The 57,388-nt window shown below is 70.9% G+C and carries 50 protein-coding genes and 2 tRNA genes (2 of these 52 only partly in view); 11 read left to right on the top strand and 41 right to left on the bottom strand.

From position 1 onward, the window contains the following. Window positions 1-794, bottom strand: partial view of a glucarate dehydratase family protein gene (locus ACWD5D_RS04060; RefSeq protein ID WP_451371207.1) — the 5' portion only. 496 nt of this gene lie to the left of the window's left edge; the window shows 794 of its 1,290 coding nt (coding positions 1-794); it begins with the start codon at window positions 792-794; the stop codon falls past the left edge of the window. 310 nt (window positions 795-1,104) lie between these two features. Between ACWD5D_RS04060 and ACWD5D_RS04055 the strand changes: the two genes are divergently transcribed. Beyond that, the gene (locus ACWD5D_RS04055; RefSeq protein ID WP_451371206.1) at window positions 1,105-2,337 is read left to right on the top strand and encodes an MFS transporter; all 1,233 of its coding nucleotides are present in this window, start codon (window positions 1,105-1,107) and stop codon (window positions 2,335-2,337) included. On the opposite strand, the gene ACWD5D_RS04050 is transcribed toward ACWD5D_RS04055, so the two are convergent. The 10 genes from ACWD5D_RS04050 to hrcA all read right to left on the bottom strand — a co-directional run bounded on the left by ACWD5D_RS04050 (window position 2,301) and on the right by hrcA (window position 13,350). Continuing rightward, window positions 2,301-3,293 (bottom strand): adenosine deaminase, encoded by a 993-nt coding sequence (locus tag ACWD5D_RS04050; RefSeq protein WP_451371205.1) that lies wholly within the window; start codon window positions 3,291-3,293, stop codon window positions 2,301-2,303. The genes ACWD5D_RS04055 and ACWD5D_RS04050 overlap by 37 nt on opposite strands. Window positions 3,294-3,337: 44 nt before the next feature. Further along, window positions 3,338-4,243: a ribonuclease Z gene (locus tag ACWD5D_RS04045; protein WP_451371204.1), complete on the bottom strand. Its 906-nt coding sequence runs from the start codon at window positions 4,241-4,243 to the stop codon at window positions 3,338-3,340. Between the two features lie 6 nt (window positions 4,244-4,249). After that, on the bottom strand, window positions 4,250-4,603 hold the full coding sequence (locus tag ACWD5D_RS04040) for a histidine triad nucleotide-binding protein (RefSeq protein WP_451371573.1): 354 nt from the start codon (window positions 4,601-4,603) through the stop codon (window positions 4,250-4,252). A gap of 159 nt (window positions 4,604-4,762) precedes the next feature. Continuing rightward, window positions 4,763-7,924, bottom strand: a complete 3,162-nt coding sequence (locus ACWD5D_RS04035) for a S41 family peptidase (protein WP_451371203.1) — start codon at window positions 7,922-7,924, stop codon at window positions 4,763-4,765. A gap of 118 nt (window positions 7,925-8,042) precedes the next feature. After that, window positions 8,043-8,558 carry a hypothetical protein gene (locus ACWD5D_RS04030; protein ID WP_451371202.1) on the bottom strand — a complete coding sequence of 172 codons (516 nt, stop codon included), beginning with the start codon at window positions 8,556-8,558 and terminating at the stop codon, window positions 8,043-8,045. 196 nt (window positions 8,559-8,754) lie between these two features. Then, window positions 8,755-9,147: a VOC family protein gene (locus ACWD5D_RS04025; RefSeq protein WP_451371201.1), complete on the bottom strand. Its 393-nt coding sequence runs from the start codon at window positions 9,145-9,147 to the stop codon at window positions 8,755-8,757. Between the two features lie 16 nt (window positions 9,148-9,163). Beyond that, window positions 9,164-9,913, bottom strand: coding sequence for a 16S rRNA (uracil(1498)-N(3))-methyltransferase (locus ACWD5D_RS04020; RefSeq protein WP_451371200.1), 750 nt, complete (start codon window positions 9,911-9,913; stop codon window positions 9,164-9,166). Continuing rightward, a complete protein-coding gene (locus ACWD5D_RS04015; RefSeq protein ID WP_451371199.1) occupies window positions 9,910-10,998 on the bottom strand; it encodes a nitronate monooxygenase in 1,089 nt (362 codons plus the stop codon). Before ACWD5D_RS04015 ends, ACWD5D_RS04020 begins: the two co-directional genes overlap by 4 nt. A 198-nt stretch (window positions 10,999-11,196) precedes the next feature. Then, a complete protein-coding gene (gene dnaJ, locus ACWD5D_RS04010; protein ID WP_451371198.1) occupies window positions 11,197-12,333 on the bottom strand; it encodes a molecular chaperone DnaJ in 1,137 nt (378 codons plus the stop codon). Beyond that, window positions 12,334-13,350 carry a heat-inducible transcriptional repressor HrcA gene (gene hrcA, locus ACWD5D_RS04005; RefSeq protein WP_451371197.1) on the bottom strand — a complete coding sequence of 339 codons (1,017 nt, stop codon included), beginning with the start codon at window positions 13,348-13,350 and terminating at the stop codon, window positions 12,334-12,336. A gap of 162 nt (window positions 13,351-13,512) precedes the next feature. Between hrcA and ACWD5D_RS04000 the strand changes: the two genes are divergently transcribed. Further along, window positions 13,513-14,235, top strand: a complete 723-nt coding sequence (locus tag ACWD5D_RS04000; RefSeq protein ID WP_451371196.1) for an MBL fold metallo-hydrolase — start codon at window positions 13,513-13,515, stop codon at window positions 14,233-14,235. A gap of 34 nt (window positions 14,236-14,269) precedes the next feature. Then, the gene (locus tag ACWD5D_RS03995) at window positions 14,270-15,139 is read left to right on the top strand and encodes a DUF3097 domain-containing protein (protein ID WP_451371195.1); all 870 of its coding nucleotides are present in this window, start codon (window positions 14,270-14,272) and stop codon (window positions 15,137-15,139) included. On the opposite strand, the gene ACWD5D_RS03990 is transcribed toward ACWD5D_RS03995, so the two are convergent. The 5 genes from ACWD5D_RS03990 to lepA all read right to left on the bottom strand — a co-directional run bounded on the left by ACWD5D_RS03990 (window position 15,117) and on the right by lepA (window position 23,222). Continuing rightward, window positions 15,117-15,707: a Uma2 family endonuclease gene (locus ACWD5D_RS03990; protein WP_451371194.1), complete on the bottom strand. Its 591-nt coding sequence runs from the start codon at window positions 15,705-15,707 to the stop codon at window positions 15,117-15,119. The two genes, ACWD5D_RS03995 and ACWD5D_RS03990, sit on opposite strands and share 23 nt — an antisense overlap. 104 nt (window positions 15,708-15,811) lie before the next feature. Then, a complete protein-coding gene (gene hemW / locus ACWD5D_RS03985) occupies window positions 15,812-17,044 on the bottom strand; it encodes a radical SAM family heme chaperone HemW (protein WP_451371193.1) in 1,233 nt (410 codons plus the stop codon). Between the two features lie 95 nt (window positions 17,045-17,139). Continuing rightward, the gene (locus ACWD5D_RS03980) at window positions 17,140-18,969 is read right to left on the bottom strand and encodes a SpoIIE family protein phosphatase (protein WP_451371572.1); all 1,830 of its coding nucleotides are present in this window, start codon (window positions 18,967-18,969) and stop codon (window positions 17,140-17,142) included. A 251-nt stretch (window positions 18,970-19,220) separates the two neighbouring features. Continuing rightward, on the bottom strand, window positions 19,221-21,095 hold the full coding sequence (locus tag ACWD5D_RS03975; RefSeq protein WP_451371192.1) for an AMP-dependent synthetase/ligase: 1,875 nt from the start codon (window positions 21,093-21,095) through the stop codon (window positions 19,221-19,223). A 252-nt stretch (window positions 21,096-21,347) separates the two neighbouring features. Then, entirely contained in the window at window positions 21,348-23,222 is a 1,875-nt protein-coding gene (gene lepA / locus ACWD5D_RS03970; RefSeq protein WP_451371191.1) for a translation elongation factor 4, read from the bottom strand. A 226-nt stretch (window positions 23,223-23,448) separates the two neighbouring features. Here lepA and rpsT point away from each other — a divergent pair, with 226 nt between their 5' ends. Further along, window positions 23,449-23,715, top strand: coding sequence for a 30S ribosomal protein S20 (rpsT, locus tag ACWD5D_RS03965; protein ID WP_451371190.1), 267 nt, complete (start codon window positions 23,449-23,451; stop codon window positions 23,713-23,715). A gap of 491 nt (window positions 23,716-24,206) precedes the next feature. Here the strand turns inward: rpsT and holA are convergent, their stop codons facing one another. The 8 genes from holA to leuS form a co-directional block, all read right to left on the bottom strand. Further along, on the bottom strand, window positions 24,207-25,196 hold the full coding sequence (holA, locus tag ACWD5D_RS03960; RefSeq protein WP_451371189.1) for a DNA polymerase III subunit delta: 990 nt from the start codon (window positions 25,194-25,196) through the stop codon (window positions 24,207-24,209). Between the two features lie 264 nt (window positions 25,197-25,460). Continuing rightward, window positions 25,461-25,706 carry a hypothetical protein gene (locus ACWD5D_RS03955; protein ID WP_451371188.1) on the bottom strand — a complete coding sequence of 82 codons (246 nt, stop codon included), beginning with the start codon at window positions 25,704-25,706 and terminating at the stop codon, window positions 25,461-25,463. A gap of 41 nt (window positions 25,707-25,747) precedes the next feature. Further along, window positions 25,748-26,629, bottom strand: coding sequence for a YceI family protein (locus ACWD5D_RS03950; protein WP_451371187.1), 882 nt, complete (start codon window positions 26,627-26,629; stop codon window positions 25,748-25,750). A gap of 250 nt (window positions 26,630-26,879) precedes the next feature. Beyond that, window positions 26,880-29,516 (bottom strand): ComEC/Rec2 family competence protein, encoded by a 2,637-nt coding sequence (locus ACWD5D_RS03945; RefSeq protein WP_451371571.1) that lies wholly within the window; start codon window positions 29,514-29,516, stop codon window positions 26,880-26,882. A gap of 176 nt (window positions 29,517-29,692) precedes the next feature. Next, entirely contained in the window at window positions 29,693-30,535 is an 843-nt protein-coding gene (locus ACWD5D_RS03940) for a helix-hairpin-helix domain-containing protein (protein ID WP_451371570.1), read from the bottom strand. Between the two features lie 505 nt (window positions 30,536-31,040). Next, window positions 31,041-31,886, bottom strand: a complete 846-nt coding sequence (locus tag ACWD5D_RS03935) for a DegV family protein (protein ID WP_451371186.1) — start codon at window positions 31,884-31,886, stop codon at window positions 31,041-31,043. Window positions 31,887-31,958: 72 nt separating this feature from the next. Further along, the gene (locus ACWD5D_RS03930) at window positions 31,959-32,699 is read right to left on the bottom strand and encodes a hypothetical protein (RefSeq protein ID WP_451371185.1); all 741 of its coding nucleotides are present in this window, start codon (window positions 32,697-32,699) and stop codon (window positions 31,959-31,961) included. 140 nt (window positions 32,700-32,839) lie between these two features. Next, window positions 32,840-35,713, bottom strand: coding sequence for a leucine--tRNA ligase (gene leuS / locus ACWD5D_RS03925; protein ID WP_451371184.1), 2,874 nt, complete (start codon window positions 35,711-35,713; stop codon window positions 32,840-32,842). A 402-nt stretch (window positions 35,714-36,115) separates the two neighbouring features. Here leuS and ACWD5D_RS03920 point away from each other — a divergent pair, with 402 nt between their 5' ends. Continuing rightward, window positions 36,116-37,408: a cytochrome b/b6 domain-containing protein gene (locus tag ACWD5D_RS03920; protein ID WP_451371183.1), complete on the top strand. Its 1,293-nt coding sequence runs from the start codon at window positions 36,116-36,118 to the stop codon at window positions 37,406-37,408. Further along, window positions 37,405-39,015 (top strand): NADH-ubiquinone oxidoreductase-F iron-sulfur binding region domain-containing protein, encoded by a 1,611-nt coding sequence (locus ACWD5D_RS03915; protein ID WP_451371182.1) that lies wholly within the window; start codon window positions 37,405-37,407, stop codon window positions 39,013-39,015. Before ACWD5D_RS03920 ends, ACWD5D_RS03915 begins: the two co-directional genes overlap by 4 nt. Before the next feature lie 116 nt (window positions 39,016-39,131). On the opposite strand, the gene ACWD5D_RS03910 is transcribed toward ACWD5D_RS03915, so the two are convergent. Continuing rightward, window positions 39,132-39,204, bottom strand: a tRNA-Ala gene (locus tag ACWD5D_RS03910). Between the two features lie 115 nt (window positions 39,205-39,319). Here ACWD5D_RS03910 and ACWD5D_RS03905 point away from each other — a divergent pair. Further along, window positions 39,320-40,552: a glycosyltransferase 87 family protein gene (locus ACWD5D_RS03905; protein WP_451371181.1), complete on the top strand. Its 1,233-nt coding sequence runs from the start codon at window positions 39,320-39,322 to the stop codon at window positions 40,550-40,552. On the opposite strand, the gene ACWD5D_RS03900 is transcribed toward ACWD5D_RS03905, so the two are convergent. The 10 genes from ACWD5D_RS03900 to ACWD5D_RS03855 form a co-directional block, all read right to left on the bottom strand. Beyond that, a complete protein-coding gene (locus ACWD5D_RS03900) occupies window positions 40,521-40,754 on the bottom strand; it encodes a hypothetical protein (RefSeq protein ID WP_006136074.1) in 234 nt (77 codons plus the stop codon). The two genes, ACWD5D_RS03905 and ACWD5D_RS03900, sit on opposite strands and share 32 nt — an antisense overlap. 3 nt (window positions 40,755-40,757) lie before the next feature. Continuing rightward, window positions 40,758-40,931, bottom strand: coding sequence for a hypothetical protein (locus tag ACWD5D_RS03895; RefSeq protein WP_451371180.1), 174 nt, complete (start codon window positions 40,929-40,931; stop codon window positions 40,758-40,760). A 69-nt stretch (window positions 40,932-41,000) separates the two neighbouring features. Beyond that, window positions 41,001-41,558, bottom strand: a complete 558-nt coding sequence (locus tag ACWD5D_RS03890; protein ID WP_451371179.1) for an MFS transporter — start codon at window positions 41,556-41,558, stop codon at window positions 41,001-41,003. Between the two features lie 74 nt (window positions 41,559-41,632). Then, window positions 41,633-41,705: transfer RNA gene (locus tag ACWD5D_RS03885), tRNA-Ala, on the bottom strand. A 108-nt stretch (window positions 41,706-41,813) separates the two neighbouring features. Continuing rightward, a complete protein-coding gene (locus tag ACWD5D_RS03880; RefSeq protein ID WP_451371178.1) occupies window positions 41,814-42,482 on the bottom strand; it encodes a histidine phosphatase family protein in 669 nt (222 codons plus the stop codon). Beyond that, window positions 42,482-42,925, bottom strand: coding sequence for a ribosome silencing factor (gene rsfS, locus ACWD5D_RS03875; RefSeq protein WP_451371177.1), 444 nt, complete (start codon window positions 42,923-42,925; stop codon window positions 42,482-42,484). Before rsfS ends, ACWD5D_RS03880 begins: the two co-directional genes overlap by 1 nt. A gap of 206 nt (window positions 42,926-43,131) precedes the next feature. Further along, complete coding sequence (locus ACWD5D_RS03870; protein ID WP_451371176.1) at window positions 43,132-44,835, bottom strand: LytR C-terminal domain-containing protein; 1,704 nt, start codon at window positions 44,833-44,835, stop codon at window positions 43,132-43,134. A gap of 16 nt (window positions 44,836-44,851) precedes the next feature. Next, window positions 44,852-45,580 carry a nicotinate-nucleotide adenylyltransferase gene (nadD, locus tag ACWD5D_RS03865; protein WP_451371175.1) on the bottom strand — a complete coding sequence of 243 codons (729 nt, stop codon included), beginning with the start codon at window positions 45,578-45,580 and terminating at the stop codon, window positions 44,852-44,854. Between the two features lie 56 nt (window positions 45,581-45,636). Beyond that, window positions 45,637-45,801 carry a hypothetical protein gene (locus ACWD5D_RS03860; RefSeq protein WP_451371174.1) on the bottom strand — a complete coding sequence of 55 codons (165 nt, stop codon included), beginning with the start codon at window positions 45,799-45,801 and terminating at the stop codon, window positions 45,637-45,639. A 166-nt stretch (window positions 45,802-45,967) separates the two neighbouring features. Continuing rightward, window positions 45,968-46,132: a hypothetical protein gene (locus tag ACWD5D_RS03855; RefSeq protein ID WP_451371173.1), complete on the bottom strand. Its 165-nt coding sequence runs from the start codon at window positions 46,130-46,132 to the stop codon at window positions 45,968-45,970. A 109-nt stretch (window positions 46,133-46,241) separates the two neighbouring features. On the opposite strand from ACWD5D_RS03855, the gene ACWD5D_RS03850 reads away from it, so the two are divergent. Beyond that, on the top strand, window positions 46,242-47,336 hold the full coding sequence (locus ACWD5D_RS03850; RefSeq protein WP_451371172.1) for a M48 family metallopeptidase: 1,095 nt from the start codon (window positions 46,242-46,244) through the stop codon (window positions 47,334-47,336). 62 nt (window positions 47,337-47,398) lie between these two features. On the opposite strand, the gene ACWD5D_RS03845 is transcribed toward ACWD5D_RS03850, so the two are convergent. From ACWD5D_RS03845 to proB, 5 genes are all read right to left on the bottom strand, one after another. Then, the gene (locus tag ACWD5D_RS03845; protein WP_451371171.1) at window positions 47,399-48,469 is read right to left on the bottom strand and encodes an SCO2583 family membrane protein; all 1,071 of its coding nucleotides are present in this window, start codon (window positions 48,467-48,469) and stop codon (window positions 47,399-47,401) included. 88 nt (window positions 48,470-48,557) lie between these two features. Next, window positions 48,558-49,130 carry an SCO2584 family spore wall biosynthesis protein gene (locus ACWD5D_RS03840; protein WP_451371170.1) on the bottom strand — a complete coding sequence of 191 codons (573 nt, stop codon included), beginning with the start codon at window positions 49,128-49,130 and terminating at the stop codon, window positions 48,558-48,560. A gap of 117 nt (window positions 49,131-49,247) precedes the next feature. Then, entirely contained in the window at window positions 49,248-50,534 is a 1,287-nt protein-coding gene (locus ACWD5D_RS03835) for a glutamate-5-semialdehyde dehydrogenase (RefSeq protein WP_451371169.1), read from the bottom strand. A 106-nt stretch (window positions 50,535-50,640) separates the two neighbouring features. Further along, entirely contained in the window at window positions 50,641-51,066 is a 426-nt protein-coding gene (locus ACWD5D_RS03830) for a hypothetical protein (protein WP_451371168.1), read from the bottom strand. A gap of 227 nt (window positions 51,067-51,293) precedes the next feature. Further along, complete coding sequence (gene proB / locus ACWD5D_RS03825; protein WP_451371569.1) at window positions 51,294-52,400, bottom strand: glutamate 5-kinase; 1,107 nt, start codon at window positions 52,398-52,400, stop codon at window positions 51,294-51,296. A 903-nt stretch (window positions 52,401-53,303) separates the two neighbouring features. On the opposite strand from proB, the gene ACWD5D_RS03820 reads away from it, so the two are divergent. From ACWD5D_RS03820 to ACWD5D_RS03810, 3 genes are read left to right on the top strand one after another with little or no spacing between them, the layout of a single operon-like run. Beyond that, the gene (locus ACWD5D_RS03820) at window positions 53,304-54,896 is read left to right on the top strand and encodes a CDP-glycerol glycerophosphotransferase family protein (RefSeq protein WP_451371167.1); all 1,593 of its coding nucleotides are present in this window, start codon (window positions 53,304-53,306) and stop codon (window positions 54,894-54,896) included. Between the two features lie 3 nt (window positions 54,897-54,899). Then, window positions 54,900-55,616: an IspD/TarI family cytidylyltransferase gene (locus tag ACWD5D_RS03815; protein ID WP_451371166.1), complete on the top strand. Its 717-nt coding sequence runs from the start codon at window positions 54,900-54,902 to the stop codon at window positions 55,614-55,616. Window positions 55,617-55,621: 5 nt separating this feature from the next. Further along, window positions 55,622-56,686: an NAD-dependent epimerase/dehydratase family protein gene (locus ACWD5D_RS03810; RefSeq protein ID WP_451371165.1), complete on the top strand. Its 1,065-nt coding sequence runs from the start codon at window positions 55,622-55,624 to the stop codon at window positions 56,684-56,686. A gap of 150 nt (window positions 56,687-56,836) precedes the next feature. On the opposite strand, the gene ACWD5D_RS03805 is transcribed toward ACWD5D_RS03810, so the two are convergent. Continuing rightward, window positions 56,837-57,388: the 3' portion of an acyltransferase gene (locus tag ACWD5D_RS03805; protein ID WP_451371164.1), read on the bottom strand. It continues 267 nt past the right edge of the window; only the last 552 of its 819 coding nucleotides appear in the window; the start codon falls outside the window, past its right edge — the gene reads right to left on this strand; it ends in the stop codon at window positions 56,837-56,839.

Below are 57,388 nucleotides of genomic sequence, written 5' to 3'. Positions count from 1 at the left end.
GCGGACACCTCGGCCATGGCCGGCGTACCGAGCGTCGGGTCCTCCAGGTACTCGAGGACGTCCCCGAGTTCCTTCGCCACCTTCAGCGAGGTCTCCACCGACCAGGCGCCGTTGGGGTCGAGGCGCAGCGGGTGTCCGGGGAAGGCCTCGGCGAGGGCGCGTACGGCGGCGATCTCCTCGTCCGGCGGGAAGACCCCGCCCTTGAGCTTGAAGGAGGTGAACCCGTACCGCTCGGTGAACAGGCGCGCCTGGGCGACGATTCCGGCCGGGTCGAGGGCCGCGCCCCACGTGTCGGGCTCGTGGGGGACGCCCTCGGGGTGGGTGCCCCACTTGTAGAAGAGGTAGGCGCTGTACTCGACCGAGTCCCGCAGCCTGCCGCCGAGCAGCGCGTGCACGGGCAGCCCGAGCGCCCTGCCCTGGGCGTCCAGGCAGGCGACCTCGAAGGCGGACAGCACGGACAGCCGCAGCTTGTCGGCGCTCTGGACGCCCCGCAGGCCGCCCGCATCGACGGCGCCTCGGACCCGGCTCTCGTCCACGGCGAGATCGAGGGCGAACAGCTCGTTCACATCCATGACCGAGCGCCCGGTGAGGTGCTCGGCGAGGGGGCGGGCCAGCTCCAGGTACTTGGTGTCGCCGTAGGTCTCGCCGAGCCCGGTGACGCCGTCGGCCGTCACCACCTCCACGATCAGGCGGGGGGTGTACGACTGGTGCACGCCCTGTGTGTTGAGCAGCGGCGGGTCGGCGACCAGGATCGGCGTCAGGCGCACCTCGGCGATGGTCAGGTCACGAGTCACGGGAAGGCTCCTACCCACCTAGCTGTCTATGTATGAGAACCGAGGCTAGAAACACGAACGACGGGCCGTCAATGGCCCCATGGCCACCCTGAGGCCGGGGCACGCACGAAACCGCGCACCGGGACCGATGAGGCGCTCTTCTACCCGTGATCATCGACCACAAACGCAACAGTGACTCAGATCACTCCTCGCGAACTTCTTGCACGCACCACCGGCTTGATACAACGTGGGAGCGCGATCCCGTCCGTCGACGGCCGTCGCCCCCACCCCCCTTTCCGCGCCGCTCCTTTCGCCTGCCCTGGGAACGCCCGTGTCCGCCCCCCGCTCCATGCCCTGGCCCCTCGTCGCCCTTTTCACCGCCGGGTATCTGGCCCCGTATCTGCTGCCGACCACGGTCGGCCGACTCGATACCGGGCTTCCACTCTCCGCCACCCAGGCCGGGGCCGTCGGCAGTGCGCTGCTGCTGAGTTCGGCCGCGGCGGGCTTCCTGCTGGCCGCCCGGGTCGAGCGGATCGGAGCCCGCTCCCTCGCCCGTCTGGGCCTCGCGCTCGCGTTCCTCGGCTACGGCGGCGCGGCGCTCACCGACGCCGTCCCGGCCGTCGTCGTGGGCGCGGTCGTGGGCGGGTTCGGGTCGGGTACGGTCACGGCGGTCGCGGCGACGGGTATCGCCGGCCGGCCCGACCCGCACCGGGTCACCGCGACCGGCCTGCTCGGCGTCTCCGCCCTGGCGGGCGCCCTCTACCTGACGATCCCCCATCTCGGCCCGGGGCACGGCCAGCCGCTCGCCGCGATCGCGCTGACGGCCCTCGCCGTCTGGCCGCTCACCGGCCGGCTGCCCGCACCCGCCGCCGCCTTCGCCCGCGCGGCCGGCGTCGAGCGCGGCCCGCTCCCGCACCTGCGCTCCGGACTGCTGCTGGCCGCCGTCATGCCGTTCTGGTCCCTGGCGCAGAACTCCCTGTGGGGCGTCAGCGGCCGCATCGGTCTCGGCCAGGCGCATCTCACCGAGGTCACCGTCGGCGCCGTGTTCGCGATCGCCCTCGGCGCGGGCCTGCTCGGCGTCGTGGGCGCGGGCGCGGTCGGGCCGCGCCTCGGTCATGTGGTGCCGATCGGCGGCGGTACGGCACTGATCGCCGGCTGCATCGTGGTCAGCGCGTCGGCGACGGACCTGCCGTCCTTCGCCGGCGGCGAGATCGCCTGGAACCTGCTCTACCCGATCGTGCTGTCGTACGTCATCGGCCTGGCCGCCTCCCTGGACCCGCGCGGCCGTTGGGCGGTGTTCGTCGGCTCGGCGTCCTCACTGGGCACGGCGGCGGGCCCGCTGGCCGGAAGCCTGCTGTCCGCCCGGGCCGGCTTCCCGGTCATGGGCGAGGTCCTGGCCGTCGGGCTGCTGCTGGTGGCGGTGCCGCTGACGGCGGTGGCGGTGCGGTCGGGCAGGCGGCCCCTGCCGGTCGTGGAACTCCCGCTGGAGACGCCCGCCGTGTCCGTCCAGGACGCCTACGACACCGCCTACGCGAACTCGTACGCCTCCACCTCGGCGAGGTAGCGGGCCCGCCGCTCCTCGTCGTCCTCCAGGAAGGCGGCGAGGAAGGAGTTGCGGGCCAGCCCGCGCATCTGCTCCTTGGCCAGCCCGAGTGCGTCGCGGACGGCGTGGTAGTTGTCGGCGACGTAGCCGCCGAAGTAGGCCGGGTCGTCGGAGTTGACCGTGCACAGCAGGCCGGCGTCGAGCATCGCGGGCAGCGGATGTTCGGCGAGGACGTCCACCGCCCGCAGCCGGACGTTGGACAGCGGGCACAGGGTCAGCGGGACGCGGTCCCGGACCAGCCGCTCGACCAGGGCCGGGTCCTCCATGCAGCGCAGGCCGTGGTCGACACGCTCGACGCCGAGCACGTCCAGGGCCTCGGTGATGTACTCCGGCGGCCCCTCCTCACCGGCGTGCGCCACCCGGCGCAGGCCGAGCGCGGCGGCCGCCTCGTACACCTCACGGAACTTCACCGGCGGATGTCCGACCTCGGCCGAGTCGAGGCCGATGCCGGTGATCCGGTCCAGGTACGGCTTGGCCGCCTCCAGGGTGTCCATCGCCGACTCGGCGGACTCGTCGCGCAGGAAGCACATGATGAGCCGGGTGGAGACGCCGTGGTTCTCCTCGCTGTGGCCGAGCGCCCGCCACAGCCCTTCCACGACCGTGCCCATGCCCACGCCCCGGGCGAGGTGGGCCTGCGGGTCGAAGAAGATCTCCGCGTGCCGCACGCCCTGCGCCGCCGCGCGGGCGAGGTAGGCGTTGGCGAGATCCTCGAAGTCCTGCTCGGTGCGCAGGACGGCCATCAGCTCGTAGTACAGGTTCAGGAAGGACTGCAGGTCCTCGAACTGGTACGCCTTGCGCAACTCGTCGGTGTCGGCGTACGGCAGCTCGACCCCGTTGCGGGCGGCCAGCGCGAAGGCCAGCTCGGGTTCCAGGGTGCCTTCGACGTGGAGGTGCAGTTCTGCTTTCGGGAGGGGCATCAAAGCATCGTACGACCCCGCCACCTGCGCTTTCGCTTGCGACTTCACCTGCGTTTGGGCAGGGGCACCCGCTGTAGGTCGTGGGCCACGGTCAGATCTCCCCCGAACCCGGCCGCCCGCGCCTGCCGCTCGAACTCCTCCGGGTCCGAGTAGCGCTGGCTGAAGTGGGTGAGGACGAGGTGCCGTACCCCCGCGTCCCGGGCGACGGCGGCGGCCTGCCCGGCGGTCAGATGTCCGTGGTCGACGGCGAGCTCGACGTCCTCGTCGAGGAACGTGGACTCGATGACCAGCATGTCGCAGCCCTCGGCGAGCGCGTGCACGCCCTCGCACAGCCGGGTGTCCATGACGAACGCGAACCGCTGTCCGCGCCGCACCTCGCTGACCTCGTCCAGCGTGACGCCCCCGAGGGCGCCCTCCCGCTGGATCCGGCCGACGTCCGGCCCCTTGATGCCGTGCGCGGCGAGCCGGTCGGGCAGCATGCGGCGGCCGTCGGGCTCGGTCAGCCGGTAGCCGTAGGACTCCACGGGGTGGGACAGCTTGCGGGCCTCGATCGTGTACGACGAGGTCACCGCGAGGGGGCCGTCCGCGTCGACCGGCGCCTCGGTGAGGTGGACCGTCTCCCGGTAGGCGGTGGCGTACCGCAGCCGGTCGAAGAAGCGCTGCCCGGAGCGCGGATAGTGCGCGGTGATCTCGTGCGGGACCTGGTCGAGGTTGATGCGCTGGATGACTCCGGCGAGGCCGAGGGAGTGGTCGCCGTGGAAGTGCGTGACGCAGATCCGGTTGAGGTCGTGGGCGGCGACCCCGGCGCGCAGCATCTGCCGCTGGGTTCCCTCGCCGGGGTCGAACAGGATGCCCTCGCCGTCCCAGCGCAGCAGATAGCCGTTGTGGTTGCGGTGCCGGGTCGGGACCTGGCTGGCGGTACCGAGGACCACCAATTCACGGACGGACACGGCGACTTATCCGGGGGGCCATTCCATGCCACGGCCGCCGAGGACGTGCGCGTGGGCGTGCCAGACGGTCTGGCCGGCGCCGCTGCCGGTGTTGAAGACGATGCGGTAGCTGTCGAGCTTCTCGCCTTCGGCGACGTGGCCGGCCTCACGCAGGACGTCCGCCGTGATCCCCGGCTCGGCCGCGGCGAGGGACGCGGCGTTCGCGTAGTGCACCTTGGGGATCACCAGGACGTGCGTGGGTGCCTGGGGATTTATGTCGCGGAAGGCGACGGTGGTCTCCGATTCTCGGACGATCGTCGCCGGGATGTGGCCCGCGACGATTTTGCAGAACAAGCAGTCGTCCTGCGGCTCCCCTGCCATTGCGCTGCGCTCGCTTTCGCCGGTGATCAGTACGGGGGGCATGGTAGTCGGTTGGGTGCGGGTCGCACGTGGCTGGGCGCTCCCCCAGTTCTCGGCTTCGCTCGAACCGGGGGGACCTCCATCGCGGCAAAGCCGCGTATCTCCACGGCCCCGCGCCCCTCAGGTCGGCAAGCCTGGCGGTGTTTGCGCCGGCTGCTCCTCCAGTGCTTCGAGTGCCAGCCTTATCGCCTCGTCCAGTTGGGGATCCTTGCCCGCCGCCCAGTCCTGGGGGCGCTGCGGGACCTCCACGTCGGGGTCGACGCCGTGGTTCTCCACGCCCCAGCCGTAACCCTCCATCCAGAAGGCGTACTTGGGCTGGGTGATCTGCGTGCCGTCGACCAGGCGGTAGCGGCTGTCGATGCCGATGACGCCGCCCCAGGTGCGGGTACCGACGACGGGGCCGATGCCGAGGGCGCGGATCGCGGCGTTGACGATGTCGCCGTCGGAGCCGGAGAACTCGTTGGCGACGGCGACCACGGGGCCGCGCGGTGCGTCCCTCGGGTAGCTCTCGGGCTGCATGCCGCGGGGCAGGTCCCAGCCGACGATCCGGCGGCCGAGCTTCTCCACGACGAGCTGGGAGGTGTGTCCGCCGCGGTTCTCGCGCACGTCGACGACGAGGCCCTCGCGGGCCACCTCGACGCGCAGGTCGCGGTGGATCTGGGCCCAGCCGGGCGCCTGCATGTCGGGCACGTGGAGGTAGCCGAGGCGGCCGCCGGAGCGCTCGTGCACGTAGGCGCGGCGGTCGGCGACCCAGGCGTGGTAGCGCAGGGGTTCCTCGTCCGCGAGCGGGACGACGACCGCGTGCCGGGGCTCGCCCCCGCCGGCGGGCGAGACGGTCAGCTCGACGACCGTTCCCGCCGTGCCGGTCAGCAGCGGGCCGGGGCCGGTCACCGGGTCGACCAGGTGACCCCCGACCGCGATGATCGCGTCCCCGGGTCGCACGGCGACGCCGGGCGCGGCGAGCGGGGAGCGGGCTTCGGGGTCGGAGGTCTCCGCCGGGAGGATCCGGTCGACGCGCCAACTGCCGTCCTTGTGACGGGAGATGTCGGCACCGAGCAGGCCCTGCCGGGCGCCGTCGCCGAAGCCGCCGCGCGGGGTGACGTAGGCGTGCGAGGTGCCGAGTTCGCCGTGCACCTCCCACAGCAGGTCCACCAGGTCGTCGTGGGTGGCGAGGCGGGCGAGGAGGGGACGGTAGCGGTCGAGGACGCCGTCCCAGTCGACGCCGCCCATGTCGGGCCGCCAGAAGTTGTCCCGCATGAGGCGGCCCGTCTCCTCGTACATCTGCCGCCACTCGGCGACCGGGTCGACGCTCTGCCGGATCCGGCCGAGGTCGACGGTGATGTTCGCGTCGCTGTCCTCGTCGTCGGGGGCGCGCCGGTCGGCGGGTACGACCTTGAGCCGGCCGTCGGTCCACAGCAGCACCCGCTTGCCGTCGCTGCTGACCTCGAAGTGGTCGGCGTCGGCGGCGAGATGCTCCAGGCGCTGCTGGGCGAGGTCGTAGCGCTCCAGCTCGGTCTTCGGGTCGGGGGCGTCGGGCGTGGCGCGGGAGGCACCGAGGACGCCGCGCACCGGGTGGCGCAGCCACAGCACGCCGTCCTTGGCGGCCCGCAGGTTCGAGTAGCGGGCGGCCTCGACCGGCAAGGGCACGATGCGGTCGGCGAGGCCGTCGAGGTCGATCCGGGTGGCCGGGGTGCCCTCGCTGTCGGGGGTCTCGTCCTTGTCCGGGGTGCCGAAGGGCCGGCCGTGCCGCTGCGGTCCGAACGGGGACGCAGTGGTCGCGGCGAGGGTGATCAGGTGGGGGCGGACGCCCTCCACGAAGGCCAGGTCGAAGACGTGCTCGTCGTAGACCGGGTCGAAGGAGCGGCTGGAGAGGAAGGCGAGGTGCTTGCCGTCCTGGGTGAAGGCGGGCGCGTAGTCCTGGAAGCGCAGCGGGGTCGCCTCGGTGACCGACAGATCGGTGATCTGCGCGATGCGCAGCTGGGACAGCGGGCGGGGGCCGGGGTGGGACCAGGCGAGCCAGCCGGAGTCCGGCGAGAAGGCGAGGCCGCTGACGTCGCCGTGCTCGCTGCGGTCCACCTCGCGGACCTCGCCGGTCTCGCGCTCGACCAGCAGCAGCCGGCCGTCGTGCGAGGCGACGGCGGCCCTGCTGCCGTCGGGGGCCATGGCGAGCGCCAGCACGCGGCCGAGGTGTCCGGCGGCGAGCCGGCGCGGGACGGCGCCCGGGGTGAGACCGGTGGCGGGGGCGAACTCCAGGGCGTCCTCGCCCTCGGCGTCGGTCACCCACACCACCCACTCCTCGCCCTCGGCGCGGAAGGTGCGCGGCAGCCGGGCCCGTACGCCGGGCTGGGCGGCGAGTGCGCGGGCCGGTCCCGAGCGGTGGGTGACCCAGTGGACGGCGCCGCGCACGGCGACCGCGCTGCCGCGCGCGGTGTGGTCGGGGGAGGCGGAGCCGAACCAGCGGGAGGCGGTGACCGGGAAGGGCTGGAGGTCGACGCGCGGGCCGCCGAGCCGGACGTCCAGCGGGCGCGGCTCGGCGCCGTCGAGGTCGTCCAGGATCCACAGCCGGCCCGCGCTGGAGTAGACGACGCGGTGGCCGTCGGTGGCGGCGTGCCGGGCGTAGAAGCCCTCCAGAGGGGTGTGCCGCCGCAGGTCGGAGCCGTCGGCGAGGGAGGAGTACAGGGCTCCGGTGCCCTCATGGTCGGACAGGAACGCGATCCGGTCCCCCACCCACCCGGGGTACTCGATGTTGCCGTCGAGTTCCTCGTGCAGCCGGACGAACTCCCCGGCACCTTCTTCGCCTTCGGCGGCACGGTCGATCCACAGCTTGCCCGCCGTGCCGCCCCGGTAGCGCTTCCACCAGGCGGCCTCGCGGCCCATCGGGGCGGACAGCAGCACGGTGCGCGGGCCGTGGGCGAGGCCGCCGACCGGCCCGTACGGCAGGGTGGTGGCCGGTCCGCCGTCCAGCGGGACGGCACGTGCCCAGGTGCGGCGCAGGCTCGGCTGGCCCTGGGTGCTGAGCGCGAGGACCTCGCCGTCCGGGGTCCAGCCGCGCACCTGGGTCTTCCAACTCCCCCAGTACGTCAGCCGCTTGGCCGGTCCGCCGACGACCGGGGCGATGTGTGCCTCGGGGGCGCCGTCGCGGGTGGAGGTCCAGGCGACGGTGGTGCCGTCGGGCGAGATGCGGGGGTGGTTCACCGGCACGTCGTCGGCGCTGACCCGCCAGGCCCGCCCGCCGTCCAGCGGCGCCAGCCACACGTCGTCCTCGGCGACGAAGGTCACCAAGTCCCCGTGGAGATGGGGGAATCGGAGATACGAGGAACTTTCCGTGGTCTTTGTGGAAGGGCCCTGAGTCACGCCGTCACCTTACGCGGCACCCGCTGCTCCCGGCCCTGGTTTCCGATCACTTGCCCTCGACGGGCCAGCAGGTCGGGTCGCCCTTGCACCACAGGGTCCGGGTGACGGTGACCGTCACGGTCGGCTCGGGCTGCCCGGGGGGCCGGACGGTCGCCGGCGGGGTGAACACCGGTGCGGGGGTGGCGCTGCAGTCGCCGAGCCCGTCGACGTGGAACACCCGCCGGCCGGCGACCGTGGCGGTCAGGCTGCCGCGCACGCAGGCTCCGTCGACGGACTTGGTCACCTTCCCGGTGACGGTGATCTTTTGCCGGTCCCCGGTCTGCCCCTGGCAGTCGACGGAGACGACGGTGCTCTCCGTCGGCGAGGGCGAACGGCCGGGGGTGAAGCCGTGGTTGCCGTAGTCGGCGGTGCAGCTGAGCCAGTTGACGTCCACGTGCCGCCGTTTCAGCTCGTCGGTCGCGGTCTTGTCGGTGGTGTACGCCACCGCCGCCGCACCGAGGCCTCCCGGCTCACAGCCGGCCAACGCGCCCGCGCCCACGATCGCGAGCCCCGCCACGGCCATCGCCCTCGCGGGTCGCGGCCGATACCAAATCCGCCTCAATACCCCCATGAACGGCAGAGTGCCACCGACACGCGCGGGGCGGAAGGCCGCTTACGGCCACTCACTCGTTCGAGTGCTCCGGCACCGGGGTGTCGCGGCCCGGCCCGTTGGGCGGGAGGAGCGGCCCGGCGGCGGGCGCCGACGCCCGCCGCCGCGGTCAGCCGCGCAGCAGCAGCCACTCCTGGAGCTCCACCAGGTTGCCCTCCGGGTCCTTGAGGTGGGCCACGCGCAGGCGCTCGGCCATCGGGACCGGGCCGTGCAGCACGGTCGCGCCCCGGGCGGTGATCTCGGCGCAGTAGGCGTCGAGGCCGTCGACGCGGAGCACGACCAGGGAGCGATGGCCGGTGGCGGTCTCGCCCAGTTCGCTGAGCACCTCGGCCATCGCCGAGCGGTCCTGCAGCGCTATCCCGGCGGAGCCGGCGTGCGGGCTGAACTTCTCGTACGGACCCCCGGTCGCCCCCGACTGCGGCTTGAGGCCGAGGACGTCGGCGTAGAAGCGGTAGCAGGCGGGGAAGTCGGAGACGAGAAGACGTATCTGGGCGAGTTCCATCGGGTGCCCCCGTGTGTCAGGACCAGCGACCGGTGCGACCCAGCAGGAGAGCCGCGGCGGCGGTGCCGGCGGTGGACGTGCGCAACACAGTAGGACCGAGTACGTACGACCGCGCCCCCGCCTCCGCGAAAAGCGCCAACTCCTCGGGGGAGACGCCCCCTTCGGGGCCGACGACCAGCACGATCTCGCCGTCCGCGGGGAGTTCGGCGTCGGCGAGCGGTGCGCTGCCGTGCTCGAAGTCGGAGTGGAGGACGGCGGCGAAGTCGGCCTTGGCCAGAAGTACGCCGACCTGCTTGGTCGTTGCCGCGTCCGCGACCTCGGGGAAGCGGACCCGGCGGGACTGCTTGCCGGCCTCGCGGGCGGTGGAGCGCCACTTGCCGAGGGCCTTGAGCCCGCGGTCGCCCTTCCACTGGGTGATGCAGCGAGACGCCTGCCAGGGCACGATCGCGTCGACGCCGACCTCGGTCATCGTCTCCACGGCGACTTCACCCCGGTCACCCTTGGGGAGGGCCTGGACGACGGTGATGCGGGGCGCGGGGAGCGGCTCCTCGTGCACGGACACCAGGTCCATGACCACCAGGCGGTCCTTGCCCTCGGCGGCCTTGACGACACCCTCGGCCCAGCGGCCCCGCCCGTCGGTGAGGACGACGTCCTCCCCCGCCCGCAGCCGCTTCACGGAGACGGCGTGCCGCCCCTCGGGGCCGTCGAGCACGAACTCCGGTCCGATGCCGTCGAGTCGGTCCACGACGAAAACGGGCGCGGTCATCGCGCGTCACCTCCGCGCCGTGCCAGGTCGGACAACGCCGCCCTGGCCGCGGCGAGTTCGACCATCAGCACCTGTACCAGTTCCCCGGCGGGCAGTTCGCGGGCCATCCGATGTCCCTGCCCGGCGAACATCGCCATGCCCTGCGCGTCACCGGCCTCGGCGGCGGCCTTGCGCAGCGGGGCGGTCAGATGGCCGATCTCGGGGTAGGCGGCGGGGGCGTAGGGGCCGTGTTCGCGCAGGAAGCGGTTGACCAGGGCGCGGGCCGGGCGTCCGGTGAAGGCGCGGGTCAACTCGGTGCGCGCGAACAGGGGGTTGGTCAGTGCCTGCTTGTGCACGGGGTTGGCGCCGGACTCGGGGGTGGGAACGAAGGCCGTGCCCAGCTGGGCGGCACAGGCACCGGCGGCGAGGACCGCCGCGATCTGGCCGCCCCGCATGATGCCGCCCGCGGCGACGACGGGGAGGGACACCGTCTCCCTGATCTGGGCGATCAGCGACAGCAGTCCGACAGCGGCGCCGTCGTTCTCCGGGGTGTCCCGGTGGGTGCCCTGGTGGCCGCCGGCCTCCACGCCCTGGGCGATCACCGCGTCCGCACCGGCCCGCTCGACCGCGAGGGCCTCCTCGGCGGTGGTGGCCGTGACCAGGGTGAGGGTGCCGGCCCGGCGCAGCGCGTCCAGCACGTCCCGGCTCGGCACACCGAAGTGGAAGGAGACCACCGGTACCGGGTTGTCCAGCAGCACCGCGAGCTTGGCGTCGTACCCGTCGTCCCGGCCGCTGTCCGGGTCGCCCAGCTCCGTCTCGTACCAGGTGGCCTCGCCGGCCAGCTGCTGGGCGTACAGCTCGACCGCGCCCGATTCGGCGTGGTCCGTCTGCGGCACGAACACGTTCACGCCGAAGGGGTGGCCGGTGAGCCCTCGCAGCTGCTTGATCTCCTGGTACATGCCGTCGGCCGTCTTGTACCCGGCGGCGAGAAACCCCAGCCCACCGGCCTCGGCCACGGCGGCGGCGAGCTGCGGCACGGAGACGCCGCCCGCCATGGGGGCCTGCACGATCGGAAGGGGGAAGAGATCGGTCAGTGCGGAGGACATGAACACATCGTGTCACGTCATGTGTACAAGTCCGAATCCGGGCTTCCTCATGACCGTTTGCACCTGGGCCGATGACACCGGGAGAGCCGCAAGGCCCGCGAAGGCCGGCACGGGGGGCCGGGACGCCAGGGGGCGAAGCCCCCTGGCGGAGGTGAAGGGGCGGCGCCCCTTCACCTCACCTCGGCGTCCGGTTGAACGTCAGCGTCCGTTGAACGCGTCCTTCAGCCGCGAGAACAGCCCCTGCTGCCCCGGCTGGAACTGGCCCTGCGGCCGCTCCTCGCCCCGCAGCTTGGACAGCTCGCGCAGCAGCCGCTCCTGCTCGGGGTCCAGCTTGGTCGGCGTCGTGACCTCGACGTGCACGATCAGGTCGCCGCGACCGCCGCCGCGCAGGTGCGTGACACCACGGCTGTGCAGCGGGATCGACTGGCCGGACTGCGTGCCGGGCCGGATGTCGACCTCCTCCATGCCGTCCAGCGTCTCCAGCGGCACCTTCGTGCCGAGGGCCGCCGCCGTCATCGGGATCGTGACCGTGCAGTGCAGGTCGTCGCCGCGCCGCTGGAAGGTCTGGTGGGGCAGCTCGTGGATCTCGACGTACAGGTCACCGGCGGGACCGCCGCCGGGCCCGACCTCGCCCTCGCCGGCGAGCTGGATCCGGGTGCCGTTGTCGACACCGGCCGGGATCTTGACGGTCAGCGTGCGACGGGAGCGCACGCGCCCGTCACCGGCGCACTCCGGGCACGGTGTCGGGACGACCGTGCCGAAGCCCTGGCACTGGGGGCAGGGACGGGAGGTCATGACCTGGCCCAGGAAGGACCGGGTCACCTGGGAGACCTCACCGCGGCCGCGGCACATGTCACATGTCTGGGCGGACGTGCCCGGAGCCGCGCCTTCACCGTTGCAGGTGTTGCAGACCACCGCGGTGTCGACCTGGATGTCCTTGGTCGTCCCGAAGGCCGCCTCGTCCAGCTCGACCTCGAGCCGGATCATCGCGTCCTGGCCGCGCCGGGTGCGCGAGCGCGGTCCGCGCTGCGACGCCGTGCCGAAGAACGCGTCCATGATGTCGGAGAAGTTGCCGAAGCCACCGGCCCCGAAGCCGCCCGCGCCGGCGCCGCCGGCCTGTGAGAGCGGATCGCCGCCGAGGTCGTAGACCTGCTTCTTCTGCGGGTCCGACAGCACCTCGTAAGCGGCGTTGATCTCCTTGAACCGCTCCTGGGTCTTCGGATCCGGGTTGACGTCCGGGTGCAGCTCGCGCGCGAGCCGACGGAACGCCTTCTTGATCTCATCCTGCGACGCGTCGCGGCGCACGCCGAGAACGGCGTAGTAGTCCGTGGCCACTTACGACTCCGCCAGGATCTGTCCGACGTACCGTGCCACTGCGCGTACCGCTCCCATCGTTCCCGGATAGTCCATGCGGGTCGGTCCGACCACGCCGAGCTTGGCAACCGCCTCGCCGCCCGAACCGTAGCCGACCGACACGACGGAGGTTGAGTTGAGTCCCTCGTGGGCGTTCTCGTGCCCGATACGCACGGTCATGCCCGGATCCTTCGCCTCGCCAAGGAGTTTGAGGAGCACGACCTGCTCCTCCAGCGCCTCCAGGACGGGCCGGATCGTGAGAGGGAAGTCATGTCCGAAGCGGGTGAGATTGGCGGTACCGCCGATCATCAGCCGCTCCTCGTTCTCCTCGACCAGTGTCTCCAGCAGTGTGGAGAGCACCGTGGAGACCGTACCGCGATCCTCGACCTCGAAGGCGTCGGTCAGGTCCTCGACCAGGTGCGGCACGTCAGTGAACCGGCGCCCCGCGACCCTGCTGTTCAGCCGGGCCCGCAGATCCGCCAGCGAGGCCTCCCCGAAGGGCGCCGGGCAGTCGATCATCCGCTGTTCGACCCGGCCGGTGTCCGTGATCAGCACGAGCATCACGCGCGCGGGGGCGAGCGCGAGCAGCTCCACGTGCCGCACGGTCGAGCGGGTCAGGGACGGGTACTGCACGACGGCGACCTGCCGGGTGAGCTGCGCGAGCAGCCGTACCGTGCGCGCCACGACGTCGTCGAGGTCGACGGCGCCGTCCAGGAAGCTCTGGATGGCACGCCGCTCGGGGGCCGTCATCGGCTTGACCCCGGCGAGCTTGTCGACGAACAGCCGGTAGCCCTTGTCGGTGGGGATGCGCCCGGCGCTGGTGTGCGGCTGGGCGATGAACCCCTCGTCCTCCAGGACGGCCATGTCGTTGCGCACGGTCGCCGGGGAGACGCCGAGGTTGTGCCGCTCGGTGAGCGCCTTCGACCCCACCGGCTCCTCGGTGCCCACATAGTCCTGGACGATGGCGCGCAGAACCTGCAGCCTGCGTTCACTCAGCATCCGCGCGCACCTCCATCACGTCGTCCCCTCGGCTCCTCGGGCCCTGGCCTGGCACTCAACGCGTGCGAGTGCCAGACTTCCCCGGCCAAGTGTACGGCCGTGGGGTACTGACTGGGCAAGGTCGGTACCGCGGTGACGGCCTGTGACAGCTAGCGTCTCGGTATGACGGTGACTTGGGAAGAGCTGGGGTGGGAGCGGCTGGCGGAAGGGGTCGGCCGGTGCCGGCTGCCCGGCTGGGACTGCACTGTGGGGCTGGTCGTCGGCGCGGGCACCGCGCTCTTGGTGGACGCGGGGTCGAGCCTCGCGGAGGGCGCGCGGCTGCGCGATTCGGCGCAGCGGCTGGCCGGCCGGCGTGTGACCCATCTCGCGCTGACCCATCCCCACTTCGACCATGTCTTCGGCGCGGCAGCGTTCGCCGGTGCGCAGGTGTACGCGGCGGTGGGCCTGGAGACGGTGTTCGCGCACGAGCGCGAGGACCTGCGGCTGGACGCGATCAGGAACGGCCTGCCGGCGGCGGACGCCGAGGAGGCGGTGGACGCGCTGACCGCGCCGCGCCATCTGGTCTGCGGCGAGTGGACCCTCGACCTCGGCGAGGGCCGCCAGGCTCTGCTGGCCAACGTCGGCCCCGGCCACACCGCCCACGATCTCGCGGTCCTCGTCCCCGGCAGCCCGGAGATCGTCTTCTGCGGCGACCTGGTCGAGGAGTCCGGCGAACCCCAGGCGGGCCCGGACGCCGTACCCTCACGCTGGCCGGACGCCCTGGACCGGCTGCTGGCGCTCGGCGGCGAGGACGCGCTGTACGTGCCCGGTCACGGAGCGGTGGTGGACGCGGCGTTCGTACGACGCCAACGCGACGAGCTGGCAGCACGTTTCGGCGTGTCGTAGGCGCGGCCCCGGGGCTTCTCCTATCGTCATCCGAATGCGCCCACCCGTCTCCCGCCACCGCCCTTCCGACGAGGGCCCTTCGGGCCCGCGCCTTCGTACGTACTCCCCCGACCTGACACCTCCGTGGAAGAAGCCCCGGCCCGTGCCGGAGGTCCCGGCGGACCCCGGCCTGGTGGTGGAGGAGCCCGGGACCGGGTTCTGCGGCGCGGTGATCCGCTGCGAGGCGGGCACGGTGACCCTGGAGGACCGCTTCGGCAAGCACCGGGTGTTCCCGCTGGAGCCGCGCGGCTTCCTGCTGGAGGGCAAGGTGGTGACGCTCGTACGGCCGTCCTCGGGTCCGGTCCGGCCCGCCCGTACGGCGTCCGGATCGGTGGCCGTCCCCGGCGCACGCGCGCGCGTGGCACGCGCCGGCCGCATCTACGTCGAGGGCCGCCACGACGCCGAGCTGGTCGAGAAGGTGTGGGGCGACGACCTGCGCGTCGAGGGCGTGGTCGTGGAGTACCTGGAGGGCGTGGACGATCTGCCGGCGATCGTGGAGTCCTTCGCGCCGGGTCCGGACGCCCGCCTGGGCGTCCTCGTGGACCACCTGGTCCCGGGCACGAAGGAGTGGCGTATCGCGGAGTCGGTGACGAGCGAGCACGCGCTGGTGGTGGGCCACCCGTACATCGACATCTGGGAGGCGGTGAAGCCGTCGTCACTGGGCATCGACGGCTGGCCCCGGGTGCCGCACGGCCAGGACTGGAAGACGGGCGTGTGCCGGGCGCTGGGCTGGCCGCCGGAGAACACCGGGGCGGTGTGGCAGGCGATCCTCAAGCGGGTCGGGTCCTACAAGGACCTGGAGCCGGAGCTGCTGGGGCGGGTGGAGGAGCTGATCGACTTCGTCACGGGTAGCGGTGGGGCCTGACTTTCTCGTACGTGGCGAATTCGCTGGTGTCCAGTTCGATACCCAGTGGCTCCAACGGCGTGAGGTCGCCGAACTTGGTGATCCGCTGACACCGGTAGTCCGCGTCCTCTCCATGGCCCGTCGGCTCAGTGAGCAGCACACACTGGCCCATCACGGGGTCGATGATGAAGTAAGCGGGAATCTTCGCCGCTGCGTAGATCGACCGCTTGACCCCGTAGTCTCGGTCCACGCTTGTCTTGGAGACGACCTCCACGAGCAAGGTGATGACCTCGGACGGCATCAGCCTTCCCTGACCAGGTCCGGCACCACGCTCAATGACCACAAGGTCAGGCTGCGGCTCGCTGGTCTCTTCGAGGATGGCGATGTCCTGGGTCTGGAGTCGCCGCCAGTGCCGCCGGGGAATCTGGTCCTGAACCGCCTCAACGATGTCGTTGTGGGCCACGTCCGGCCCCGCCATCATCACAATTACCCCCCGGAGGAGCTCGACCTTGAACCCATCGGGAACCTCAAGGTTCTCGAAGATCTTCACGATGCCGGTGGTCATCGGTCGGTCGTCCACAGCGGTCATCTCCGCAGTCCTCCGGTTTCCGCCACCGTGCAATTACGGCGGCAGCTTACGAACCAGGTTAGGGACCGAACCTGTGCTCCGCACTGATTCACTCGCCTGAGTGATCAATCCACCAGGTCCCGCACCACCGCGTCCGCCAGCAACCGACCTCGCAGGGTCAACACGGCCCGCCCCTCGTCGTACGGGCCCGACTCCAGCAGCCCCTCCCCCAGCGCCCTCCGCGACGCCGCCAGCCCCTCCTCCTTGAGCAGCGACAGCGGCACCCCCTCGCGCAGCCGCAGCTCCAGCAGGATCCTCTCCACCCGCCGGTCCTCGTCGGACAGCAGCTCGCGCCCCGCACCCGGCGAGCGGCCGGAGGCGAGGGCGGCCGCGTACGCCCCCGGATGCTTGACGTTCCACCACCGCACCCCGCCGACGTGCGAGTGAGCCCCGGGTCCGGCTCCCCACCAGTCGGCACCCCGCCAGTACAGCGCGTTGTGCAGACAGCGGGCCGACTCCGAGGTGGCCCAGTTGGAGACCTCGTACCAGTCGAAGCCGGCCGCGGACAGCATCTCCTCGGCGATCAGGTACCGGTCGGCGTGGACGTCGTCGTCCGTCATCGGAACCTCGCCCCGGCGGATGCGACGGGCGAGCTGGGTGCCCTCCTCGACGATCAGGGCGTACGCCGAGACGTGGTCGGGGCCCGCGCCGAGCGCCGCCTCCAGGGAAGCCCTCCAGTCGTCGTCCGACTCGCCGGGGGTGCCGTAGATCAGGTCGAGGTTGACGTGCTCGAAGCCCGCCGCCCTCGCCTCCGCGACGCACGCCTCGGGGCGGCCGGGAGTGTGCGTCCGGTCCAGGATCTTCAGCACGTGCTGCTTCGCGCTCTGCATGCCGAAGGAGATCCGGTTGAAGCCGCCCTCCCGGAGCGTGGCCAGGTACGCCGGGTCGACGGACTCCGGGTTCGCCTCTGTCGTCACCTCCGCGTCCGTCGCGAGGCCGAACTCGTCGCGGATCGCGGCCAGCATCCGTACGAGGTCGTCGGCGGCCAGCAGCGTCGGTGTGCCTCCGCCCACGAAGACCGTGCGGACCTCGCGCGGGTCGTCGCCGAGCACCTTCCGGGCGAGACGGATCTCGTCGGTCAGGGTCTCCGCGTAGTTGTCCCGGGAGGCGAGCACGCCGCCGGTGCCGCGCAGCTCGGTCGCGGTGTAGGTGTTGAAGTCGCAGTAGCCGCAGCGGGTCGCGCAGTACGGGACGTGCAGGTAGAACCCGAGGGGGCGGTCGGCGGACCCGGCGAGCGCGGAGACGGGCAGCGCACCGTCGTCGGGGACGGGCTCGCCGTCGGGGAGTGCGGAAGGCATGTACTCCATTGTCCCGTACGGCGCTGGTTACTCGCGTCCCGCGCGACGCCGGTCACTCACGGCACACGGGTCACCCGCGTCCCCCGCGACGCCGGTCACTCGGCCTGGAGCACCAGCAGGGCCAGGTCGTCGTCGGGCAGGCCGCCGCCGAAGTCGTGCACGAGGCGGCGGATCCGCTCCGCGATCAGCTCGGCGCTCAGGCCCGCGCAGCCGGACAGGGCCCGGGCGAGCCCGTCGCCGTCGTCGAACTGGCAAGAGCCCGAGCGGCGCTCGGTCACCCCGTCCGTGACGCACAGCAGGCTGTCGCCGGGCCGCAGTTCGATGGTCTCGCTGGTGTAGGTCTCGTCCTCGACGACCCCGAGCAGGGTCTGCGGGCGGGCGGCGGTGGCCACCTCGCCGTCGGGGCGCAGCAGCAGCGGCAGCGGGTGCCCGGCGGAGGCGAGGGTGCAGCGGACCCCGCCGTCGAACGGGGTCAGCTCGCCGTACAGCAGGGAGAGGAAACGCGTCTGCGGGCCCTCCGCGTGGGCCATCGGCCCGCCGCCGGCGGCGACCAGCGCGCGGGCGGCGGCGTCGGCGGCCTCGGTGGCGTCGTCCAGCAGGAGCTGGTTGAGGCGGTCGAGGACGTCGGCGACCCGGTAGCCCTCGCGGGCCAGCAGCCTGAGCCACGGCCGGGCGAGCCCGATCACGACCGCGGCCTCGGGGCCCTTGCCCTGGACGTCGCCGATGGCGAAGCACCAGCGGCCGTCGCCCGCCGGGAACAGGTCGTAGAAGTCGCCGCTGGGTCCGCCCTTGTCGCAGGGCTCGTACACGAGCGCGCTGCTCACCCCGGGGATCTCGGCGACCGCGCCGGGCAGCAGCCCGCGCTGCAGGACGGCGCTGATGGTGGCCTGGCGGGCGTACTGACGGGCAGCGCCGATGGCCAGCGCCACCCGGCGGCTGAGGTCCTCGACGAGACCGGTGACCTCGTCGGGGAATCCATCCGAACCGCACCGCCCGATCACCAGCGTGCCCAGCGGGCGGCCGCCCGCGATCAGCCGGTAGGCGAGCGCGGTGCCCTCGGCGCCTTCCGGGCCGAGCGCGTCGCCCGGCCACACGTACGGCTCCGGGCCGGACCGCAGGCCGTCGAGCGCGCGGGGCGGGTCCTTCTCCAGGGTGCGGTGCAGTTCCTCGATGCGGTGCTCGCACGCGTGCCACACCCGGGCGGGCCCGCCGCCGTCGCCGCCGCGTACGGACGCCTCGTCCTCCAGCCACACCGCGCACCAGTCGGCGAGCCGGGGCACGATCAGCTGGCCGGTGAGAGCGGCGACCAGGTTCTCGTCGAGCTGTCCGGCGAGCAGGTCGGAGGCCTCGGCGAGGAAGGACAGCGCGCCCCGGCCGAACCAGTCCGGGTCACCGCCGCGCCGCGGCTGCGGGGCGAGGGCCTCGGCGGCGTCCAGCCCGCACGCCGGCGCGGGGCCGTCCGGCTCCGGCCGGCCGCCGGCGGGCAGCCGGGCCCACACCGTCTTGGCGCCGGTGCGATAGGTGACGCCCCAGGACTCGGCGAGGGACGCGACCAGGCGCAGTCCGCGCCCGTATTCGAGTGAGTCGTGCGCCGCCTCGCCGCCGACGGGGTCGCGGGGCGCGCGGAACGGATGACGGTCACTGACCTCGACCACGAACGCGCCGCACTCCTCCAGCCGCCAGTCGACCTCCACGTCCGTACCGGCATGCACGACAGCATTGGTGACGAGCTCACTGACCACGGCCATGGCGTCGTCGGCCAGCCGCCCGTCGAAGCCGGCCGGCCCCCGCCCTCCCCACTCCGTGAGAGCGGCCCGCACCAGGGCACGCGCCGACGCCGGCGCGAGGGGGCTCCCGGGCAGCGTCGCGTGCCCCTGCCCCCCACGGCCGCCGGTCTCCTCCCGCTGCGTCGGTATGGCCGCCATGTTCATGCGGCCAGAGTGACAGAGCGGGGGCAGTCATAAGCGTTGAGTTACGGAAGCGGGCAGCAACGACGACGTCGAGGGCAAAGCGTGCTACCAGAACATCAAAAGACGACCACGACCGAACAGTGTCGAGCGAAGACGCCCAAAGGGGCGCGGGCCCGTACTCGATCTGCGGCTCCACCGGGCGGGCGCGACCGGCCACGGCCGACCCGCGGCCGCCACCGGTCCCCCGCCACCCCTGCGAGACGGCGCTACGCCTCCCGCGCCCCCGCGTACATCTCGTCGATGAGGTGCTTGTACTCCCGCTCCACCACAGGCCGCTTCAGCTTGAGGCTCGGCGTGATCTCCCCGTGCTCCACGTCGAGATCCCGCGGCAGCAGCCGGAACTTCTTGATGGTCTGCCAGCGCTGCAGACCCTCGTTGAGCTGCTTGACGTACCCGTCGACCATCTCGACCGTCCGCGGCGCGGCCACCACCTCGGCGTACGACTTGCCCTCCAGGCCGTTCTCCTTGGCCCACTGGAGGATGGAGATCTCGTCCAGGGCGATGAGAGCGGTGCAGTAGTTCCGGTCGGCGCCGTGCACCAGGATGTTGGAGACGTACGGGCACACCGCCTTGAACTGGCCCTCGACCTCGGCCGGCGCCACGTACTTGCCGCCGGAGGTCTTGATGAGGTCCTTCTTGCGGTCGGTGATGCGCAGGTAGCCGTCGGGGGACAGCTCGCCGATGTCGCCGGTGTGGAACCAGCCGTCGGGCTCCAGCACCTCGGCGGTCTTCTCGGGCTGCTGGTGGTAGCCCTGCATGATGCCGGGGCCGCGCAGCAGGATCTCGCCGTCCTCGGCGATGCGAACCTCGGTGCCGGGCAGCGGCTTGCCGACCGTGCCCGTGCGGTAGGCCTCGCCGGGATTGACGAAGGAGGCCGCGGAGGACTCGGTGAGGCCGTAGCCCTCCAGGATGTGGATGCCGGCGCCCGCGAAGAAGTAGCCGATCTCGGGGGCGAGCGCGGAGGCGCCGGAGACACAGGCACGCAGCCGGCCGCCGAAGGCCTCGCGGAGCTTGGCGTAGACGAGGGTGTCGGCGACCTTGTGCTTGGCGGCCAGGCCGAAGGGCACGGCGGCGGTGCCGGTGCGCCGGAAGTTGTCCTGGCTGACCTTGGCGTACTCGCGGGCGACCTCGGCGGCCCACTGGAAGATCTTGTACTTGGCCGCGCCGCCCTCGCGGGCCTTGGCCGCGACGCCGTTGTAGACCTTCTCGAAGATGCGCGGCACGGCCGCCATGTACGTCGGCTGCACCACCGGAAGGTTCTCGATGATCTTGTCGACGCGGCCGTCGACAGCGGTCACGTGCCCGACCTCGATCTGGCCGGAGGTGAGGACCTTGCCGAAGACATGGGCGAGCGGCAGCCAGAGGTACTGCACGTCCTCACCGCTGACCAGGCCGGTCGCGGCGATGGCCTTCGCCATGTACGCCCAGTTGTCGTGCGGCAGGCGCACGCCCTTGGGGCGGCCGGTGGTGCCGGAGGTGTAGATGAGGGTGGCGAGCTGCTCACTGGTGAGCGCGGCGACCCGCTCCTTGATCAGCCCGGGGTGCTTCTCCAGGTAGGCGGCGCCGCGCTCCTCCACCTCGGCGAGGGTGGTGACCCAGTCGTCGGTCTCGACGCCGGCCGGGTCGATGGCGACGACCTTGGTCAGCGCGGGCAGCTCGGCGCGCTTCGCCACGGCCTTGGCGACCTGGGCGGCGTCCTCGGCGATCAGCACCCGACTCTCCGAGTCGGAGAGGATGAACGCCGACTCGTCCTCGTTGGTCTGCGGGTAGATCGTCGTGGTGGCGCCGCCCGCGCACATGATGCCGAGGTCGGCGAGGATCCACTCGACCCGGGTGGAGGAGGCGAGCGCCACCCGCTGCTCGGGCTCGATGCCCAGCTCGATGAGGCCGGCCGCGATCGCGTACACCCGCCGCGCCGCCTCGGCCCAGCTCAGCGACTTCCACTCGTCGGGGCCCTGACCGGAGGACGGCGCCACCGGGTACCGGTAGGCCTCGGCGTCCGGTGTGGCCGCCACGCGCTCCAGGAAGAGCGCCGCTACGGACGGCGGACGGTTCTCGATCAGGGTCTGTGTGTCGCTCACGACATCCTCCGGGACCCGCAACAGTGCGGCTGACGGTGCGGCTGGGTTAACTCACGGTGAGGTTCGGTCTTGTTTAACTCGCGAGTAACTATCGAGCAGGGATCAGAGTAAGGCGCGACCGGCCGCCGCGTAAGAGGCCTCGGCCTGTCACTTTCCGCCGAGAGCGACACTACGCACACGGGGGCCCGCCACACTTTCGTACGACGAGCCCCCGTGTGCCCGGTTTACGGCGTAAGCCGAAGTTACCTGTGGTTACTTCTTGCCCTTGCCCGACCCCGCGCTGTCATCACTGGAGAGGACGGCGATGAAGGCTTCCTGCGGAACCTCCACGGAACCCACCATCTTCATCCGCTTCTTGCCCTCCTTCTGCTTCTCCAGCAGCTTCCGCTTACGGGAGATGTCACCGCCGTAGCACTTGGCGAGGACGTCCTTGCGGATGGCGCGGATGGTCTCGCGGGCGATGACCCGGGAGCCGATGGCGGCCTGGATGGGCACCTCGAAGGCCTGCCGCGGGATGAGTTCGCGCAACTTGGCGACGAGCCGCACCCCGTACGCGTAGGCCGCGTCCTTGTGGGTGATCGCAGAGAACGCGTCCACCTTGTCGCCGTGCAGCAGGATGTCGACCTTGACCAGGCTCGACGTCTGCTCGCCGGTGGGTTCGTAGTCGAGGGAGGCGTAGCCGCGGGTCTTGGACTTCAGCTGGTCGAAGAAGTCGAAGACGATCTCGGCGAGCGGGAGGGTGTAGCGGATCTCGACCCGGTCCTCGGAGAGGTAGTCCATGCCGAGCAGGGTGCCGCGCCGGGTCTGGCACAACTCCATGATCGAACCGATGAACTCGGTCGGCGCCAGGATGGTGGCGCGCACGACCGGCTCGTACACCTCGTTGATCTTGCCCTCGGGGAACTCGCTCGGGTTGGTGACGGTGTGCTCGCTGCCGTCCTCCATCACCACCCGGTAGACCACGTTCGGCGCGGTGGCGATCAGGTCGAGGCCGAACTCGCGCTCCAGCCGCTCCCGGATCACGTCCAGGTGCAGCAGGCCGAGGAAGCCCACGCGGAAGCCGAAGCCGAGAGCGGCGGAGGTCTCCGGCTCGTAGACCAGCGCGGCGTCGTTGAGCTGCAGCTTGTCGAGGGCCTCGCGCAGCTCGGGGTAGTCCGAGCCGTCGAGCGGATACAGACCCGAGAAGACCATCGGCTTCGGGTCCTTGTATCCGCCGAGCGCCTCCGTGGCGCCCTTGTTCTGGCTGGTGACGGTGTCACCGACCTTGGACTGGCGGACGTCCTTCACACCGGTGATGAGGTAACCCACCTCGCCGACACCGAGGCCGTCGGCCGGCAGCATCTCGGGCGAGCTGACGCCGATCTCCAGCAGCTCGTGGGTCGCGCCGGTCGACATCATCCTGATGCGCTCGCGCTTGTTGAGCTGGCCGTCGATGACACGGACGTACGTCACGACACCGCGGTAGGAGTCGTAGACCGAGTCGAAGATCATCGCGCGGGCGGGCGCGTCGGCGACACCGACCGGCGCCGGGATCTCCTTGACGACCTTGTTCAGCAGCGCGTCGACACCGAGGCCGGTCTTGGCGGAGACCTTGAGCACGTCGGTGGGGTCGCAGCCGACGAGGTTCGCCAGCTCCTCGGCGAACTTCTCGGGCTGGGCCGCGGGAAGGTCGATCTTGTTCAGCACCGGAATGATCGTGAGGTCGTTCTCCATCGCCAGGTACAGGTTGGCGAGGGTCTGCGCCTCGATGCCCTGGGCGGCGTCGACGAGGAGGACGGTCCCCTCACAGGCGGCCAGCGACCGCGAGACCTCGTAGGTGAAGTCGACGTGCCCCGGGGTGTCGATCATGTTGAGGATGTGCGTCGTTCCCTCGTCGGGGCCCTCCGTCGGGGCCCAGGGCAGACGCACCGCCTGGGATTTGATCGTGATGCCGCGCTCGCGCTCGATGTCCATCCGGTCGAGGTACTGAGCACGCATCTGCCGCTGCTCGACCACGCCGGTCAGCTGGAGCATCCGGTCGGCGAGCGTGGACTTGCCGTGGTCGATGTGCGCGATGATGCAGAAATTGCGGATCAGAGCCGGGGCGGTACGGCTCGGCTCGGGCACATTGTTAGGGGTCGCGGGCACGCAGGGTCCTGTCTCTTGAGGCGCCTTATGCCTCGGGTCGGATCGTTACGTAGTCTCCATGGTCCCACGCGGCGGGACCGGCGACCGTTTTGGGCCGCTCGCTGGGCCGCTGGTACTGTGGATGGCTGTGCCTCATGCCCTCTCAGCGCGAGGCACGTCCGAGAAATTTTGGATCACCGGTACGGGACCCGAGCGGCCCCGCACCAGAACCTGAAAAGGCTCCTTCGTGGCGAACATCAAGTCCCAGATCAAGCGGATCAAGACCAACGAGAAGGCTCGGCTGCGCAACAAGGCCGTCAAGTCCTCCCTGAAGACCGCGATCCGCAAGGCCCGTGAGGCCGCTGCCGCGGGTGACATCGAGAAGGCCACCGAGTACCAGCGCGCTGCCGCGCGTCAGCTCGACAAGGCCGTCTCGAAGGGCGTCATCCACAAGAACCAGGCCGCCAACAAGAAGTCGGCGCTTGCTTCCAAGGTCTCGTCCCTCAAGGGCTGAAACTCCCTTCTGATCTGACCGCCGGAAGGACCCAGAGCGGGCCCTCTCTCATCCGCTCCCGTCCGGCACCCCGAGCCTGTACGCGGCCTGCGTTCGCCACGCGGGTACGGGCTCAGCAGCTTGAACCGAAGGCCTCGGCGCTCCCCCTTCCCCAGGGCGGGCACCGGGGCCTTCGTCATGCGTTGGGTCAGGCGATGCGTCATGCGATGCGTCATGCGATGCGTCATGCGATGGGAGGGGGCGGGGCTCCAGGGGCGACGACCGAGGCCTCTGGTGCGGAGGTGTTGCGGAGGCGGGGAGAGGCAGGGAGGAGCAGGGAAGGGCAAGGAAGTCTCCGGTGAACCCTGTGAGGGGGCAGAACCGGAGAGCCCCGGGCCGAGCCCCGAGCCGGTCGTGGGGCTGCTGTCGTGGGGCTGCTGTCGTGGGGCTGCTGTTGAGTGGTTGCGGGGCGGAGGCCCCGCGTGGGGTCCGGGGCCGAAGCCCCGGCGCGCCTACCCGCGTCCGCGGGACCGAGCGGCGCGAGCGATCACCACGACAGCCTTCTCCAAGGCGTACTCGGGATCATCACCCCCGCCCTTCACCCCCGCGTCGGCCTCGGCGACAGCCCTGAGTGCCACGGCCACCCCGTCCGGCGTCCACCCCCGCATCTGCTGCCGCACCCGATCGATCTTCCACGGCGGCATCCCCAGCTCCCGCGCCAGATCGGCCGGCCGCCCGCCCCGGGCGGATGACAGCTTCCCGATGGCCCGCACGCCCTGGGCCAGCGCGCTGGTGATCATCACCGGCGCCACGCCTGTCGACAGCGACCACCGGAGCGCCTCCAGCGCCTCCGCCGTGCGCCCCTCCACGGCCCGGTCGGCGACCGTGAAGCTGGAGGCCTCGGCACGGCCGGTGTAGTACCGCCCGACGACCGCCTCGTCGATCGTCCCCTCCACGTCGGCGACCAGCTGCGAGACCGCCGAGGCCAGCTCTCGCAGGTCGCTGCCGATCGCGTCGCAGAGCGCCTGGCACGCCTCGGGCGTGGCCGACCGCCCGAACCCCCGGAACTCCCCTCTCACGAACGCCAGCCGGTCCGCCGGCTTGGTCATCTTCGGACAGGCCACCTCCCGCGCGCCCGCCTTGCGCGCGGCGTCGAGCAGCCCTTTGCCCTTCGCACCGCCCGCGTGCAGCAGTACGAGCGTGATCTCCTCCGCGGGCGACCCGAGGTACGCCTTGACGTCCTTGATCGTGTCGGCCGACAGGTCCTGCGCGTTGCGTACGACCACGACCTTGCGCTCGGCGAAGAGCGACGGACTGGTCAGCTCGGCGAGCGTGCCGGGCTGCAACTGGTCCGGGGTGAGGTCTCGTACGTCCGTGTCGGCGTCGGCGGCCCTGGCGGCGGCCACCACCTCCTGCACGGCACGGTCGAGCAGGAGGTCCTCCTGGCCCACGGCAAGAGTCACCGGGGCGAGAGGGTCGTCATTCGCAGTCTTCCTGGCCATCACTGAAAGCATCCCACGCGGCACCGACAACGAAGCGGCCGCGCACCCTGACCGGCCCCCGACCGGCCCCCGACTCCGTCTCAGGGGCGCTCGGCTCCGCGCGCCCGGGGCCCGAGGTCCTTGGGGTACAGGGTCCTGGTGTCCGAAGTCCTTGGGTTTGAGGTCCCGGGGCACAGGGTCCTGGTGTCCGAGGTCCCGAGGTACGAAATCCTGGGTCAGGAGCCCCGGATCAGGAGCCTCGGGTCAGGCGTTGGGCTCCCGCGGTCACGGCTCCTCGCGCCAGCCGTCCCACTCACCCGCGAAGGCGTCCAGCTCGGCCGGGTCGAGCCGCCGGGCCTCGTCGTGCAGGACGATCAGCCACTGGGCGTCCTCCGCGTCGTCCTCGCCGGCGAGGGCGTCCCGGACCAGCTGAGGTTCCTCGTCGATGCCGAACCGCTCCCCGAGCGCCTGGGCCGCCTCCTCGGCGGCGTCGCGGTCGGGCAGCACCAGCACGTGTCTCACTTCGCTCACCGGGCCATTCTGCGGCACCCAGCCGGAGCCGAAACGCCAGGTCAGCCCTTGGGAACGATCTGTACGTCGAGATCGACGCGGATGCTCGGTCCGACCACCGCGATGCCCCGCGCCAGCATGGTCTGCCAGCTGACCGTGTAGTCGTCTCGGTGGAGTTCGGTGGTGGCCCGGCAGGCCGCCCGGACCTCGCCCTCCATACCGTTGCCGAGCCCGAGGTACTCGGTGTCGAGCGTGACCGTGCGGGTCACGCCGTGCAGCGACAGCGCGCCGGTGACCGCCCATCGGGTGCCGCCCTTGTGCACGAACCGCTCGCTGTAGAACTCCAGCGTCGGATAGTTCTGCACGTCCAGGAAGTCCGCCGAGCGCAGGTGGTCGTCGCGCATCCGGACGCCCGTGTCGATGGTCGACGCGTCGATCACCACATGCATCGCCGAGTGCTCCATCCGGTCGGCGATCCGGACCACCCCCGCGAAGGAGTTGAACCGCCCGTGGATCCGGGCCAGTCCGATGTGCCGGGCGGTGAAGCCGATCGAGGAGTGCGTCGGCTCGATCTCCCAGTCGCCCTGCCCGGGCGTCTCCGGCGGCTGGGCGAGCTGCAGGGTCACATCGCCCAGCGAGGCGAGAGAGTTCTCGCCGACCTGTGCGGTCGCCCGGTAGGGCGTGAACCCCTCGGCCGACACGGCGAGCCGGTACTCCCCCGCCGGCACCGTCGCCATGAACGTCCCGTACGGATCCGAACCGCCGCCGACCACTTTGCGGCCCGTGACGTCGCTGACCGTGAACTCCGCGTGCCCCACCGGCTGGTTGACCGGGTCGAGCACCCGGCAGCTCAGCACCCCGGCATCGGGTGGCGTCTGTATCGCCGCCAGGGGGCTCGTACGGTGGTCCCGGTTCGTTCGGTTTCCCAGCCAGCGGCCGAACATGTACGACACTCCTGTACGCCTCGACATCGTCTTTGCCGAAGATTCATTCGATCACTGATGAGGTTTTCGAGCAACACGGGCCCACATCATGGGAATCAAGCGCTTGCGCCTGAACTGAGTCGAATGATCCATTCCGATGCCGGCTCCACATGCTCGGCGTTGCTTTCCCAGCGTGTTCAGATCATGGCTCGCCGCCCGACTCGGCTCCCGACCCGACCACTCCCCGGACGCCCATCGGGTTCAGCGGAATTCACCTGCCCTGTCTGACCACGCGCATCTCTCCCCGCGCCCCTCCGCTCCCGCCGACCGCGAGCGCGCCGTCCCGGTCCGTGCGCAGTACCACCGACCCGCCTGCCCGCAGCGCCGCCACCGTCACCGGTGCCGGATGCCCATACGGGTTGTCGGTTCCACACGAAATGAGGGCGATGCGCGGGGCCGCCAGCCGTATCAGTCCCGGGTCCTGGTACGCGGAGCCGTGATGGGCGACCTTGAGCACGTCCACCCCGGCCAGCTCGGCCGCTCTCGGGGATCGCGACAACTCCTGCTGGGCGGGGGGTTCGAGGTCCCCGAGCAGCAGCAGTCGCAGTCCACCCGTACGGACGAGCAGCGCGACGCTGGCGTCATTCGGGTCCTCCGGATCCGACGCCGGGGCCGCCAAAGGCCACAGCACCCGCCACGCGAGCGGCCCGGTGCGCCGTTCCTCCCCCGCTACGGCCCGGGTGAGCGGGATGTGCCGCCGGGCCGCCTCACTTCTCACGAACTCGGCCTGATCCGTGGGTTCTTCGAAGCCGGTGGTCTCGATCGCGGCGACCGAGCGGCCCCGCAGTACTCCGGGCAGGCCCGCGACATGGTCGGCGTGGAAGTGGGTCAGGACGACGAGCGGGATGCGGGTGATGCCAAGCTCCCGCAGGCAGCGGTCGACCAGTTCCGGATCAGGGCCGGCGTCCACGACCACCCCCGTTCCCTCTCCGGCCGCGAGCACCGTGGCATCGCCCTGCCCGACATCGCACATCGCGAACCGCCAGCCCGGCGGCGGCCACCCCGTGACCACCCGTGTCAATGGGGCGGGGCGTACGACCACCAGCACCAGAAGCACGCCGAGCACACCACACCACCACGGGTGCCGCAACAACCGGCGCCCGACGAGGACGACGACCACGGTGGCCGTCGCGAGCAGCAGCGCCCCCGCCCAGCTGCCGGGCCAGTCCACTCCTTCTCCGGGCAACGCCGCCCCGGTCCTGGCCACCCCGGCGATCCATCCGGCCGGCCAACCGGCGCACCAGGCCAGCGCCTTGGCGACGGGCATCGCCACCGGTGCCGCTGCGAGCGCCGCGAATCCCAGTACCGTGGCCGGCGCCACCGCCGGCTCGGCCAGCAGGTTGCAGGGCACCGCGACCAGGCTCACCCGGGCCGACAGCACCACCACGACCGGTGCGCACACGGCCTGCGCGGCAGCGGCCGCGGCCAGTGCCTCGGCGAGCCGCGCGGGCACCCTGCGCCGCCGCAGCCCCTCGCTCCAGCGGGGCGCCAGCACGAGCAGCGCGCCGGTGGCCAGCACCGAGAGTAGGAACCCGTAGCTCCGAGCCAGCCACGGGTCGTACAACACGAGCAGGAGGACGGCCGTCGCCAGCGCGGGAACCAGGGATCTGCGGCGCCCGGTGGCCAGGGCCAGCAGGGCGACCGAGCCGCAGGCCGCGGCACGTAGCACGCTCGGGTCGGGCCGGCACACGATCACGAAGCCCAGCGTGAGCGTCCCCGCCAGCAGGGCGGTGGACCGCAACGAGAGCCCGAGCCGCGGGGCGATTCCGCGACGCTCGATGTGCTGGGCCAGGCCGGGTGGCCCGATGAGCAGGGCGAGCAGGATCGTGAGGTTGCTGCCGGAGACGGCCAGAGTGTGGGCCAGGTCCGTCTCCTTGAAGGCGTCGTCCAGTTCGGGGGTGATCCGCGAGGTGTCCCCGACGACCAGCCCGGGAAGCAGCGCCCGCGCGTCCGCCGGGAGCCCCTCGGTCGCCTCACGCAGCCCGGCCCGGAGCCGGCCCGCCAGGCGCTGGGACCCGCTCGGCCTCGCCACGACCTGCGGACCCGGCGTCCCCCGCACCCGCAGCACGGCAGCGGTCCGCTCGCCGCCCGCCATGGCCGGCGCCAACTGCCCTCTGACACGCAACCGTGTGGAGGGCAACAGCCCGAGCCAGGCCGAGCGGCCTGTCCGCGCTTGCCGGGTACCGCTGCCGGGCGGCCCAGGTGGCCCCGCCGAGCCTTCGCTCTCCTGCCGCGGCACGGCAGCCCCTTCGGGTGCCGGAACGTCCGCGTCGACAACCAACAGCACCGGACTCCTCGTCCGCACGCCTGTCTCTGCTCCTGCTCCTGCTCCTGCTCCTGCTCCTGCTCCTGCTCCTGCTCCTGGAGCGTCCCCGTCCTCGATCCGACGGATCTCGGCCCGCACCAGCACCGCCACCGGCGCCGCATGATCGCCCCGTACCCGCGGCCTGCTCACCCAAGGGTCGCCGCTCAACTCCACTTCAGCCGTCACACTCGCGAACCGCCGGGCCAGCTCCGGCACCGGTCCACGCCGTACATCCGCCCCGTGCAGCCCTGCCGAGACAGCAGCCGCGGCCACACAGAGCAGCACGGCTGCGATCGGGGCACGGGCCCACGCGGACCGGGAAGTCGGCACCGGCTGCCCCGTAGGCCGAACACCCGCCCGGCCCGACGCCGCCGACTGCCGCGACGGCGTTGGCCGCCTCGATCGCAACGGCCACCAGGGCAACAGCAGCACGACTCCGGCGATCAGACAGGTGACCGCAACACCGGTGCTCCAACCCTGCGGAGCGACCACGAACAGGGCCGCGGTCGCCCAGGCCGCGAGCGCGGGCGGTACGAGCCGCAGGTCCGTCGGAGCTTCCGGCCGTGCCCGCGCGCTCTCGTCCTGCGCATCCTCTCCACGGACAACCGTCGGCGCCGGTCGCTTCCGAGGCGCCCTGCGACCCGGCGACCGCTCCCTGCAGTCCAGCGCCTTGCCACTCAACTCCTTATCATCCAACTCCTTGTCATCCAGAGGCTCGTTCATGGCTGTACCAAGGGCCGCAGATCCGAGAAGCGGCGGTCGCCGATACCGTTCACCTGGCGTAACTCGTCCACCGAGCGGAAGCCGCCGTGCCGGGTGCGGTAGTCGATGATGTGCTGCGCCAGCACCGGGCCGACCCCTGGCAGGGCGTCGAGCTGGTCGGCGGTCGCCGTGTTGAGCGCGACCGGTGACGCAGGACCGCCCGCCGGTCCGGCGCCGGCCGCGCTGCCGGGCATCGGCGGAGCGACCGCCGCAGCTGCGGGCCCACCGACGACGATCTGTTCGCCGTCCGTCAGGAAGCGAGCCCGGTTGAGCCCGTCGGTGCTGACACCCGACCGCACCCCGCCCGCCGCTTTCAGCGCGTCCACCACCCGTGAACCGGCCGGCAGACGGCGGATGCCCGGATTTCGGACCTTGCCGCTGACGTCCACGACGATCTGCCCGCCCGGCGAGGCCGAAGCGGTCACAGGGCCACCGGACTTCGCCTCCCGGTCCTTTTCTGCGGACGGCGCTTCCGCGCGCACCACCTGAGGCGCGCTGACGGTCTGGGTGCGGCCCGTCCAGAAGTGGTGGGCCGCGAACACCCCCGCGGCCACGAGCACCACGGCGAGCGCGATGACTCCCCGGCGCTCCACCCCGCACCGAGCCTGCACCCACACCGGCACCCGCTCCCGCAGAGCAAGCCCGGCGCGCCCGCGCCAGCCCGACCCGGCCGGTTCCACCTCCGTCAGGCGGTCTGCCTGATCGGCGACTTGCCCTTCGGGGGCGGAGACATCCGGCACCATCACCTTGTCCGACGGCGCACCTTGCGGCGAGGGCCGTGCCGCACCTGCCCCCGCCACTGCGTCCAACTCGCGCCCACCTACCCGCAACCCGACCGTCGCGTCCAGCCCGCCCTCAGCCGTCCGCAACCCGACCGCCGCGTCCAGCCCGCCCCCAGCCGTCCGCAACCCGACCGCCATCCCCGTCCCTGACGCCGTACGCGCCCGTGCCCCTGTCTCCCCTCCCTTCGGCGGTCCGTTGCCCGGCTCCCGCCACACCACGGCTCGTTCGCCGAAGATGAGTTCCGCGCGGCGACGCAGTTCCTCCGCCGGTGCGGGTGGGCGGTGGCGGACGTGACGGCGGTCGGTGGGCCGGTGGCGGATACGGCCGTCGGAGGTGGGCCCGCGGCCCGGACCGCTCGTCGGGACAGCTCTGCGTGAACGTGATCGAAGTGCCATACGACGAGGATCGGACATCCCGCCGCCTCGCGATGATCTTGGTCAATTCCCGGGGATCACAGCTCAGTTGTGGAAAACTCCGCCACCCGTGCGAGTGAGGACAGCCCCCGAAGCCACGGGCGGTGTGTCAGCGCGGCGAAACGACCACGCCGAGGAGTCCGGGCCCGGTGTGCGCACCGATCACCGCGCCGACCTCGCTGACATGCAGGTCGGCCAGGCCGGGGACGCGCTCGCCCAGGCGATCGGCGAGGGCGGAGGCGCGCTCGGGTGCGGCGAGGTGGTGCACGGCGATGTCGACATCGGCGCCGCCCGCCTTGTCGGCGACGATCTCCTCGAGACGGGCGATCGCCCTGGACGCGGTACGGACCTTCTCGAAAAGTTCGATGCGGCCGCCGTCCAACTGGAGCAGGGGTTTGACGGCGAGCGCGGAGCCGAGCAGGGCCTGGGCGGCGCCGATCCGGCCACCGCGGCGCAGATAGTCGAGGGTGTCGACGTAGAAGAATGCGGACGTGCCGGAGGCCCGCTTCTCGGCGGCCGTCACCGCTTCGTCCACCGTGCCGCCGGCCTCCGCCGCCTCGGCCGCGGCCAGCGCGCAGAAGCCCAGCGCCATCGCGACCATCCCGGTGTCCACGACCCGCACGGGCACCGGTGCCTCGCGTGCCGCCAGGACCGCCGCGTCGTACGTGCCGGACAGTTCGGCGGACAGGTGCAGCGAGACGATGCCGCTCGCCCCCGACTCGGCGACTCTGCGGTAGGTTTCCGCGAACTCCTGCGGGCTGGGGCGGGAGGTGGTGACCGGTCGCCGCTTCTGCAGCGCCTGGGCAAGGGAACGGGTGGAGATCTCTGTGCCCTCTTCGAGCGCCTCGTCGCCCAGGACCACGGTCAACGGCACCGCTGTGATGCCGTGGCGCTCCATCGTCCGCGGCGGCAGGTAGGCCGTTGAATCGGTGACGATCGCGACATGGCGGGACATGAGCTGGAGGTTACCTGCCGTAGTGCCCGCACGGCAGCCCGGCCCCTGCCTGCGGGACCGCGGCGCACGGGATCATGTGGTGCTCTCCGGGCGGGGCTCCTTCTCCCAGGGGTAGGAAGGACGCCGGGTCGGCGGGGTGATCGCGTGGGCCGGGGGCTGTTCGCCGGGGCTGGCGCCAGGTGTCTCGGGCCAGGTCTGCTGCCGGGCCGCCTGTTCACCGGCGGCTGTCGGGGCGTCGGGCCAGGGCGCGGCGCTCGGTGGGTTGTCGGCGCCCGTCCAGTGGCGCAGGGCGCCCGCCTCGACGTCGATCTGCGCGCTGAGCGTGTCCAGGTCGTCGTCGGCGAAACGGCGGGCACGGTCGCGGGCGGCCCAGCGCAGGGAGTCCGCGGACTTGGTGACGCGTTCGGTGCGGGCACGCAGTTCGGGCAGCCGCGCGGCGAGCGTGGCGCGGTCCGGCTCGGACTCCATGCGCTTGAGGTCGGCGTCCAGTTCGAACCCGTGCGCGCTGAGCCGCTCGAAGAGGCCGAGGGACTCCTTCAGCGACTCGTCCTCGGCCACGCCCGCGTGCAGCGCGTCCTGCGTGGCGCGCATCGACGTGCGCAGCGCGAGCCGGAGTTGGGCGACCTCGCCGGCCGGACCGGGCTGGGCGAAGGACTTGGCGCGCAGGGTGTGGTCCTCGACCGTGCGGCGGGCCTGCGTGATCGTGCGGTCCACGCCGCGCTTGGCGGCGCCGACGACCTTGACCGTGGCGTAGACGCCGAGGCCGACGAAGAGCAGGAAGACGAGCGCGAACACGGTGATCACTACTTCCATGACGCTCCTCCTCGGCTGTCACGGCACAGGCCGCCGCGCTCTCCACGGTAAACGCAGCAGGCAGGTCCGGAGTTCCGGACGAACCCCGAACCTGCCCGTAGGGGACTACCCCGACGACGGACGCCGCCTCTACCCGGTCATCACGCGGGAACGATGTTGACCAGCTTGGGCGCCCGCACGATCACCTTGCGGATGCCCGCGCCGTCCAGTGCCGCGACGACCTTCTCGTCGGACAGCGCGACCTTCTCCAGCTCCTCCTCGGAGATGGTCGGCGGCACCTCCAGGCGGGCCTTGACCTTGCCCTTGATCTGCACGACGCAGGTCACGGTCTCGTCCACCACGTACTGCGGGTCCGCGACCGGGAAGTCCTGGTGGACGACCGAGTCGGTGCGGCCCAGCCGGCGCCACAGCTCCTCGGCGATGTGCGGGGCCAGCGGGGCGGCCATCAGCACCAGCGGCTCGGCGACGGAGCGCGGCAGAGCGCCACCGGCCTTGGTCAGGTGATTGTTCAGCTCCGTGACCTTGGCGATGGCCGTGTTGAAGCGCAGGCCCTCCAGGTCCTGGCGCACACCGTCGACGGCCTTGTGCAGGGCCCGCAGCGTGTCCTCGCCGGGCTCGGCGTCGGTGACGGTGACCTCGCCGGTGTTCTCGTCGACGATGTTGCGCCACAGTCGCTGCAGCAGCCGGAACTGGCCGACCACCGCGCGCGTGTCCCACGGGCGGGAGACGTCCAGCGGGCCCATGGCCATTTCGTACAGGCGCAGGGTGTCGGCGCCGTACTCGGCGGCGATCTCGTCCGGGGTCACGGCGTTCTTCAGGGACTTGCCCATCTTGCCCAGCAGGCGGGTGACCTGCTCGCCCTCGAAGTAGTAAGCGCCGTCGCGCTCCTCCACCTCGGCGGCCGGCACCGCGATGCCACGGCTGTCGCGGTAGACGAAGGCCTGGATCATGCCCTGGTTGAACAGCTTGTGGAACGGCTCGGCGGAGGAGACGTACCCCAGGTCGTACAGGACCTTGGACCAGAAGCGCGCGTACAGCAGGTGCAGCACGGCGTGCTCGGCACCGCCGACGTACAGGTCGACACCGCCGTGCGGCAGGCCCTCGCGCGGGCCCATCCAGTACTGCTCGATCTCGGGGTCGACCAGCTGCCGGTCGTTGTGCGGGTCCAGGTAGCGGAACTCGTACCAGCAGGAACCGGCCCAGTTGGGCATGGTGTTGGTCTCGCGGCGGTACTTCTTCGGCCCGTCGCCCAGGTCCAGGGTGACGTTGACCCATTCCTCGTTGCGCGACAGCGGCGTCTCGGGCTGGGTGTCGGCGTCGTCCGGGTCGAAGGTGCGCGGGCTGTAGTCCTCGACCTCCGGCAGCTCCAGCGGCAGCATCGACTCGGGCAGCGCGTGGGCGATGCCGTCCTCGTCGTAGACGATCGGGAAGGGCTCGCCCCAGTAGCGCTGGCGGCTGAACAGCCAGTCGCGCAGGCGGAAGTTGACGGTGCCCTCGCCGATGCCCTTGCGGGCCAGCCACTCGGTGATGCGGGCCTTGGCGTCGACGACGCCCAGGCCGTCCAGCTTCACGTCGTCGCCGGCGGAGTTGATGATCTTCGCGTCGTACGACGCGAAGGCGTCGTCCCACGTCGAGGTGTCGGTGGCGCGGCCGTCGCTCGGCTCGACGACGCAGCGGATCGGCAGCTCGAAGGCGCGCGCGAAGGCGAAGTCACGGGTGTCGTGCGCCGGGACGGCCATGATCGCGCCGGTGCCGTAGCCCATCAGGACGTAGTCGGCGATGAAGACAGGGATCTGCTCGCCGTTGACCGGGTTGGTCGCGAACGCGCCGGTGAAGACGCCGGTCTTGTCCTTGGCCTCGGCCTGGCGCTCCACGTCGGACTTGGAGGCGGCCTGCGCGCGGTAGGCGGCGACGGCCTCGGCCGGGGTGGCGTGGCCGCCGGTCCACACCTCGTGCGTGCCCTCGGGCCACGCCTCGGGGGTAAACTTCTCGACCAGCGGGTGCTCGGGCGCCAGCACCATGTAGGTCGCGCCGAACAGGGTGTCCTGGCGAGTGGTGAAGATCGTGATGTGCTCGCCGTCGATCGGGAAGTCGACGCGGGCGCCCTCGCTGCGGCCGATCCAGTTGCGCTGCTGCAGCTTGATGGCCTCGGGCCAGTCCAGCTCCTCCAGGTCATCCAGCAGCCGGTCCGCGTAGGCGGTGATGCGCATGTTCCACTGGCGCAGCTTGGCCTTGAAGACGGGGAAGTTGCCGCGCTCGGAGCGGCCGTCCGCGGTGACCTCCTCGTTGGCCAGCACGGTGCCCAGGCCGGGGCACCAGTTGACGGGCGCCTCGGAGGCGTAGGCCAGTCGGAACTCACCCAGGACGTCGGAGCGCTCGGCGGCGGTCAGCTCGTTCCACGCGCGCGTGTGCCCCGGTACGGTGCGCTCACCGGACTCGAACTGGGCGATCAGCTCGGAGACCGGGCGGGCCTTCCGGGCCTCGTCGTCGTACCAGGAGTTGAAGATCTGCAGGAAGATCCACTGGGTCCACTTGTAGTAGTCCGGGTCGATCGTGGCGAACGACCGGCGCTTGTCGTGGCCCAGACCCAGCCGGCGCAGCTGGGCCTTCATGTTCTCGATGTTGGCCTCGGTCGACACACGCGGGTGCGTGCCGGTCTGCACCGCGTACTGCTCGGCGGGCAGGCCGAAGGCGTCGAAACCCAGGGTGTGCAGGACGTTGTGGCCGGTCATGCGCTGGAACCGGGCGTAGACGTCGGTGGCGATGTACCCCAGGGGGTGACCGACGTGCAGACCCGCACCGGAGGGGTACGGGAACATGTCCATGATGAACTTCTTGGGCTTGGCCACCAGCGCGGCGTCGCCGGCCAGGTCACCCTTGGGGTTCGGCGCCGCGTAGGTGCCGTCCGCGTCCCAGAAGTCCTGCCAGCGTGCCTCGATCTCGGCCGCCATGGCGGCCGTGTAGCGGTGCGGCGCGGCCACCTCGGCAGTGGCAGCGGGGTTCGTCTCGCTCATGATCCTCAAAGCTCCATCGATCGTCTCTGCCTGCGGAAATGAAAAAGCCCCTCGCACAGGAGGGGACGCCGCGCCGATGCCGACCACACGACTTCACAGGTGGTCGGTACTGATCAGCGCGGCCCGCTAAGCAGAAGGCGTACGGCACGCATGGCGCTAGGGTACCGCAGCCCTTGAGCAAGCCGCGACGCGCTTCCGTATGCCTTGTGGACATGCCACGAACCCGACCAGAGCTGAACGAAGGTCAAGGATTACTTCGCGTAACACCCGCTAAGGGGCATCGATCCGGTCGCATTGTCCTTTGGTAATAACGCAATAACTCAAACCTCGTACTGATCGGTATGGCGCCACCTAGAGTTCGGCAGCGGGACCGCTTTCCCGGAACTGCTCGGAGTTGCCCCCATGAACGCTCGTCGTAGTAACAGCTCGCTCCCCAAACCGGGCCGCTCGGCCTATGGGGTGGCGTCCGCTGTCGCCCTGCTGCTCATACCCCTGGCCGTGCGGGCCGGAGGCAGCCAGTTCCGCGACTTCCTGAACTTCGGCGCGGGCGTGCTGTCCCTCGTCGCGCTCAGCTGTTCGGTCATCTGGGGCCTCCTCGCCCAGGACCGGATCTTCCTGAACACGCGCCAGCGGATCGTGGGGCAGGCGGTGCACCGGACGACCGCGGTCGCCTCGATCGCGTTCCTGCTGCTGCACATCACCACCAAGATCGCGCTGGGCCACACCCAGCTGATCGCCGCGATCATCCCGTTCTCGCTCGGCGGCACCGGCAGCGCCGGCCTGATCGGGCTGGGCTCCCTGGCGGGCCTCCTGATGATCTTCGTGGGCATCACCGGGGCCCTGCGCAGCAACTTCGCCGCCCCGGCCCCCGTCGCCGCCCGGTGGCGGGCCATGCACATGCTGGCCTACCCGGCCTGGTGCGCGGCCCTGGTCCACGGGCTCTACGCGGGCCGTCAGGCCAAGCCGGTCTTCGTGATCCTCTACAGCCTCTCCCTGCTGGGCGTGATGGGCGCCCTCGCGCTGCGCTCCGCTCCGCGTCCGTTCAAGCGGAGGGTCGCCGACCGGCTCGTCGCGCTCCTGGGCAGCTCGGGGCGAGCGGACCTCGACGACCTGGACGCGAGCCGCTCCCGCGCCGCCGAGTCCCCCCTGCCGGGCTTCGAGAGCCGGCGCGACCCTCAGCCGTCCGGCGCCGACGTCCCGGCCGCCGCCTCCGCATCGCCGTACCGGTCGCCCGCCGCGCCGGCCACGGAGCCCCTCTCCGGCTTCGCGGCGGCCTACCGCGCGGTCAACACGTCGGGCCGCCCGCAGCAGCCGTACGCGGCCGGCCGGACCATGAGCACCGACCTGCCGCGCGATCTGCAGGCCACGGAGACGTTCCCGCGTGCGGACGGCCCGGCCGGCGCCTCGGGCTCCTGGCCGATACCCTCCCCGCCGCCGGTCGGCGAGGCTCCCCCGTCGGCGTACGACCCGCTCCAGGACACCGGATACACGGTCTCGGCCTACGGCGGTCCGGACACCTCCGGCTACGGCGGAAGTGACGTGTACGACACCCGTGAGTCGAACACCCTCTACGGCACGTACAACCCGGGTGACACGTTCGAAAGCGGTCCCGCCACCGAACCAAACCCCGGCACGCCGTTCGGCACGCCGGGTTCGGGCGAACCTTGGAACATGCCCTCCGGAGGCTATAGGTGAACGAGGCCCTGCCCGACGTCCCCGAAGTCCGCGTGGTCGGACTTCCCCAGCTCACGTCGGGCTTCGACCTTGTGGAGCGGCTCGACCTGCCGATGCACCTGAAGGTGCACGGCCCGCTCGACCCCCTGGGCGGCGAACAGCTCGCCCAGCTCGCAGAGAACATCAACCTCAAGGGCCGCGGCGGTGCGGGCTTCCCGTTCCACAAGAAACTCCGTTCGGTCGCCGAGTCGGCGATCAAGCGCGGGGTGCGGCCGGTCGTCGTCATCAACGGCAGTGAGGACGAACCGGCTTGCCGCAAGGACACGGTGCTCATCAACCGTGCCCCGCACCTCATCCTGGACGGCGCCCTGCTGTGTGCCGAGGCCCTGGGTGCCCGCACGCTCGTGGTGGGGGTCACCCGGGAGTCCACCCAGCGCTCCATGGAGGCGGCGCTGGCCGAGCGCGGCCTCAGCAACAGCCGCAGGTCGGCTCTGCGCGCGTGGGTGCAGCGCAACCCGGTGCGCATGGTCACCGGCGCAGCCGCGTCGCTGATCCGCTCCATCGACGGCGGCCCGGCGATCCCGCCCGGCCGCAAGATCAGCGCCTCCAGGATCGGCGTCGGCGGGGCGCCCACCCTGCTGTCGAACGCGGAGACGTTCGCCCAGCTGGCCGTCGCCGCCCGCATCGGCCCGGAGCGCTACGGCAACACCGGCCTGTACGACGAGCCGGGCACCGTCCTGCTCACGGTCTCCGGCGCCGTAGCCCGCCCCATGGTGATCGAGGTTCCCACGGGCGTGCCGCTGCGCTACATCCTGCAACTGGCCGGCGCCCCGCCGATGCCGCAGGGCGTACTGACCGGCGGCTACCACGGCAAGTGGATCGACGCGGCCACCGTCGACGAGGCGATCGTCTCCCGCAACTCCCTGGACGCGGTGGGCGGTTCGCTGGGCGCGGGCGCGATCCTGCCGATCAGCCAGGACACCTGCCCGCTGGGCGAGTCCCTGCGGGTCGCGCAGTGGCTGGCCGAGGAGAGCGCCGGCCAGTGCGGTCCCTGCTACCTCGGACTGCCCGCCGCCGCGCGGGGCATGGAGGACATCCTGAGCGGCGGCGGACCGGCCGCCCTGGAGGCGTTGAAGCAGGTCACGAGGAACGTGAAGCGGCGCGGGGCGTGTTCGCACCCGGACGGCTCCGCGATGTTCCTGGAGTCGACCATCAAGGCGTTCACGGACGACCTGGCCGCGCACGTCCTCGGGAACGGCTGCGGAAGGCCCGTGGAGGGCGTTCTGCCGCTCTTCGAGGAAGGCAGGACCCCCACGGGCATCCCGGGCGGCGGGGAGCCCGAGGAGGCCGGCGCAAGCCGCCAGAAGATCCACGTCGACTGGACGCTGTGCCGGGGCCACGGGCTGTGCGCGGACATCCTCCCGGAGGTCTTCGAACTGGGCGCCGACGGCTTCCCGACCGTCGCCCAGGCACAGGTTCCGCGCTACGCGGAGGCGAAGGCGCTGCGAGCGGTGCGCCGCTGCCCGGCCCTCGCCCTGCGCATCGAGGAGGACACGCGCGCGCAGGCGCCGTCGCGCAACCTGCCGGTCCTCTCCCAGGGCCGCGGCCGGCGGGCGCTGGGTCGCTGAACACACGGCAAGGGGCGGGTCACCGACTCGGGTGACCCGCCCCTCTGCTCGCTCACCGTCATCCACAACACGCCGAAGGCGGACCATCCGTTCGGATGATCCGCCTTCGATTCCTGTGGAGCTAAGGAGAATTGAACTCCTGACCTCCTGCATGCCATGCAGGCGCTCTACCAACTGAGCTATAGCCCCTTGTTCTGTTGTTTCGCCCGGTTCCCCCGGCGACGGGCTAAACATTACAGGCCGGTGAGCGCAGCACCAAATCGATTTCGGGTTCACGTCGATACGGCAGCTAATGTCGGTTTTCATGTCCGTGATCGCATCGCCCTCAGGCCACCGCCGGGTGCCGTTCGCCCTGGTCGCGTGCCTGGTGTCGTTCGCGGTCTTCTGGGCCGCGCAACGGGCCGCGAACGTGTCGATGATCGACCTGATGGTGTACCGGGCGGAGGGGGCCACGGTCCGCGCGGGAGGCGACCTGTACACGCTGCGGGCGACGCCGGACCATCTGCCCACCACCTACCCACCCTTCGCGGCCCTGCTGTTCACACCGCTGACGCTGCTCGACACCACACCCCTGCGCGCGCTTGCGACGGCCGCGAATCTCACCCTCCTGGTGGTGTTCGTACGGCTGTCGCTGAAACTCGTCGGCCACGCGCGCGTGGAGACCGTCTGGTGGGTCGCGGCGCTGGCCGTGTGGTGCGAGCCGGTGTGGACGACCCTGCGCTACGGCCAGGTCAACCTGCTGCTGGCCGTCTTGGTGCTGTGGGACCTGACCCGTCGCCCGGCCGGCGGGTACGACCGCTGGACCGGGGCGGGCCTGGGGCTGGCCGCCGCGGTCAAGCTGACGCCGGCGCTGTTCCCGGTGTTCCTGCTCGCCACCGGTGTCGTGGCGCACCTGAGGGGCGGGGACGGAGGGCCCTGGCTGCGCCACGCGCGCGGGGCGGCCGCCGCGTTCGCCGGCGCGACCCTGGTCGCAGCGGTCGCCCTCCCGTACGACTCGTGGCGGTTCTGGACCGACATGGTCGCCCGCACGAACCGGGTGGGTCATGCCGAGGACACCGCCAACCAGGCCCTGCGCGGTGTTCTGGCCCGCCTGCTGCACACGGCCGATCCGGGAGCCCTCTGGGTCGCCTGCACGGCCGTGACGGCGGTCCTAGGGCTCGCGGTGGCGGTCCGGGCGGAGTTGCGGGGGCGGCGGGCCTGGGCGGTGTGCACCTGCGCGGTCACGGCTCTGCTGATCAGCCCGGTGTCGTGGACGCACCACTGGGTGTGGTGCGTGCCCCTGGTGCTGCGACTGTGGACCCATCGGCTCCGGGCAGCCGCCCTGGGCGCGTCGCTCGTCTTCTGGTCGTACGCCCCCTGGTGGGTGCCACACGGCACGGGGCGGCCCGAACTGCACCAGAACGTCGGCGAGTTAATGCTGTCGGGGCTCTACGGAGGTGCGGGTGCGCTGTTCCTCGTGTCGGCCTGGACATCGTTGCCGGGGCACGGACGCGATCGAGCCCCGGTCAAGCCGTCACGAAGGAGTAGAACCGCTTGAGCGTGCAGTGCTCCTCGAGCAGCCGTCCGTAGATCGGCTCGCCCTCGAGTTCGCGGTAGGTCTCGATCGGGTCGCCTTTTATGATCAGCGCCCGTGCGCATTCCTCGCACCAGTACTGGTAGTCGGGATTGATCGGCTCCATGTCGCGGACGATCGGTGTACCGCTCCCACACCAGTCGCACTTTCGCCTGTGTGCACCCATCGATCAGCTCCAGCTGTGGCCGCAGGCCGTGCACACGTAGGAGATTCCGCCGTTGTCGCCGAGAACTTGGGCCACGTGCACGGAACCGCAGGAAGGACAGCTGAGCCGGGTGCTGGTGTCCCGTATCAACGCCGCACCGAGGAGGTGGCCGACCTCCTCAAGGATGCTCGCAGGCATCGCTACTCCCTCCCGTCGGGCCGCGCCCCCTTCCGGCCGTTTGATTCTGCCACGGCCGGGCCAATACGGTCAGCGACGCCTCAGTACCAGTCCGGACACGGCCCCCACGGCCGCCGTTCCGGCCAGCGCCCACGCGGACACCGAGAACGCCTCCGCAGAGGTATACGCCGTCGGGGCCCCGAGTGACTCAAGCCGGTTGAGGAACAGTGTGCCGAATACCGCGACGCCGATCAGCTGACCGAGCTGGTTCACCGTGGCGAGGAGCCCACTGGCGTCCGCCGCGTCCTCGGGCCGTACGGTCGCCAGGGCGCCGGTGAACGTGGGGCTGAAGGCGAGCGCGAGCCCGACGCCCACCACGGCGTAGACCGCGTACACCGCCGCTCCCCCGTCTCCTCCGCCGCGGAAGGCCAGGCCCACGCCGGCCGCCCCCGCCGCGGCCAGCGTGGATCCGGCCGTCGTCAGCGCCCGCTGCCGGGGCCACCTGCGCCAGGTCAAACTGACCGCGCCGAAGACGACCGCGGTGGGCGCGAAGCTCAGACCGGCCCGCAGCGGGCTGTAGCCCAGCCCGCTCTGTACGTGCAGCGTCAGCGTGAACAGGAACCCCGCGAGATCATTCGCCGATGGCACACAGAAAATCCCGCCCCCTGAGGGAACGGGATCTTCATCACCGATCTTTGACAACTCAACAGAGTGTCGATCAGTGGAGCTAAGGAGAATTGAACTCCTGACCTCCTGCATGCCATGCAGGCGCTCTACCAACTGAGCTATAGCCCCTTGCGTTCTTCCCGCTCGGCGGGGGCGAACAAGAAGAACTTTAGCCTGCGACCTGCCGGAAAGTGAAATCCGGGTCCCGGGGCCGGGAACGGCGGCCCCTCGGGCCGCTCAGGTGTCGTCGCCGAGGACGGGCTCCGGGAGTGTGCCCGCGTTGTGCTCGAGCAGCCGCCAGCCGCGGGCGCCTTCGCCGAGCACGGACCAGCAGCAGTTGGAGAGGCCGCCGAGGCTCTCCCAGTGCTGGGCCTCGAGGTCCAGGAGCCGGCCGATGGTGGTGCGGATGGTGCCGCCGTGGCTGACCACCACGAGGGTGCCGTCCTCGGGCAGCTTCTCGGCGTGCCGCAGGACGACAGGGGCGGCGCGGTCGGCGACCTCGGTCTCCAGTTCGCCGCCGCCGCGGCGGACCGGCTCACCGCGCTTCCAGGCGGCGTACTGCTCGCCGTAGCTCGCGATGATCTCCTCGTGCGTGAGCCCCTGCCACACGCCCGCGTAGGTCTCGCGCAGGTCCTCCTCGCGCGTGACCTCGAGGCCCGTGAGGCGGGCCAGCTCGGCGGCCGTGTTCGCAGCCCGCTGCAGGTCCGAGGAGACGATCGCGTCGGGCCCCAGGGAGGCGAGCAGCCGGGCGGCGCGGCGGGCCTGGCCGATGCCGGTCTCGGTCAGCTCGACGTCCGTGGTGCCCTGGAAGCGGCGCTCCACGTTCCAGGCGGTCTGGCCGTGGCGCCACAGGATGATGCGGCGCCCCCGGTTCCTGTGGTCGCCCACCTCGCCCGTGGCGCTCATCACCACCGCCCGCCCGGCTCGTCGGCGGCGTCCACGGCCTGCAGCTTGGCGTGCTCCTCGGCCTTGCCGCGGGTGGCCTTGGCGTCGTCGGGGAGCTCGATCTCGGGGCAGTCCTTCCACAGCCGCTCCAGGGCGTAGAAGACCCGCTCCTCGCTGTGCTGGACGTGGACGACGATGTCGACGTAGTCGAGCAGGATCCAGCGGGACTCGCGGTCGCCCTCGCGGCGCACCGGCTTGGCGCCGCACTCCTTCAGCAGGCGCTCCTCGATCTCGTCGACGATCGCCCTGACCTGGCGGTCGTTGGGCGCGGAGGCCAGCAGGAATGCGTCCGTGATGGACAGCACGTCGCTGACGTCGTAGGCGATGACGTCGTGGGCGAGCTTGTCGGCCGCCGCCTGGGCGGCGGAGTTGATGAGCTCAAGGGAACGGTCGGTGGCGGTCACTACGTAGCTTTCGGTCGGGGTCGGAGATCAGCTGGGGTGGGGGCACGGCCCCCACATGGCACAGCCCGTCGGCGGGTCACCAGATCTCAAGGGTCTCACGGACCACCCGACGCACCCCACGTGAATAACGGTTCACGTGGGGTGCCCGGGCCGCGTCCGCGCCGTGGCCGAGGGCGTCCCCGCCCGTGTTCCGGTCCGCGTCCCGGTCAGGACGAGGGCCGGTAGTCCTGGCCGAGGACGACCGAGACGTCGGCGCCGGAGGAGACCGCGCCCTTGCGCACCGAGGCGGCGGGCAGGCCCAGGGTCTTGGCGACCTCGGAGGCGCTCTCCTTGCCGGCGGCGTCGGAGTAGGTCACCTTGGAGGCGATCTGGGCGCCGGAGGCGGTGCCGCCCTCGAGGAAGGTGAAGCCGCCGTTGAGGAGGACCACGCGGGCCTTCTCCGTGTCGTCCTTCACCCCGGTGGCGTTCTGGACGGAGACCCGGACCGCGGAACCGGCGTCGGGGCTCTTGGCGGTGCCGCCGAGGATGTCCTTGACCACGCTGTCGCTGGTCCGGGCGCTCAGCGTGCCGTCGCTCTGCACGGGCAGCAGCGCGGTCTTGTAGTCGCCGCCCTTGGCGAGGTCGGCGAGCTTGGCGAGGAAGGTGCCGAGGTCCTTGTCGGTCAGGGGCGGGTCGAGGATCTGCGCGAGGGTCTGCACGGTGACCGTGGCGTCGGACGGGTCGGAGGAGATCTTGCGCAGCACGCCCTGAAGTACCTGCCCGAACCGCTCCAGCTGTGCGTTCTGGGCCTCGCCGGAGGCGCGGTAGGTGGCGTAGGCGACGGCCATCTTGCCGCTGAGGGTCTGGGCCTCGCCCCGGTGGACGAGCGGGGAGGCGCCCTTCTTCTTGGCGTCCGGGTCGGGCACGTCCGCGTTGGTGTCGATGTCGATGTCGCCGACCAGGTCGACGAGGTTCTGCAGGTACGGGGTGTCCAGCCGCCAGGTGCCCTGGATGCTGGTGCCGAGGACGGTGTCGATCTGGTCGCGGGTCCCGGAGGAGCCGTCGTCGTCGACCGACTTGGCGAGGGTCGTGGTGGAGCCCGAATCGTCGGTCAGCGCGAGGGAGTTGGGCAGCAGGACGGTGGTTCCCTGCTTGGCGGTGGTGTTGTCGACCAGCAGGGCCGTGGAGGTGCCGCCCTTGGCGGTGTTGTGCAGGTGGACGACGATCACGTCGCGCTTCTGGGCGCCGGCCGCCGTAGCCGTGCCCGCCTTGGTGCCGGAGGAGGACAGGCCGGGCAGCTTCCCGGCGTACCAGAGGTAGCCGACGCCGCCGGCGGCGACGAGGGCGAGGACGACGAGGAGGGCGATGACACGGCTGCGGGCGCGGCGGCGGGCCTCCTCGCGGCGCTCGGTGCGGTTCTCGGTGAACTTCAGCCAGTCGATGACGTCCTCGGAGTCACCGTCCGGATCCTCGACGAACGCGAACTGCTCGGTGTGGTTGTCCGGTTCGCCTCCGGGCGACCGGTTCTCGGCCGCCCTGGGGGACCGGGGCGGCTGCGGTCGTGTCTCCTGGGCCGGGCCGGGCTGCTGCGGGATGTGAGCGGACTGCTCGGCGACCCGGGGCTGCTGCCCGCTCGTCGCCGCCTGGCCGTAGGGGTCGTACGGGTCGGGGCCCTGAGGGGCGCCGGTGCCGTAGGGGTTGTACGGGTCGTGCGGGGTCTGGGTGCCGTAGGGGGCGTACGAGGGGGCCACGGGGGGCTGCTGACCGGTGTCGTAGCCGCCGTAGCCATAGCCCTGCCGGCCGTACGGGTCGTAGCCCTGCTGCGGAGTCTGTTGTGCCGGAACCTGCTGGTAGACAGGCCGACCGTACTCGTCGTAGCCGACGATCTCGTACTGGTCGCCCCCGTACCCAGCGTCGTATCGGTCGTTCACCGGTGCCCCTCTCGGCTCACTCGCCGCGGTACAGCTCACGCTTGTCGATGTAGCGCACGACTCCGTCCGGCACCATGTACCAGATCGGATCGCCCTTGGCGACTCTCGCACGGCAGTCCGTGGAGGAGATGGCCAGCGCCGGAACCTCGACCAGTGAGACACCGCCCTCGGGGAGGCCGGGGTCGGTCAGATGGTGGCCGGGGCGGGTGACGCCGATGAAGTGCGCGAGGGAGAAAAGTTCCTCCGAGTCGCGCCAGGTCAGCAGCTGGGCGAGGGCGTCGGCGCCGGTGATGAAGAACAGGTCTGTGTCTGGGTTGAGAGCGCGCAGGTCGCGCAGTGTGTCCACGGTGTAGGTGGGGCCGCCGCGGTCGATGTCGATACGGCTCACGGAGAACTGCGGGTTCTCCGCGGTCGCGATGACCGTCATCAGATAGCGGTCCTCGGCCGGGGAGACCTTGCGGTGGGACTTCTGCCACGGCTGGCCGGTGGGTACGAACACCACCTCGTCCAGGTGGAACTGCACGGCGACCTCGCTGGCCGCCACGAGGTGCCCGTGGTGGATCGGGTCGAACGTTCCGCCCATGACACCGAGCCGGCGCTTGCCCGAGCGGGCGGGGCCGTGACCCGGTGGGTAGGACGGGGTCTTCACCGTGCCGGTCGCCGTGTCGGCGTGCTGAGCTGCGTCGTCGGCCGCGCGCGCGGCCGTCTCGTCCACCGGACCGGTAGGCATGTCCTGCTCTCCCATGCGTGCAGACCCTACCGGCCCGGCCTGTGGCTCCCGGCCGGGGACCGGGTCCCCGGTCAGCGGTCGCGGTTGAAGCGGGTGGTGATCCACAGCAGAAGCAGCAGGACGACCAGGGCGCCTCCGCCAGTGATGGCCGGGTTCAGGCTGTTGTGGTTGCCACCGTGCTTCTCGCCCTCGGCGGCGAGGGTGACCAACTGGGCGGCGACGCTGTGGAAGCTCATCTTCGGCAGGACCTATCGCGTGTGGGCGGGATAAAGATGTCGGCTCATCGTAAGCGGGCGGCCCTGCGACGATCACGCCGACTCCTCCATCGGGGAACGACGGAGGCGGGCGGCCGCCGGGCACGAGGATCTTCCCGGGGCGTCGGCGGGGAACTTTCCCGCGCTGTCAGTCGTCCTTGCGCTTGTAGCCGCGCAGCAGGAACCAACCGGCCAGTGCGCAGCCCAGGACCATCACGATCAGGACGATACGGAGCAGATTTCCCGCCCCGTGCTGCTGGACGGCGCTCGCGGCGGCCTCGGTCAGCCAGGCGGCTGCGGGGTGGTGCTCCATGACGTGGCTCCTTCGGCTGTACTGCCCGTCCACGGTATCTCCGCCTAGGCTGGGCCGTGCCTCGGGGGCACAGGGCACAGTGGGCACTCACACGCACATGGGGGATGACATGTCCGACGACGGCCACGAGCAGAGCGGGCGCGAGCGCGTGCCGAGCAGGCAGCGCAAGCGGTTCCCCGGGATCTCCACACGTGCGTACGAGCATCCGGCCGACCGGTCGGCCCTGGTCGCGCTGCGCAAGCTGAGCGGGTTCGACACCGTCTTCAAGGCGCTCAGCGGACTGCTTCCGGAGCGCAGCCTGCGGCTGCTGTTCCTGTCCGACTCGGTGCGGGTCTCCGAGCGGCAGTTCTCGCATCTGCACGACATGCTGCTGGACGCCTGTTACATCCTGGACCTGGAGAAGGTCCCGCCGATGTACGTCAACCAGGATCCGCAGCCGAACGCGATGTGCATCGGGCTGGACGAGCCGATCATCGTGGTCACCACGGGCCTCGTCGAGTTGCTCGACGAGGAGGAGATGCGGGCGGTCGTCGGGCACGAGGTGGGGCACGCCCTGTCCGGGCACGCGGTGTACCGCACGATCCTGCTGTTCCTGACGACGCTGGCGCTGAAGGTCGCCTGGATCCCGCTGGGCAACCTCGCGATCATGGCGATCGTGACGGCGCTGCGGGAGTGGTTCCGCAAGTCGGAGTTGTCGGCGGACCGGGCCGGACTGCTGGCGGGGCAGGATCTGCGGGCCTCCATGCGCGGCCTGATGAAGATCGCGGGCGGCAACCATCTGCACGAGATGAACGTGGACGCGTTCCTGGAGCAGGCCGAGGAGTACGAGGCCGGGGGCGATCTGCGCGACTCCGTGCTGAAGATCCTCAACGTGCTGCCCCGCTCGCACCCCTTCACCACGGTGCGGGCCGCCGAGCTGAAGAAGTGGGCCGAGACCCGGGACTACCAGCGGATCATGGACGGCCACTACCCGCGGCGCAGCGAGGACAAGGACACCAAGGTCAGCGACTCCTTCCGGGAGTCCGCGGCGAGCTACGCCAGCGATGTGAAGGGCTCCAAGGACCCGCTGATGAAGCTGGTGTCGGATCTCGCGGGCGGTGCCGGCGACCTGGGCGGCCGGGTTCGCCGGGGCTTCGACGGCTTCCGCAGCCCGGCTCCGCCGAAGGACGCTCCGGGCGACACGCCGACCCCCGACGAGGCCTGAGCCGGACCCCGGCCCACACCGCCGGCCTGACCGCCCGCGCCCCGGCCCTGACTGCTGACTGCTCACCCCTTCGGCTGGGCCTCCTGCGCCAGGGTGCCGCACAGTGCCGGTGCGCTGTCCGTGGCGTAGGGGTTGGTGCCGGCCGGGCCGCCCGGCCGGGCGCTCTGGCCGGACAGGAGCGGGCGGAGGTAGGAGACGGAGTCCTCCGCGCAGGACAGCGGGCCCGCCTGGGCGTAGGAGGAGACCAGCTGGGTCTGGCCCACGCGCAGGTCGTCCTCGTCGAAGCGGAAGGTCAGCGTGCGGCGGACGGTGAACAGGGACACCGGGGAACGGTCGCCGGTGCCGACGGCGCGCAGGGCGTAGACGAAGGTGCTGTCAGAGCTGATCTCCAGGGTGGTCGAGTCGGTCTCTGTGGCCCGGAGAGTGCCCAGGACGCGGACCCGGTCGTCGGCGAGTTCCGCCCTGGCGGGGTCCAGCCGGACCAGCCAGCCGGTGGGGGCGTGCCGGCCGTCCGCGGCGGGGTGGTCGAAGCTCTGGTCGAACTGGTCGAGCTGGTCGCCGTCGAGGAGGGCCCGGGCGGGCCGGACCTGGCGGCCGGTGAGCACGGCGGGGTCGAGGGAGGACCGTACGAGGTAGTTCCTGGCGATGCTCAGCGCTGCCGTGACCTGGCTGTCGGAGAAGTGCGCGGTGCTGCGGGCGGCGGGCAGCGGGATCCCGGCGGCGCCGGTCTCGAACTGGGCGGCGGGGCTGTGCCGGTAGAGCGTGCCGGCGTCTGCGGCGCCGGGCACCTTGCCCCGCGGGACGAGCGGGATGACCGTCATCCGCAGGGGCTCGGTGGGCGTGCGGGTCACCGGGGTGCCGTAGGGGTGGCGGACGCCCATGTAGATCGCGGTGCCGAAGGCGACGGCGACGAGCATGGCGAGGATGAGGATCTGCCAGGTGAGTCCGCGGCGCATGGGCGGGCGGCGGCGCACGGCGGGCGCGTGGTCGGCCATGCGCTCCTCGGCGGAGTACTCCTGGAGGCGGGCAGCACGGACGAACGATTCGTCGAAAACGACGGATCGGTATTCGTCGTCCGCACCTCCGGGGCCGCCCTCGGGTGTCCCCTCCGGTGGGTCTCCAGGCCCGCTCATACTTTCAGAGTAGGTCTCACGGGCCTCAGGTAAACGCGCTGGTACACGACAACTTCTGACAGGTGCTCACCAAAAGTGCGCGGGGCGTTCAGGGGGAGCGCGGGACGGCCGAGAAGGCCGGCTGGGAGGAGTCGCCGGAGACGGACGGGGCCGCCGCGGTGCCCTGCTCCAGGCCGGTGGAGGCGGGGGGCGGGACCCGGTCGCGGGTACCCGAGGAGCCACCCCGGTAGACCGCGGCGAAGGCCAGCGCGACCATGCCGATGCCCATCACGAGGGCGAGCACCCAGGCGACCGGACGGTGCCAGCGGACCTGCTTGCCGTAGGGGCCGGTGAAGTCGTCGTGGCCGCCGAGGACGTAGCCGTCGTCCGGCTCGTCGTCGTCCCGATCATGACCGAAATCGGTTCCTTCGGGGCCGTACGCGTCGTCGTAGCGCTCGCCTCTGGCGTGGGCGCGGCGGGCTTCGGCCTCGGAGGCCTCGGCCCGTGCCTCGGCGGCGGCCAGAAGGCGTTCGACGGCGGTCGGCTCGTGGACCGTGGCCGCCTGCACGAAGGCCTCGTCGAAGACCACGGAGGCGAACTCTTCGTCCGACACCCCATGGTCGTGGTCGTCGTCGGGCTCCCAGCCGTCAGGGAACGGCGTGCCCCCCACGTCCTCCGGCACGGTTCCAGAGTAGACCTGGGGGGTCAATTTGGGCAGACGGTATGGAAATTCGTCTGCGCGGGGAGACGCCTTTCGGCCGCGGAACCGGAGTGCGGCCCACGGCCGAGGGAGTGAATCTCAGCGGCGAACGTGCCCGTCGCCGGTGAGGATGTACTTGGTGCTGGTCAGTTCCGGCAGGCCCATCGGGCCGCGGGCGTGCAGCTTCTGGGTGGAGATGCCGATCTCGGCGCCGAAGCCGAACTGGCTGCCGTCGGTGAAGCGGGTGGAGGCGTTCACGGCGACGGTGGTGGAGTCGACCAGCTGGGTGAAGCGGCGGGCGGCCGGCTGGGAGGTGGTGACGATCGCCTCGGTGTGGCCGGAGGTCCACAGCCGGATGTGCTCGACGGCCTTGTCGAGGGAGTCCACGACGGCGGCGGCGATGTCGTGGGAGAGGTACTCGGTCTCCCAGTCCTCGGGCACGGCCTCCACGACGGTCGCCTTGGAGTCCTCGGCGTAGGCCATGACCCGCTCGTCGGCGTGGACGGTGACGCCGGCCTCGGCCAGCGCGTCCAGGGCGCGCGGCAGGAACTCGGCGGCGACGTCCTGGTGGACCAGGAGGGTCTCGGCGGCGTTGCACACGCTGACCCGCTGGGCCTTGGAGTTGATCAGGACCTCGATGGCCATGTCGATGTCGGCGTGGGCGTCGACGTAGACGTGGCAGTTGCCGGTACCGGTCTCGATCACGGGGACGATGGACTCGCTGACCACGGTCTGGATCAGGGAGGCGCCGCCGCGCGGGATGAGGACGTCGACGAGCCCCCGGGCGCGCATCAGCTCGCGCACGGACTCGCGGCTCTCCCCCGGCACCAGCTGGACGGCGTCGGCGGGCAGCCCGGAGCCGCCGACGGCGTCGCGGATCACCCGGACGAGGGCGGCGTTGGACTCGTAGGCGGAGGCGGAGCCGCGCAGCAGGACGGCGTTGCCGGACTTCAGGCAGAGGGCGGCGGCGTCCACGGTGACGTTCGGGCGGGCCTCGTAGATGATGCCGACGACGCCGAGCGGGACGCGGACCTGGCGCAGGTCGATGCCGTTGGGGAGGGTGGAGCCGCGGACGACCTCGCCGACCGGGTCGGGCAGCTTCGCGACGTCGCGGACGTCGGAGGCGATGGCGCGGATCCGCTCGGGGGTGAGGGTGAGCCGGTCGACGATGGACTCGCTGGTGCCGTTCTCCCGGGCCTTGGCCACGTCCTTGGCGTTGGCCTCGACGATCTCGGCCGTGCGGACCTCCAGGGCGTCGGCGATGGCGAGCAGCGCGTCGTCCTTCACGGCACGCGGGAGCGGCCCGAGGTCGGCGGCGGCGGCCTTGGACCGGTAGGCGGCCTGGGTGACCGGGGACATCGAGTCGTACGGCGAGAGCGTGGTCATGAAGGAAGGGTAGTGCGCGCAACGCGCCGTCTCATCCGATGTTCCACACGTCGAGACGGGATCAATGGGGTGAATGCACGGCCCGCCCCGGTGTGGCTCCTGCGGATCAGAAGGGGTGCACACCCACGGGTGTCGCCGGTGCGGGACCGTAGCCCTCGGAGATGCGCTGGTGGTAGGTCTCGCGGTCGATGACCTCCAGGCCGACGATCTCCCACGGCGGCAGGCCGGCGCTCTGGCGGTGCTCGCCCCACAGGCGCAGCGCGACGGCGGCCGCGTCGTGCAGGTCGCGGGCCTCCTCCCAGTACCGGATCTCCACGTGGTCGCCGGCGTATCTGCTGGTCAGCAGGAAGGGGTGGTCATGGGCGAGCTGTTCCAGGGCGCGCCGCAGGTCCTGCACGGGGACGTGCTCCCCGGCGACGCTGAGGGTGACGTGCCAAAGGCGGGGCAGGTCCTTGGGTTCCTCGTAGATGTCCCCGGCCGCGACGCTCGTCAGAGCACCGCGGGACACCGCCCCAGGACGGACTCGTCTCACGACGGCCTCCTTCACGCATGGCCCCTTGACGGAACGTGTCCCTTCAACATGTCCCCGAGACAAAGTTGAGCAGGCCGCCGGGCTCGATGTGGCGGTTTTACGGAACGTCCCCCGCCGGGACGGTCCGCGCGCCCCTCTTCACGGGCGGTTTCCACGGCGGTTCCGCTCCGCTTCCCAGCCGCTTCCCAGCTGGTTCCGAGCCGGCTCCACGGCTGGATCCGCGCCTGTCATGCGCGCAGAAGAACCAGGTCGTCGGCGTGTACGACCTCACGTTCGTAGGCCGGACCCAGTTCGCGTGCCAGCTCCCGGGTCGAACGTCCGATCAGCTGGGGGATCTCCTTGGCGTCGAAGTTGACGATGCCGCGCGCCACCGCGCGCCCCGTGCCGTCGCGCAGCTCGACGGGGTCGCCGGCGCTGAACTCGCCGTCGACGGCGGCGATCCCGGCGGGCAGCAGGGAGGTGCGCCGCTCGACGACCGCGCGGACGGCGCCGTCGTCCAGGGTGAGGGAGCCCTGCGGGGTGGAGGCGTGCTGGAGCCACAGCAGGCGGTCGGCGGAGCGCTTGCCGGTGGGATGGAAGTAGGTGCCGGTGTCGCCGCCGGAGAGCGCGTCGGCCGCGTGGACGGCGCTCGTCAGCACCACGGGGATGCCGGCGGCGGCCGCGATCCGGGCGGCCTCGACCTTGGTGACCATGCCACCGGTGCCGACGCCGGCCTTGCCGGTGCTGCCGATCTCGACCTCGGCGAGGTCCTCGGGCCCCTGGACCTCCGCTATCCGCGAGGTGCCCGGCTTGCTGGGGTCGCCGTCGTAGACGCCGTCGACGTCGGAGAGGAGGACGAGCAGGTCGGCGTGGACGAGGTGGGCGACGAGGGCGGCGAGGCGGTCGTTGTCGCCGAAGCGGATCTCGTCGGTGGCGACGGTGTCGTTCTCGTTGACGATCGGGAACGCGCCCATCGCGAGGAGCTTGTCCAGGGTGCGGGAGGCGTTGCGGTGGTGGGCGCGGCGGCTCATGTCGTCGCTGGTGAGCAGGACCTGGCCGACGCGGACGCCGTAGCGGGCGAAGGATGCGGTGTAACGGGCGACGAGCAGGCCCTGGCCGACGCTGGCGGCGGCCTGCTGGCGGGCCAGGTCCTTGGGCCGGCGGCGCAGTCCCAGCGGAGCGAGACCGGCGGCGATGGCGCCGGAGGAGACCAGGACGATCTCCCGCTCTCCCCCACTGCGAATCTTGGCGAGGACGTCCACCAGCGCGTCGACGCGGTCCGCGTCCAGGCCTCCCGCGGCGGTGGTCAGCGACGAGGAGCCCACCTTGACGACGATCCTGCGTGCCTCGCGCACGGCCTGCCTCGCCCTTGCCACCTCGCTGCCCGTCTCTGCGCGTCCGTTCAACTGCACGTCCTTGTCCACGTGTCGAATCTACGTGAGTCAGGGTGGTTACCGTGCATTCGTCCAGCACACGGACGGTTCTCGTCCGGCTGCTCGGACACGTTCGCGCGGAGGGCGTCACCGTAGTTGATGACGCGTCGAATGCCGCTCGAAGAAGATCGGCGAGCGCCGCCCGAGGGGAGAGTGCGGACGGATTGTGGTGCAACGGTGCAGTCACTGAAACCATGCCGGCCCGCAAGGGCTTCTGTGACAAATGCGGTTCGCATGTGATCGGCGATACGTGATCAACGTCCAGGCGTCCCGATCCATGCGGAGATGGCGGCATTGACGGAAGCGTCGTCGGCACAGTGACGAAGAGCACGCCCAACGCGTGGCAGCGGAGCGCGAGGAGAAAGGGCAGGTCGGCGACCACGTCCGTACGCAGCGTGACACCCTGGTGACAATGACGACGGGCGGTAAACCGCTATGCTCCGTGTGCTGTACGAAGGCGGGTTTATCGCTAAGCCGGGCCGGGCCGCTGGCGCCCTATGCGGGCATTAACCTTCGGAACGCGGCCCCTTGAGTCGGCAAGGGCAGCGCGGCAGTGGCTCCCGTCACGACTTAGGGCTGCCCTGGGCCAGTAGGCTATGCTCCCACGGCCGCCCCCACCTGGCGCAGGCAGGCCTCGTCGCCGTCGCGCAGGCCTCATAGTTGCGCGGCGGTTTCACGGACGGAAGGACAACGATGGCGCGTTGCTCGATAGCGGCGATTTCCTGGGAACGTGTACACCTTTCACTCACGGCGGTCGTGTCGGACTTCACTGGGGATTCTAGTGCCCTCCGCTTCCTGATCGTCGATGGAGAGCGTGAGTTCCTGGTGAATTCTCGGCAAATCGATGCCGAACAGCACCGCTTGGAGATCAACGTCACCAACTTCCAGGACCGCCGTCAGGTGCCCAACGGGACGTGGCGGATCGTCCCGGTGGTCGGCGAGGAACGGCTGCCGGCCGCGGACTTCGACCTGACTGCCATAGACCGCCTTGACGTTGACTCCCGTACCTTCCTCTACGACCGCAACCGCACCGCGTACGTGATCGCCTTCGGCATCTCGGACGACGACGAGAACCCCGAGTTCCTCATGCGGACGTACCAGCTGTTCCGCAGCGCCGGGCCGGGTAAGAAAAAGGGCGCGAAGGGTCCGAAGGGCCCGAAGGCGCCGCTGGGCAAGCGACTTGGGCTGAAGGTGTTCCCGCGGGCCCGGCGCCGCAAGCTCGCCAATCGCGTCTACTCGCTCTCGCGCCGCCTGAATCCGCCGCGCGGCAACAGGATCCTGTTCGCCTCCGAGATGCGCACCGGCCTTGGCGGCAACCTGGCGCGCGTCCACGACCGGATGATCGAGCGGGGCCTCGACAAGCAGTACAAGTTCCGCCACTCGTTCCGGATTCCGGCCACCTCCAACAAGTGGAGCACGCTGCGCCTCATCTACCTGCTGGCGACGTCGGACGTCGTGCTGATGGACGACTACTTCGGGCTCATCGCGCAGCTGGGCATCTCCCCCAAGACCAAGATCATCCAGCTTTGGCACGCCGGCAGCGGGTTCAAGTCGGTCGGCTACAGCCGGTTCGGGCGTTACGGTTCGCCGAAGCTGACGAACGCCCACCGCAAGTACACGTACGTGATCACCGGCTCCAAGCACCTTGTGCCGGTGTACGCCGAGGCGTTCGGCATCGAGGAATCGGCGGTCGTACCGACGGGCCTGCCCCGAATAGACACGTTCCTCGACAAGGAGCGTTCACGCAAGGTCGTCGAGGACTTCTACACCGCCAACCCGAAGCTCAAGGGCAAGAAGATAGTGCTGTTCGCGCCGACCTTCCGCGGGAAGAGCATCGGCGATGCGCACTACCCCTACGACCGCATCGACTTCGCGAAACTCCACGAGGTCTGCGGGGACAAGTACGTCGTACTCTTCCGGATGCACCACTTCATATCGGAACCCGTGCCGATACCCGAGGAATTCTCCGACCGACTGCTGGACTTCGCGTCGTTCCCGGACACCAACGATCTGCTTCAGGTCACCGACGTACTCGTCACCGACTACTCCTCCGTCATCTACGAGTACACGCTCCTCGACCGGCCGATCCTTTTCTATGCGTACGACAAGGACACCTATTCGGTGATCCGCGGATTCCACCGCGACTACGACTCCGTTGCTCCCGGCAAGATCTGCGTGACCTTCGACGAACTCCTCAAGGCCATACAGGACGAGGACTACGACACTTCGAAGGTCGAGCAGTTCCGGCAGGAGAACTTCGACTTCGTCGACACCAACTCGGCGGACCGGGTGATCGACTGGCTAGTGGTCGGCGATCCCAGTGACAGGCAGACGGGCGGCGACCATCATTGGCTCGATCTCGCCCCGGACGACACGGCGGTGGGCGACCAACCGCTCAGCGACCAGTCGGAGGCATGAACCGTGAACATTGCATTGCTTTTCGCAGGCGGCATCGGGTCGAGGATGAACTCCCGCGCCCTCCCGAAGCAGTTCCTGGAGATCCACGGCAAGCCGATCATCATCCACACCCTTGAGCACTTCGAGGCGCACCCGGATATCGACGGCATCGCCATAGCGATCCTCCCCGAATACCGCGAGCTCATGGAGAAGATGCTCAAGCGGTACGAGATCGAGAAGGTCCGGTGGGTCGTCGACGGCGGCAAGACCGGTCAGGAGTCGCGGCACAACGCTCTCAAGGCGGTCGCCGCGGACTGTCCCGAGGACACCGTCGTACTGATTCATGACGGCGTGCGGCCGCTGATCGACGCGAATCTCATCAGCGCCAACATCGAGTCCGTCCAGGAGCACGGCTCCGCCATCACCTGCACCAAGTTCAACGAGACCGTCGTGTCGAGCGAGAACGAGCACATCGACGATGTGATCCCGCGCGACCACATCTACGCCGCGCAGGCCCCGCAGAGCTTCCGCCTCGCTCAGATCCTGTCGCTGTACGACCGTGCGGTCTCCGAGGGCGAGCACGACACCATCGACTCCTGCTCCCTCATGCACCGGTACGGTCACAAGCTGTACCGGGTGGTGGGCCCCCGCTCGAACATAAAGATCACGACGGCCGAGGACTTCTATCTGTGCCGGACGTTCTTCGAGATCATCGAGAACCAGCAGATCGGGGGGATGTGAGTCCAGTGACCACCGTCTCCAGCGCCGTCGTGGCGCACGACCTCGATGAGATCCTCGACCGTGACCTGCCGTGGAGTGAGCTGGCCGGCTGCTCCGTGCTGGTCACCGGCGCCAGCGGCATGTTGCCGTCGTACGCCGTCTACACCCTGCTGGCGCTGAACGACCGGCACGGGCTGGGCATCACCGTGCACGGTCTGGTGCGCAACGAGCAGAAGGCCAGACATCTGCTCGCGGATGTGCTCGACCGCCCGGACTTCCACCTCGTCGTCCAGGACGTGTCGACTCCGCTCGAGCTGGCCGGCCCCGTCGACTACGTGATCCACGGGGCGAGCGCCGCGCGGCCTGCCCTGCACGGCAGCCAGCCGGTCATGACGATCAAGGCCAACGTGCTGGGCACCTTCAATCTGCTCGACCTGTGTGTGGCGAAGGCCAGCCGCGGATTCGTGCTGATGTCCTCGGCGGAGGTCTACGGCGCCCAGGCTCCGGAGACCGAGCTCATCGACGAGCAGAGCTACGGCGGCTTCGACATCCTCAACCCGCGGGCCTGCTACGCCGAGGGCAAGCGGGCCGCGGAGACGATCTGCGCGAGCTACCAGGCTCAGTACGGCATCGACTGTCGCGTCGTCAGGTTCGGCCACATCTACGGCCCGGGGATGGCGCTCGACGACGGGCGGGTGCAGGCCGACTTCGCGGCGAACGTGGTGGCCGGCAAGGACATCGTGCTCAACAGCGACGGTTCCGGCGTGCGGACCTACACGTACGTGGCTGACGCCGTCGCGGGCATGTTCTACGCGCTGCTCCGTGGTGACGAGGTGGCCTACAACGTGGCGGACCCGGCCGGCCTGGTCTCCATCCGGCGGCTGGCGGAGCTGTTCACCGAGGTGCACCCGGAGCGTGGGCTCCGACTGCGGTTCAGCAACGAGTCCGACGAGCGCTCCTACAGCCTGACCAAGAAGCAGGGCCTGGACAGCGCCCGGCTGGCGGGCCTGGGCTGGCGCCCGGTGGTCGAACTGCCGGCAGGGCTGCACCGTATGGTGACCCATCTGGAGTCGGTCGCCGGGAAGCCGTAGCTCTCCGCGCACTGGGCGGGAATCACCTCACAGCAGATCACCCCGGTACGGACGAAGGTCCGTACCGGGGTGATCTGCTGTCAGGCCGCGTTGTCGTCCGGCGTCCTGGACGGCATGGAGCGAGGCCGACTGCCGTCGTCGACGGGTGCGTCAGGCTTTCCGAGAGGGCAGAAGCTTCCGGGCCAGCCGCCGCACCGGTGCCGGGAGGCGTCGGGCCAGCCGCCGCGGTGCCGTCGTGGTCTGCGGCCGTATCGTCGGCGTCGCCAGGACCGCCGCGTCATCGGTGAGGTTCCAGTACTTCGCGGACTTCTCACCCTTGCGCGGATACTGCTCGTTCGGACGGCGCGGCACGACCTCGGGGCGCTCCCAGGCGACGTCCCGCCGCACCACGCGCGCCGGTGCCCCGACCGCGACGCAGTTGTTGGGAATGGACGAGGTCACGATGGAACGAAAGCCGATCACCGAGCCGTTGCCAATGGTGGCGCCGCCCATCACGACCGCGTGCTTCGCGATCCAGACGTGCTCGCCCACGACGATCGACTGGGACGGGTTCATGCGCTTCTCGGTGCGCACGTCGAAAATCGGGTGGGTGTCGTCGCCGCGCACCTCGATGTTCTTGGCGAACATCACGTCGTCACCGATCGTCACCGATACGCCTTCGACGGCGGAGACGAAGGTGCGACCCGCACAGCCCACATTCTC

This window comes from Streptomyces sp. NPDC002520 (assembly GCF_053595235.1).
Note: the sequence above shows the minus strand (reverse complement) of the source record. Positions and strands in the feature narration are given on the sequence as shown.

What these genes read in the sequence shown, in the direction of transcription:
- ACWD5D_RS04015 (WP_451371199.1), bottom strand. Translation starts at nt 10,998, where the DNA reads ATGTCCTCCGCACTGACCGATCTCTTCCCCCTTCCGATCGTGCAGGCC.
- ACWD5D_RS03880 (WP_451371178.1), bottom strand. Translation starts at nt 42,482, where the DNA reads ATGAGCGCCACGGGCGAGGTGGGCGACCACAGGAACCGGGGGCGCCGC.
- ACWD5D_RS03990 (WP_451371194.1), bottom strand. Translation starts at nt 15,707, where the DNA reads ATGACCGCTGTGGACGACCGACCGATGACCACCGGCATCGTGAAGATC.
- ACWD5D_RS03850 (WP_451371172.1), top strand. Translation starts at nt 46,242, where the DNA reads ATGTCCGACGACGGCCACGAGCAGAGCGGGCGCGAGCGCGTGCCGAGC.
- ACWD5D_RS03920 (WP_451371183.1), top strand. Translation starts at nt 36,116, where the DNA reads ATGAACGCTCGTCGTAGTAACAGCTCGCTCCCCAAACCGGGCCGCTCG.
- holA (WP_451371189.1), bottom strand. Translation starts at nt 25,196, where the DNA reads ATGGCCAGGAAGACTGCGAATGACGACCCTCTCGCCCCGGTGACTCTT.
- ACWD5D_RS03905 (WP_451371181.1), top strand. Translation starts at nt 39,320, where the DNA reads ATGTCCGTGATCGCATCGCCCTCAGGCCACCGCCGGGTGCCGTTCGCC.
- ACWD5D_RS04000 (WP_451371196.1), top strand. Translation starts at nt 13,513, where the DNA reads ATGACGGTGACTTGGGAAGAGCTGGGGTGGGAGCGGCTGGCGGAAGGG.
- ACWD5D_RS04040 (WP_451371573.1), bottom strand. Translation starts at nt 4,603, where the DNA reads ATGGCAGGGGAGCCGCAGGACGACTGCTTGTTCTGCAAAATCGTCGCG.
- nadD (WP_451371175.1), bottom strand. Translation starts at nt 45,580, where the DNA reads ATGGGAGAGCAGGACATGCCTACCGGTCCGGTGGACGAGACGGCCGCG.
- ACWD5D_RS03835 (WP_451371169.1), bottom strand. Translation starts at nt 50,534, where the DNA reads ATGACCACGCTCTCGCCGTACGACTCGATGTCCCCGGTCACCCAGGCC.
- hrcA (WP_451371197.1), bottom strand. Translation starts at nt 13,350, where the DNA reads ATGCTGAGTGAACGCAGGCTGCAGGTTCTGCGCGCCATCGTCCAGGAC.
- ACWD5D_RS04030 (WP_451371202.1), bottom strand. Translation starts at nt 8,558, where the DNA reads ATGGCCGTGGCGGGGCTCGCGATCGTGGGCGCGGGCGCGTTGGCCGGC.
- ACWD5D_RS03930 (WP_451371185.1), bottom strand. Translation starts at nt 32,699, where the DNA reads ATGGAAGTAGTGATCACCGTGTTCGCGCTCGTCTTCCTGCTCTTCGTC.
- leuS (WP_451371184.1), bottom strand. Translation starts at nt 35,713, where the DNA reads ATGAGCGAGACGAACCCCGCTGCCACTGCCGAGGTGGCCGCGCCGCAC.
- ACWD5D_RS03980 (WP_451371572.1), bottom strand. Translation starts at nt 18,969, where the DNA reads ATGGCGGCCATACCGACGCAGCGGGAGGAGACCGGCGGCCGTGGGGGG.
- hemW (WP_451371193.1), bottom strand. Translation starts at nt 17,044, where the DNA reads ATGCCTTCCGCACTCCCCGACGGCGAGCCCGTCCCCGACGACGGTGCG.
- ACWD5D_RS03950 (WP_451371187.1), bottom strand. Translation starts at nt 26,629, where the DNA reads ATGTTCGGCCGCTGGCTGGGAAACCGAACGAACCGGGACCACCGTACG.
- ACWD5D_RS03935 (WP_451371186.1), bottom strand. Translation starts at nt 31,886, where the DNA reads ATGTCCCGCCATGTCGCGATCGTCACCGATTCAACGGCCTACCTGCCG.
- ACWD5D_RS03895 (WP_451371180.1), bottom strand. Translation starts at nt 40,931, where the DNA reads ATGCCTGCGAGCATCCTTGAGGAGGTCGGCCACCTCCTCGGTGCGGCG.
- ACWD5D_RS04020 (WP_451371200.1), bottom strand. Translation starts at nt 9,913, where the DNA reads ATGACCGCGCCCGTTTTCGTCGTGGACCGACTCGACGGCATCGGACCG.
- ACWD5D_RS04050 (WP_451371205.1), bottom strand. Translation starts at nt 3,293, where the DNA reads ATGCCCCTCCCGAAAGCAGAACTGCACCTCCACGTCGAAGGCACCCTG.
- ACWD5D_RS03995 (WP_451371195.1), top strand. Translation starts at nt 14,270, where the DNA reads ATGCGCCCACCCGTCTCCCGCCACCGCCCTTCCGACGAGGGCCCTTCG.
- ACWD5D_RS03855 (WP_451371173.1), bottom strand. Translation starts at nt 46,132, where the DNA reads ATGGAGCACCACCCCGCAGCCGCCTGGCTGACCGAGGCCGCCGCGAGC.
- ACWD5D_RS04025 (WP_451371201.1), bottom strand. Translation starts at nt 9,147, where the DNA reads ATGGAACTCGCCCAGATACGTCTTCTCGTCTCCGACTTCCCCGCCTGC.
- ACWD5D_RS03845 (WP_451371171.1), bottom strand. Translation starts at nt 48,469, where the DNA reads ATGAGCGGGCCTGGAGACCCACCGGAGGGGACACCCGAGGGCGGCCCC.
- ACWD5D_RS03900 (WP_006136074.1), bottom strand. Translation starts at nt 40,754, where the DNA reads ATGGGTGCACACAGGCGAAAGTGCGACTGGTGTGGGAGCGGTACACCG.
- ACWD5D_RS03860 (WP_451371174.1), bottom strand. Translation starts at nt 45,801, where the DNA reads ATGAGCTTCCACAGCGTCGCCGCCCAGTTGGTCACCCTCGCCGCCGAG.